At 61.0% G+C, this 55,422-nt stretch carries 61 protein-coding genes and 2 pseudogenes (1 of these 63 only partly in view); 29 read left to right on the plus strand and 34 right to left on the minus strand.

The window, feature by feature from the left end; genetic code table 11:
• Window positions 1-25: 25 nt before the first annotated feature.
• From ccmI to AC1DNW_RS29570, 5 genes and pseudogenes are all read right to left on the minus strand, one after another.
• Window positions 26-1,036 (minus strand): annotated as a pseudogene (ccmI, locus tag AC1DNW_RS29550) (c-type cytochrome biogenesis protein CcmI); the annotation flags it as partial.
• A 97-nt stretch (window positions 1,037-1,133) separates the two neighbouring features.
• Window positions 1,134-1,559 (minus strand): hypothetical protein, encoded by a 426-nt coding sequence (locus AC1DNW_RS29555; protein WP_113301653.1) that lies wholly within the window; start codon window positions 1,557-1,559, stop codon window positions 1,134-1,136.
• A 121-nt stretch (window positions 1,560-1,680) separates the two neighbouring features.
• Complete coding sequence (locus AC1DNW_RS29560; protein ID WP_113310074.1) at window positions 1,681-3,084, minus strand: sensor histidine kinase; 1,404 nt, start codon at window positions 3,082-3,084, stop codon at window positions 1,681-1,683.
• Complete coding sequence (locus AC1DNW_RS29565) at window positions 3,074-3,745, minus strand: response regulator transcription factor (RefSeq protein WP_113301651.1); 672 nt, start codon at window positions 3,743-3,745, stop codon at window positions 3,074-3,076. The genes AC1DNW_RS29560 and AC1DNW_RS29565 overlap by 11 nt, the downstream gene beginning before the upstream one ends.
• 54 nt (window positions 3,746-3,799) lie before the next feature.
• Window positions 3,800-4,048 (minus strand): hypothetical protein, encoded by a 249-nt coding sequence (locus tag AC1DNW_RS29570; RefSeq protein WP_113301650.1) that lies wholly within the window; start codon window positions 4,046-4,048, stop codon window positions 3,800-3,802.
• A gap of 287 nt (window positions 4,049-4,335) precedes the next feature.
• Here AC1DNW_RS29570 and AC1DNW_RS29575 point away from each other — a divergent pair, with 287 nt between their 5' ends.
• A complete protein-coding gene (locus AC1DNW_RS29575) occupies window positions 4,336-5,550 on the plus strand; it encodes an MFS transporter (protein ID WP_477855250.1) in 1,215 nt (404 codons plus the stop codon).
• A 40-nt stretch (window positions 5,551-5,590) separates the two neighbouring features.
• Window positions 5,591-5,836, plus strand: coding sequence for a hypothetical protein (locus tag AC1DNW_RS29580; RefSeq protein ID WP_113310072.1), 246 nt, complete (start codon window positions 5,591-5,593; stop codon window positions 5,834-5,836).
• Window positions 5,837-6,112: 276 nt separating this feature from the next.
• Here AC1DNW_RS29580 and AC1DNW_RS29585 read toward each other — a convergent pair whose 3' ends face one another.
• The 4 genes from AC1DNW_RS29585 to AC1DNW_RS29600 form a co-directional block, all read right to left on the minus strand.
• The gene (locus AC1DNW_RS29585) at window positions 6,113-6,424 is read right to left on the minus strand and encodes a Dabb family protein (RefSeq protein WP_113310071.1); all 312 of its coding nucleotides are present in this window, start codon (window positions 6,422-6,424) and stop codon (window positions 6,113-6,115) included.
• A gap of 200 nt (window positions 6,425-6,624) precedes the next feature.
• Window positions 6,625-6,996 (minus strand): YeeE/YedE thiosulfate transporter family protein, encoded by a 372-nt coding sequence (locus tag AC1DNW_RS29590; protein ID WP_477855251.1) that lies wholly within the window; start codon window positions 6,994-6,996, stop codon window positions 6,625-6,627.
• A 68-nt stretch (window positions 6,997-7,064) separates the two neighbouring features.
• The gene (locus tag AC1DNW_RS29595) at window positions 7,065-7,568 is read right to left on the minus strand and encodes a hypothetical protein (protein ID WP_477855252.1); all 504 of its coding nucleotides are present in this window, start codon (window positions 7,566-7,568) and stop codon (window positions 7,065-7,067) included.
• Window positions 7,569-7,704: 136 nt separating this feature from the next.
• Window positions 7,705-8,232: a DUF417 family protein gene (locus tag AC1DNW_RS29600; protein WP_113310070.1), complete on the minus strand. Its 528-nt coding sequence runs from the start codon at window positions 8,230-8,232 to the stop codon at window positions 7,705-7,707.
• A 264-nt stretch (window positions 8,233-8,496) separates the two neighbouring features.
• Here AC1DNW_RS29600 and AC1DNW_RS29605 point away from each other — a divergent pair, with 264 nt between their 5' ends.
• Window positions 8,497-9,066 (plus strand): TetR/AcrR family transcriptional regulator, encoded by a 570-nt coding sequence (locus AC1DNW_RS29605; protein ID WP_113310069.1) that lies wholly within the window; start codon window positions 8,497-8,499, stop codon window positions 9,064-9,066.
• Window positions 9,067-9,117: 51 nt separating this feature from the next.
• On the opposite strand, the gene AC1DNW_RS29610 is transcribed toward AC1DNW_RS29605, so the two are convergent.
• Window positions 9,118-10,338 carry an NADH:flavin oxidoreductase/NADH oxidase family protein gene (locus AC1DNW_RS29610; RefSeq protein ID WP_113310068.1) on the minus strand — a complete coding sequence of 407 codons (1,221 nt, stop codon included), beginning with the start codon at window positions 10,336-10,338 and terminating at the stop codon, window positions 9,118-9,120.
• Window positions 10,339-10,487: 149 nt separating this feature from the next.
• Entirely contained in the window at window positions 10,488-11,126 is a 639-nt protein-coding gene (locus AC1DNW_RS29615; protein ID WP_113310067.1) for a lysozyme family protein, read from the minus strand.
• 157 nt (window positions 11,127-11,283) lie between these two features.
• Here AC1DNW_RS29615 and AC1DNW_RS29620 point away from each other — a divergent pair, with 157 nt between their 5' ends.
• Window positions 11,284-11,418: a hypothetical protein gene (locus AC1DNW_RS29620; RefSeq protein WP_477821735.1), complete on the plus strand. Its 135-nt coding sequence runs from the start codon at window positions 11,284-11,286 to the stop codon at window positions 11,416-11,418.
• A gap of 93 nt (window positions 11,419-11,511) precedes the next feature.
• Here AC1DNW_RS29620 and AC1DNW_RS29625 read toward each other — a convergent pair whose 3' ends face one another.
• Entirely contained in the window at window positions 11,512-12,078 is a 567-nt protein-coding gene (locus AC1DNW_RS29625) for a TetR/AcrR family transcriptional regulator (RefSeq protein ID WP_113310066.1), read from the minus strand.
• 25 nt (window positions 12,079-12,103) lie between these two features.
• Window positions 12,104-12,565 (minus strand): nuclear transport factor 2 family protein, encoded by a 462-nt coding sequence (locus AC1DNW_RS29630; RefSeq protein ID WP_113310065.1) that lies wholly within the window; start codon window positions 12,563-12,565, stop codon window positions 12,104-12,106.
• A 275-nt stretch (window positions 12,566-12,840) separates the two neighbouring features.
• Here AC1DNW_RS29630 and AC1DNW_RS29635 point away from each other — a divergent pair, with 275 nt between their 5' ends.
• Complete coding sequence (locus AC1DNW_RS29635; RefSeq protein ID WP_477855253.1) at window positions 12,841-14,259, plus strand: esterase/lipase family protein; 1,419 nt, start codon at window positions 12,841-12,843, stop codon at window positions 14,257-14,259.
• 79 nt (window positions 14,260-14,338) lie between these two features.
• Here AC1DNW_RS29635 and AC1DNW_RS29640 read toward each other — a convergent pair whose 3' ends face one another.
• From AC1DNW_RS29640 to AC1DNW_RS29650, 3 genes are all read right to left on the minus strand, one after another.
• Window positions 14,339-14,707 (minus strand): DUF983 domain-containing protein, encoded by a 369-nt coding sequence (locus AC1DNW_RS29640; protein WP_113301639.1) that lies wholly within the window; start codon window positions 14,705-14,707, stop codon window positions 14,339-14,341.
• A gap of 396 nt (window positions 14,708-15,103) precedes the next feature.
• Window positions 15,104-16,507 (minus strand): aminotransferase-like domain-containing protein, encoded by a 1,404-nt coding sequence (locus tag AC1DNW_RS29645; RefSeq protein WP_477855254.1) that lies wholly within the window; start codon window positions 16,505-16,507, stop codon window positions 15,104-15,106.
• A gap of 108 nt (window positions 16,508-16,615) precedes the next feature.
• On the minus strand, window positions 16,616-18,025 hold the full coding sequence (locus tag AC1DNW_RS29650; RefSeq protein ID WP_477855255.1) for an aminotransferase-like domain-containing protein: 1,410 nt from the start codon (window positions 18,023-18,025) through the stop codon (window positions 16,616-16,618).
• A 106-nt stretch (window positions 18,026-18,131) separates the two neighbouring features.
• On the opposite strand from AC1DNW_RS29650, the gene AC1DNW_RS29655 reads away from it, so the two are divergent.
• From AC1DNW_RS29655 to AC1DNW_RS29675, 5 genes are all read left to right on the plus strand, one after another.
• A complete protein-coding gene (locus AC1DNW_RS29655; protein ID WP_113301636.1) occupies window positions 18,132-18,995 on the plus strand; it encodes a DMT family transporter in 864 nt (287 codons plus the stop codon).
• A gap of 45 nt (window positions 18,996-19,040) precedes the next feature.
• Entirely contained in the window at window positions 19,041-19,766 is a 726-nt protein-coding gene (locus AC1DNW_RS29660) for a class I SAM-dependent methyltransferase (RefSeq protein WP_113310061.1), read from the plus strand.
• Between the two features lie 91 nt (window positions 19,767-19,857).
• Window positions 19,858-20,547, plus strand: a complete 690-nt coding sequence (locus AC1DNW_RS29665) for a glutathione S-transferase family protein (protein ID WP_113310060.1) — start codon at window positions 19,858-19,860, stop codon at window positions 20,545-20,547.
• Between the two features lie 8 nt (window positions 20,548-20,555).
• Entirely contained in the window at window positions 20,556-20,900 is a 345-nt protein-coding gene (locus tag AC1DNW_RS29670) for an ArsR/SmtB family transcription factor (RefSeq protein WP_477855256.1), read from the plus strand.
• Window positions 20,900-21,361, plus strand: a complete 462-nt coding sequence (locus AC1DNW_RS29675) for an SRPBCC domain-containing protein (protein WP_113310058.1) — start codon at window positions 20,900-20,902, stop codon at window positions 21,359-21,361. Before AC1DNW_RS29670 ends, AC1DNW_RS29675 begins: the two co-directional genes overlap by 1 nt.
• Here the strand turns inward: AC1DNW_RS29675 and AC1DNW_RS29680 are convergent.
• Entirely contained in the window at window positions 21,348-21,968 is a 621-nt protein-coding gene (locus tag AC1DNW_RS29680) for a CGNR zinc finger domain-containing protein (protein WP_477855257.1), read from the minus strand. The genes AC1DNW_RS29675 and AC1DNW_RS29680 overlap by 14 nt on opposite strands.
• A 158-nt stretch (window positions 21,969-22,126) precedes the next feature.
• Here AC1DNW_RS29680 and AC1DNW_RS29685 point away from each other — a divergent pair.
• The 3 genes and pseudogenes from AC1DNW_RS29685 to AC1DNW_RS29695 form a co-directional block, all read left to right on the plus strand.
• Window positions 22,127-22,252 (plus strand): annotated as a pseudogene (locus tag AC1DNW_RS29685) (alpha/beta hydrolase); the annotation flags it as partial.
• A gap of 102 nt (window positions 22,253-22,354) precedes the next feature.
• Window positions 22,355-23,194, plus strand: coding sequence for an alpha/beta hydrolase (locus AC1DNW_RS29690; RefSeq protein ID WP_113310081.1), 840 nt, complete (start codon window positions 22,355-22,357; stop codon window positions 23,192-23,194).
• Window positions 23,195-23,247: 53 nt separating this feature from the next.
• Window positions 23,248-23,412 (plus strand): hypothetical protein, encoded by a 165-nt coding sequence (locus AC1DNW_RS29695; protein WP_477855258.1) that lies wholly within the window; start codon window positions 23,248-23,250, stop codon window positions 23,410-23,412.
• A gap of 9 nt (window positions 23,413-23,421) precedes the next feature.
• Here AC1DNW_RS29695 and AC1DNW_RS29700 read toward each other — a convergent pair whose 3' ends face one another.
• The 4 genes from AC1DNW_RS29700 to AC1DNW_RS29715 all read right to left on the minus strand — a co-directional run bounded on the left by AC1DNW_RS29700 (window position 23,422) and on the right by AC1DNW_RS29715 (window position 25,081).
• The gene (locus tag AC1DNW_RS29700) at window positions 23,422-23,793 is read right to left on the minus strand and encodes a VOC family protein (RefSeq protein ID WP_113310056.1); all 372 of its coding nucleotides are present in this window, start codon (window positions 23,791-23,793) and stop codon (window positions 23,422-23,424) included.
• Window positions 23,794-23,799: 6 nt separating this feature from the next.
• On the minus strand, window positions 23,800-23,976 hold the full coding sequence (locus AC1DNW_RS29705) for a hypothetical protein (protein WP_477833268.1): 177 nt from the start codon (window positions 23,974-23,976) through the stop codon (window positions 23,800-23,802).
• Window positions 23,977-24,194: 218 nt separating this feature from the next.
• Entirely contained in the window at window positions 24,195-24,629 is a 435-nt protein-coding gene (locus AC1DNW_RS29710; RefSeq protein ID WP_113310054.1) for a DUF1801 domain-containing protein, read from the minus strand.
• A gap of 11 nt (window positions 24,630-24,640) precedes the next feature.
• A complete protein-coding gene (locus AC1DNW_RS29715) occupies window positions 24,641-25,081 on the minus strand; it encodes a DUF1801 domain-containing protein (protein WP_113310053.1) in 441 nt (146 codons plus the stop codon).
• Between the two features lie 165 nt (window positions 25,082-25,246).
• Between AC1DNW_RS29715 and AC1DNW_RS29720 the strand changes: the two genes are divergently transcribed.
• Window positions 25,247-26,869 (plus strand): ABC-F family ATP-binding cassette domain-containing protein, encoded by a 1,623-nt coding sequence (locus AC1DNW_RS29720; RefSeq protein ID WP_477855259.1) that lies wholly within the window; start codon window positions 25,247-25,249, stop codon window positions 26,867-26,869.
• Here AC1DNW_RS29720 and AC1DNW_RS29725 read toward each other — a convergent pair.
• The gene (locus AC1DNW_RS29725; RefSeq protein ID WP_113310051.1) at window positions 26,866-27,819 is read right to left on the minus strand and encodes an SDR family NAD(P)-dependent oxidoreductase; all 954 of its coding nucleotides are present in this window, start codon (window positions 27,817-27,819) and stop codon (window positions 26,866-26,868) included. The two genes, AC1DNW_RS29720 and AC1DNW_RS29725, sit on opposite strands and share 4 nt — an antisense overlap.
• 115 nt (window positions 27,820-27,934) lie before the next feature.
• Between AC1DNW_RS29725 and AC1DNW_RS29730 the strand changes: the two genes are divergently transcribed.
• Together AC1DNW_RS29730 and AC1DNW_RS29735 are read left to right on the plus strand one after the other, a co-directional pair.
• Window positions 27,935-28,861, plus strand: a complete 927-nt coding sequence (locus AC1DNW_RS29730; protein ID WP_113310080.1) for an AraC family transcriptional regulator — start codon at window positions 27,935-27,937, stop codon at window positions 28,859-28,861.
• A 130-nt stretch (window positions 28,862-28,991) separates the two neighbouring features.
• Window positions 28,992-29,897, plus strand: a complete 906-nt coding sequence (locus tag AC1DNW_RS29735) for a S1C family serine protease (protein WP_477855260.1) — start codon at window positions 28,992-28,994, stop codon at window positions 29,895-29,897.
• Between the two features lie 46 nt (window positions 29,898-29,943).
• Here AC1DNW_RS29735 and AC1DNW_RS29740 read toward each other — a convergent pair whose 3' ends face one another.
• Together AC1DNW_RS29740 and AC1DNW_RS29745 are read right to left on the minus strand one after the other, a co-directional pair.
• Entirely contained in the window at window positions 29,944-30,672 is a 729-nt protein-coding gene (locus tag AC1DNW_RS29740) for an esterase family protein (RefSeq protein WP_113310049.1), read from the minus strand.
• Window positions 30,669-31,634 (minus strand): acetylxylan esterase, encoded by a 966-nt coding sequence (locus AC1DNW_RS29745; protein ID WP_477855261.1) that lies wholly within the window; start codon window positions 31,632-31,634, stop codon window positions 30,669-30,671. The genes AC1DNW_RS29740 and AC1DNW_RS29745 overlap by 4 nt, the downstream gene beginning before the upstream one ends.
• 290 nt (window positions 31,635-31,924) lie before the next feature.
• Between AC1DNW_RS29745 and denD the strand changes: the two genes are divergently transcribed.
• From denD to otnC, 3 genes are read left to right on the plus strand one after another with little or no spacing between them, the layout of a single operon-like run.
• Complete coding sequence (gene denD / locus AC1DNW_RS29750; protein ID WP_113310047.1) at window positions 31,925-32,911, plus strand: D-erythronate dehydrogenase; 987 nt, start codon at window positions 31,925-31,927, stop codon at window positions 32,909-32,911.
• Window position 32,912: 1 nt separating this feature from the next.
• Window positions 32,913-34,175: a 3-oxo-tetronate kinase gene (otnK, locus tag AC1DNW_RS29755; RefSeq protein ID WP_113301619.1), complete on the plus strand. Its 1,263-nt coding sequence runs from the start codon at window positions 32,913-32,915 to the stop codon at window positions 34,173-34,175.
• Window positions 34,168-34,803 (plus strand): 3-oxo-tetronate 4-phosphate decarboxylase, encoded by a 636-nt coding sequence (gene otnC / locus AC1DNW_RS29760; RefSeq protein ID WP_113310046.1) that lies wholly within the window; start codon window positions 34,168-34,170, stop codon window positions 34,801-34,803. The genes otnK and otnC overlap by 8 nt, the downstream gene beginning before the upstream one ends.
• Here otnC and AC1DNW_RS29765 read toward each other — a convergent pair.
• On the minus strand, window positions 34,800-35,609 hold the full coding sequence (locus tag AC1DNW_RS29765; RefSeq protein ID WP_477855262.1) for an endonuclease/exonuclease/phosphatase family protein: 810 nt from the start codon (window positions 35,607-35,609) through the stop codon (window positions 34,800-34,802). The genes otnC and AC1DNW_RS29765 overlap by 4 nt on opposite strands.
• Window positions 35,610-35,679: 70 nt before the next feature.
• Window positions 35,680-36,594, minus strand: coding sequence for an SDR family oxidoreductase (locus tag AC1DNW_RS29770; protein WP_113310045.1), 915 nt, complete (start codon window positions 36,592-36,594; stop codon window positions 35,680-35,682).
• Window positions 36,595-36,697: 103 nt separating this feature from the next.
• On the opposite strand from AC1DNW_RS29770, the gene AC1DNW_RS29775 reads away from it, so the two are divergent.
• The 3 genes from AC1DNW_RS29775 (at window position 36,698) to AC1DNW_RS29785 (ending at window position 40,159) form a co-directional block, all read left to right on the plus strand.
• Window positions 36,698-37,267, plus strand: a complete 570-nt coding sequence (locus AC1DNW_RS29775) for a TetR/AcrR family transcriptional regulator (protein WP_477855263.1) — start codon at window positions 36,698-36,700, stop codon at window positions 37,265-37,267.
• A 96-nt stretch (window positions 37,268-37,363) separates the two neighbouring features.
• Window positions 37,364-38,521 carry a class C beta-lactamase gene (ampC, locus tag AC1DNW_RS29780; protein ID WP_113310043.1) on the plus strand — a complete coding sequence of 386 codons (1,158 nt, stop codon included), beginning with the start codon at window positions 37,364-37,366 and terminating at the stop codon, window positions 38,519-38,521.
• A gap of 129 nt (window positions 38,522-38,650) precedes the next feature.
• Window positions 38,651-40,159: a mechanosensitive ion channel family protein gene (locus tag AC1DNW_RS29785; protein WP_477855264.1), complete on the plus strand. Its 1,509-nt coding sequence runs from the start codon at window positions 38,651-38,653 to the stop codon at window positions 40,157-40,159.
• A 3-nt stretch (window positions 40,160-40,162) separates the two neighbouring features.
• Here AC1DNW_RS29785 and AC1DNW_RS29790 read toward each other — a convergent pair whose 3' ends face one another.
• Window positions 40,163-40,657: a YcgN family cysteine cluster protein gene (locus AC1DNW_RS29790; protein ID WP_113301613.1), complete on the minus strand. Its 495-nt coding sequence runs from the start codon at window positions 40,655-40,657 to the stop codon at window positions 40,163-40,165.
• A gap of 185 nt (window positions 40,658-40,842) precedes the next feature.
• On the opposite strand from AC1DNW_RS29790, the gene AC1DNW_RS29795 reads away from it, so the two are divergent.
• The 3 genes from AC1DNW_RS29795 to AC1DNW_RS29805 all read left to right on the plus strand — a co-directional run bounded on the left by AC1DNW_RS29795 (window position 40,843) and on the right by AC1DNW_RS29805 (window position 44,285).
• The gene (locus tag AC1DNW_RS29795; RefSeq protein ID WP_477855265.1) at window positions 40,843-43,026 is read left to right on the plus strand and encodes a transglycosylase domain-containing protein; all 2,184 of its coding nucleotides are present in this window, start codon (window positions 40,843-40,845) and stop codon (window positions 43,024-43,026) included.
• A gap of 130 nt (window positions 43,027-43,156) precedes the next feature.
• Window positions 43,157-43,744, plus strand: coding sequence for a DUF1214 domain-containing protein (locus tag AC1DNW_RS29800; RefSeq protein WP_113301611.1), 588 nt, complete (start codon window positions 43,157-43,159; stop codon window positions 43,742-43,744).
• The gene (locus tag AC1DNW_RS29805) at window positions 43,737-44,285 is read left to right on the plus strand and encodes a DUF1254 domain-containing protein (protein ID WP_113301610.1); all 549 of its coding nucleotides are present in this window, start codon (window positions 43,737-43,739) and stop codon (window positions 44,283-44,285) included. The genes AC1DNW_RS29800 and AC1DNW_RS29805 overlap by 8 nt, the downstream gene beginning before the upstream one ends.
• 115 nt (window positions 44,286-44,400) lie before the next feature.
• On the opposite strand, the gene AC1DNW_RS29810 is transcribed toward AC1DNW_RS29805, so the two are convergent.
• Window positions 44,401-44,571, minus strand: coding sequence for a hypothetical protein (locus AC1DNW_RS29810; protein WP_477833279.1), 171 nt, complete (start codon window positions 44,569-44,571; stop codon window positions 44,401-44,403).
• A gap of 541 nt (window positions 44,572-45,112) precedes the next feature.
• Here AC1DNW_RS29810 and AC1DNW_RS29815 point away from each other — a divergent pair.
• Both AC1DNW_RS29815 and AC1DNW_RS29820 read left to right on the plus strand, forming a co-directional pair.
• Window positions 45,113-45,319: a hypothetical protein gene (locus tag AC1DNW_RS29815; RefSeq protein ID WP_113301609.1), complete on the plus strand. Its 207-nt coding sequence runs from the start codon at window positions 45,113-45,115 to the stop codon at window positions 45,317-45,319.
• Between the two features lie 258 nt (window positions 45,320-45,577).
• The gene (locus AC1DNW_RS29820; protein WP_113301608.1) at window positions 45,578-46,633 is read left to right on the plus strand and encodes a DUF2336 domain-containing protein; all 1,056 of its coding nucleotides are present in this window, start codon (window positions 45,578-45,580) and stop codon (window positions 46,631-46,633) included.
• A 48-nt stretch (window positions 46,634-46,681) separates the two neighbouring features.
• On the opposite strand, the gene AC1DNW_RS29825 is transcribed toward AC1DNW_RS29820, so the two are convergent.
• Window positions 46,682-47,650, minus strand: coding sequence for an AraC family transcriptional regulator (locus AC1DNW_RS29825; RefSeq protein WP_477855266.1), 969 nt, complete (start codon window positions 47,648-47,650; stop codon window positions 46,682-46,684).
• Window positions 47,651-47,769: 119 nt separating this feature from the next.
• Here AC1DNW_RS29825 and AC1DNW_RS29830 point away from each other — a divergent pair, with 119 nt between their 5' ends.
• Entirely contained in the window at window positions 47,770-48,741 is a 972-nt protein-coding gene (locus tag AC1DNW_RS29830) for an oxidoreductase (protein WP_113310039.1), read from the plus strand.
• A gap of 62 nt (window positions 48,742-48,803) precedes the next feature.
• On the opposite strand, the gene AC1DNW_RS29835 is transcribed toward AC1DNW_RS29830, so the two are convergent.
• The 4 genes from AC1DNW_RS29835 to AC1DNW_RS29850 all read right to left on the minus strand — a co-directional run bounded on the left by AC1DNW_RS29835 (window position 48,804) and on the right by AC1DNW_RS29850 (window position 53,409).
• Entirely contained in the window at window positions 48,804-50,390 is a 1,587-nt protein-coding gene (locus tag AC1DNW_RS29835) for an ABC-F family ATP-binding cassette domain-containing protein (RefSeq protein ID WP_113310038.1), read from the minus strand.
• A 125-nt stretch (window positions 50,391-50,515) separates the two neighbouring features.
• Window positions 50,516-50,854, minus strand: coding sequence for a DUF1491 family protein (locus AC1DNW_RS29840; protein WP_477855267.1), 339 nt, complete (start codon window positions 50,852-50,854; stop codon window positions 50,516-50,518).
• Window positions 50,855-50,891: 37 nt separating this feature from the next.
• Window positions 50,892-52,340 carry a methyl-accepting chemotaxis protein gene (locus AC1DNW_RS29845; RefSeq protein WP_113310037.1) on the minus strand — a complete coding sequence of 483 codons (1,449 nt, stop codon included), beginning with the start codon at window positions 52,338-52,340 and terminating at the stop codon, window positions 50,892-50,894.
• 94 nt (window positions 52,341-52,434) lie between these two features.
• Complete coding sequence (locus AC1DNW_RS29850; protein ID WP_113310036.1) at window positions 52,435-53,409, minus strand: oxidoreductase; 975 nt, start codon at window positions 53,407-53,409, stop codon at window positions 52,435-52,437.
• A gap of 54 nt (window positions 53,410-53,463) precedes the next feature.
• On the opposite strand from AC1DNW_RS29850, the gene AC1DNW_RS29855 reads away from it, so the two are divergent.
• On the plus strand, window positions 53,464-54,531 hold the full coding sequence (locus AC1DNW_RS29855; RefSeq protein ID WP_113310035.1) for an AraC family transcriptional regulator: 1,068 nt from the start codon (window positions 53,464-53,466) through the stop codon (window positions 54,529-54,531).
• A 173-nt stretch (window positions 54,532-54,704) separates the two neighbouring features.
• Here AC1DNW_RS29855 and AC1DNW_RS29860 read toward each other — a convergent pair whose 3' ends face one another.
• On the minus strand, window positions 54,705-55,422 hold the 3' portion of the coding sequence (locus tag AC1DNW_RS29860; RefSeq protein ID WP_477855268.1) for a peptidoglycan-binding domain-containing protein. Its footprint extends 233 nt past the window's final position; only the last 718 of its 951 coding nucleotides appear in the window; its start codon lies beyond the right edge, outside the window; its stop codon occupies window positions 54,705-54,707.

The following is a 55,422-nucleotide window of genomic DNA, read 5'->3' on the forward strand; positions in this document are numbered from 1 at the left end:
TTCAATACGGCGTAAGAGCGGACTTCAATACGGCGTAAGAGCGGACAAGGCGCATCCAGCCCTCGAAATTATCAGGATCGGCAGACAGTTTGGCATCCAGGCTCTCCACCATGCCGCGGATCATCTGCTGCCGGTCGCCGCTGTTCATCGTCTCGGCCGCTGCGACATCTTCGGCCGTCGGGCCGCCCGGTGCGGCAGGCTCACCTGCAGAGGCGACCGCCGTGCCGCCGTTTTTGGCGATGTGCTCGTTGACCAGCGGCAGCCACGGCGCATCGGCCGGCGACTGCCTGGCGAGATCCTCGAAGGCACCCCGCGCCTCGCCGGGTCGGCCAGCCTGCTCCAGGCTCAGCGCGATGTAGAAACGCGCACGCGGGTTGTTCCGCTCAAGAGATAGCGACCGTTCCAGCACCTTGCGCGCATCTTCCGTCACCACACCTTCGGAGATCGCCATCAGCGTTTCGGCAAGACCGTCGAGGCGCGCGGGGCTTGGGCCAAGCAAACGGATGGCGTTGCGATAGGCGGTCTCGGCATCGGAAATACGCATGGTGCTGAAGTAGATCGGCGCCAGCACATCCCAACCTTTGCCGTCGTCAGGATTCTGCGCCAGATGCCGCTCCGCCTTGGCGACGAGAACGGCCATATCATTGCCGGGATTGGCAAGCCGGGCTTCCAGCGGCTGGGACGGCAGGTCGGGCCTGCCGGTATTCATGTAAAGACAGAGCCCGATGACCGGCAGGAGCAGCACGATGAAGGCTTCGGTCAGGCGGTGATGCCTTGCAGGCTTGCCTTCTTCGGTCGGAGCAACACCGGAAACGGCGATCAGCCGGCGGCCGATCTCCGCGCGGGCGTAATCGGCCTCGTCAGCACTGATCAGGTCGCCCGAGAGATCCCTGTCGAGTTCGCGCAACTGGTCGCGATAGACGGCAGCCTCACCGGCACGCGTATTTTCGGCCGCCTTCGCTCCACGCAAAAGAGGGTAAAGCAGAATGGCGGCAACGGCCGCCGTCAGGATAGCCACGAGAATCCAGAACAGCATATCGGCCCAAATACTTGAAGCGTGCGCCCTTTCCAACTGCCAATGCCTGAATGACGAAGATTTGAGGCTATTGGCCGCAAGATAACGGGAAGAGAGATCAGCCGAGCGGCGACCAGGTGCCATCTTCGTTGCGACAGGCGACACCGCGTGCCAGCGTATCCTTGCCATCGACAGTGACGGTGTGAGTGTACTGGCGGCAGTTCTGCGAGCCTACCTGATAAGGCGCTGCGACCACGACGCTGCCCTTGGCATCGCGACCGGTCCAGGTGACCGGCTGCCCGACGCCGGCGCCTTCCAGAGCACGGTATTCAGCTTCCAGCGCCCGCTGCTTGTCGCTGTCACCAAGCTCTACGCCGGTGTGGCCGACGATACCGCCCTGCAAAGCCGCGATGAAAGCGGCCGAAGCCGGAGGCTTGCCGCCGCCGAAAAGACCGCGCGTAGAACCTTTCGTCGTCGTGCAGCCAGAGAGCGCAACGGCGACGATAAGGGAAGAAACGATCATGCCYTGCCAACGTAGAGTCATTGCAATCGAACCACGATCAGGGGTGTCAACATAAGCCGATCGAAGTGCAGCGTCCCCGTGTCAGCATTAAGGCAAAGCATGCTATACATTTGCCACTATCTTTGTGACATCAAGCAGTTGCTCATGCAACATCCTTTGTCACAGCCGGCAGGATAAGCTTGGCTTTCAGCCCGCCCCATTCCCCGCGAGTGAGTTCCAGGCGGCCCTGATACTCATTGGAAATCTCCGTGACGATGGAGAGGCCAAGGCCGGTTCCGGGCTTGCTTTCGTCCAGCCGCCGGCCGCGCTTCAGCGCTTCGCGGATCTGGTCGGGCTCCAGCCCCGGGCCGTCATCCTCGACGGCAAGCTCGACCCAATGCTTGCGGGCGCTGGCTTCTATTCCCTTCACATCCTCGCCGGCTTCGACCGCCGAGAGACGCACCTTGCTCCTGGCAAAGCGCGCGGCGTTTTCCAACAGGTTGCCGACCGTCTCCTCGAGATCCTGCTGCTCCATGGCAACAGCCAGGTGTGGCGGCTGGACGACCAGTTCGAATTCGGTCTCGACGTTCAGGCGGCGCATGACGCGCACCAGCCGCTCCAGCGCCGGCTCGGCCTCGGTTCGGGCCAGCACGGTTTCGCGCTGGGCGGCAATGCGCGCCCGGTTGAGATAGGACTGCACCTGCCCCTGCATGGCCTCGGCCTGGTTGCGCACCAGTTCGCCATGCGACTTTTCAAGCACGCGCGCCTCGTTCAGCAGCACGGCGATCGGCGTCTTCAGCGAGTGGGCGAGATTGCCGACCTGCATGCGGGCCCGCTCGACGATGCGGCGGTTGCTGTCGATCAAGGCGTTGACCTCATTGGCAAGCGGCAGGATCTCGCGCGGGAAATCGCCCTTCAGCTGCTCGCTTTCGCCGGCGCGAACGCGTTCAAGGGCTGCGCGCGCCTTGTCGAGCGGCTTCAGGCCATAGAGAATGGCGAGCGCATTGACGATGAGACTGCCGACGCCGAAACCGGCAAGCGCCAGATAGAGCCGGTGGGAGAAATTGCGGACATCGTCCTCGACGACGTCGACATTGCCGGTGACGCGGAAGCGCGCGGCGCGGCCATCGGTGTCKAGCACCACTTCGGTTTCGGCCACCTGCACCCGGTTTCCGGAGGCGTCCGTCACCTGGTAATAGCGCTCGTAATTCTTGTCGAAAGGGGCTTCCACGACCGACAGAACGGGGATGGTCGCCGAACCGAGCGACGGCGAAACGAGTGGTGCCGTCGTATAGGTGCCTAGCGGTTCGACCACCCAGTACCAGCCGGTTTTCGGCTGGGCGAAACGCAGGTCGCCAAGCTGCGGGCTGCCCGCGAGCGCGCCCTGATCGCCGATCGTCACGGAATTGATGACATTATAGAGCTGGGCGCGCAGCAGGTCTTGAAAGCCCCGCTCCGCGCTTCGTCTGTAGAGTGTCGAGATCAACAGGCCGATCACCACCAGTGCCACCGTCGACCAGACCGTGGTCAGGAGCAGCACGCGTGCGGTGAGTGACTTAATTCGCATTGGTCGGCGTTTGGATGCGGTAACCGAGACCGCGCACCGTTTCGATCAGGTCAACGCCCATCTTCTTGCGCAAGCGGCCGACGAAGACCTCGATCGTATTGGAATCGCGGTCGAAATCCTGATCGTACATATGCTCGACCAGCTCCGTGCGCGACACCACCTCGCCCATGTGATGCATGAGATAGGCAAGCAGCCTGTATTCATGCGAGGTGAGCTTCAGCGCCACGCCATTGACGATCGCCTTGGAGGACTTGGTATCGATCCGCACCGGGCCGCAGACGATTTCGGAGGAGGCATGGCCGGCCGCACGGCGGATAAGCGCGCGGATGCGGGCCAGCACTTCCTCGACATGGAAGGGCTTCGTCACATAGTCGTCGGCGCCGGCATCGATCCCGGCCACCTTGTCGCTCCAGCGGTCGCGGGCAGTCAGGATCAGCACAGGCACGGTGCGGCCGGCGCCGCGCCATTTTTCGAGCACTGTCACGCCATCCAGTTCGGGCAGGCCGATATCGAGAATGATGGCATCATAGGGCTCGGTATCGCCGAGGAAATGGCCTTCCTCGCCATCGAACGCCTGATCGACGACATACCCCGCCTCTTTCAGCGTGTCGCTCAGCTGCCGGTTCAAATTGACGTCGTCTTCGACTACCAGAATGCGCATCGCTTCGCCTTCATCCGCTGCAAATCACTGATGATATGAATAAGCCGATTCCGTTTACATCGGAACCTTTACCGTCACCTTGCGCGGACGCTGGCCATTGCCCTGAACGAGAACGGTGATGATGCAGGCGTCGCCCACCGGCTGCACGGAAAGAAGCTGGCCACCCGTCTCGTCCACGACCTGCTGGGCTGCGGCGCTGCAATCGCGCGCTACACGCAGGACAAGCGTGTGGGTATCGTCCGGTGAGGGCGCCGAAACCGCCAGCCCGGCGGCCAATGCTGCGACGCTCAGAGGAGAGGCCATGTGCTGTGCTTTCAATGTAATGCCAACTTGTCCCGAATATGTACTCAAGCGACCTGAATGGCAAATGAATGCACGGCAATGCAGGCCTTTTAGAACAATTCTCGACTATTGCGCGAAATATACGCGATTCCTGAATGATGGGCAGAAAATGCCGTTAACACACTCTGTCGCAAGGGAAATCTTGGCGCCTTCAAAATCCGTACCGGATTTGTTCGATCGACGCCTTTCGCCATCAGGTTGAAGCTGCTATCGCTTGGTCCACCTTCATTCATTTCATTCCAGAATCCATGCAAAAATCATTTTCGCTTCGTACGGCGCAGACGGTTGGCGTGCTCGCCGTCACCCAGCTTATCGGCTGGGGCACCACCTTCGATATGCTCGGTGTCATGGGCCGTGTCATTGCGCCCTCGCTGGGGCTGCCGAATGAAGCGATCTTCGCCGGCCTGACCGTCATKATGGTCATCAGCGCACTTGCCGGTCCCACCACCGGGCGTTGGCTCGGCCGCTATGGCGCGGCCAAGGTGCTGGCCGCCTCGTCGATCACCTTCGCGATCGGCCTGCTGCTGCTTGCAGCCGCCACCAATATCATCGTCTATGGCCTCGCCTGGGTCGTCATCGGGCTCGGCGGGGCGCTCGGCCTTTCGGCACCCTGCTACACGGCCGTCGTGGAGCGCGAGGGCGCAAACAGCAAACGCGTCATTGCCATCCTGATGCTGTTCACGGGCTTGTCGGCCACCATCTTTTGGCCGATCCTGACGCTTCTCAACGAGAGCTTCGGCTGGCGCGTCACCTTCATCGTCAGCGCCTGCCTGCAATTCTTCGTCTGCCTGCCGTTGCATCTCTTCGGCCTGCCGAAACCGGTCGCGAGCCACACGCAGGGGGCTGCCGCCGAAACGCCGCCCATCGAGCTGACGCCGGCCGACCGACGCAAGGCCTTCCTGCTGATCGCGGTTTCGACCACGCTCGGCACCTTCATCACCTTCGGCGTCTCGCCGTCATTGCTCGAAATCTTCCGCCAGTCCGGCGCATCGACCGCCCTTGCACTGCAGCTCGGTGCGGCCCGCGGCGTGATCGGTATTTCGGCGCGCGCGCTCGATATGCTGCTCGGCAAGCGCGGCAATCCGATCCTGACATCGGTGATGGGCGTCAGCCTGATGCTTTTCAGCTTCCTGATGCTCTTCATCGTGCCGCCATCGACGCCGCTGCTCGTCACCTTCGTGCTGCTTTACGGCTTCGGCTCCGGCGTGCTTGCTGTTGCCCGCGCGCTGCTGCCGCTCGCCCTCTTCTCGCCCAGGGAATACGGATTGCAGGCGGCTCGCCTGTCGATGCCGCAGAACCTTGCCAACGCTATTGCCCCCGTCATATTCACCGCCATCCTCGACCGCGCCGGCGTCGGTCCGACGATCATCACCTGCGCCGTGCTTGCCGCCATCGCAATGGTCTTCGTGCTGATGCTGATGGCGCTGGTGCGCAGCGCAAGACCGAGCATACAGCCGGCCTGACCGGAGGCGGTTCAGCCGTCCACGGCTGCCGGAGGCTGGCTTGGCTTTCGAGATCTGGCTTTTAATCTCTCTTGATTATGATGTTCTCAGAATCGAACTGCGAACTGGCACGCTGCCATCTGGCGCGGAGAGCTTCGTTGCCGCAGCATCAGCCGCTGCCAATCCGCTAATCTTCGGAATCGTTTGCGGCTTTTTTCTCAAGGGTTGTTTCCGGTCCTTCACAGATTGGTGCATCTGTCATCGCCGCCGATTCCAGTTTCTTGTCTATCTCTTTGAAAATGAATAAGAATTTTAAAAGTGAGCCACCAATGCAGTGATTTGGGAGCTAAGTCATTGATAATGAATAAGTGATTCACTTGACCTCAAAATTACGCGTAAAGAATTTCAAACCAGAGACAGTGCCCGTTGAAATTTTTTTATATATATTTTTGGCGCCCGATGGATCACTTATTCATTATCAATGGCTTAGCTAAAAATCCGCCACACAATACGACATTTTCGCAAATTCCTATTCATTTCCAATTGGATAGATCTGCACCGAAAGCGGCGCCAATTGCCATCGTCAATCCTGCAGGGGTCTGGTGACCGCCTTATCGCTATCGAAATCGGCTGCGGTCCTGGCATCCCTAAGCGGCTTTACCGTACGGGTCGAAAGGTCATAATCGGGATGCGCCTTGTAGGCGGCGAGCGCCTCCTCGTTCTCGAATTCGCCGTAGACGACGAAATCGATCGCATTGCCCCACTGGTCGGTCTTGACGTTCTCGCCGATTTCCAGCTTCAGCGCATGCGGAATGCCCGTCAGTATGGAGAGCCCCTTGCGCACCGCCTCGCGGTTTTCCTCCGGCACGGTGAAGAAGACGATATGGCGGATCACGCGGGACACTCCTGTGGCAGTTCGCGGGGTTTGAACTCTCTGGGCCTGAGCCGGGCGATAACACGCGCCGACCGGGTCTTCAACCGGGCCACAATGCCGCGTCAGGCTGTAAGTTCATCGAGCGGATGGAGGCGTCGGAGGTCGGAGATCAAGTATGCGCAGTGACCGATAAAGCTTGAGCCTCGCGGCCCGGCCGGATGTTACGACCAAGATTGCGCCGCTGAACCAAATCCGGCGATCAGCGCGGCAAGCGCCGATACCATAAGAAGGTAAGCGAGGAACGCCTGCCACGCTCCCATCGGGAGGCCGACGAGCAGGAGCGTGTCGTTTCCACCAGGGATAAGGAGCGCCCCGAAGCCCATCAGAATGCCGCCCATTATCCTTCGCGACACACTTCTCCATGTCGGCCAGGTTAGCGAAAAAAGATGTCGACGAATTCTCGCCGAAACGAGACTGCCTGCGAACATGCAGACAAAAATCAGCGAACTCGTCACCGGGATCGAAAGCATCGATCCAATCGAGGTGGTGATAGAGAAGCGGGGGGCGAACGCTGACAAGGTGGCCGAAGTCATGYCAATCGTACCCATTGCCAGCGTTAGCCGCCGAAAGTTCGTCTCGGATCTGAAAGAGACGGCCAGTCTCAGAAAGAGAATTGCGGGCAGAACCACCAGCAAAGCTTCCAGCGCAAGCGGCGGTGCAGCGCTGATTGGCATTGGATCCGGGCGGAGTTCGAGTACTGCATCGAGGGAGAGGATGACCAGAATTCCGAGGAACGTGAAGCCGAACTCCAGTTCCCCGTTGCCAAAATGCCCGACCGATCCGAAGACGCAAGCACCGTCACGTATACGCCGACGCCAAAGAGGATGGCTGCGCCGACCATGTGAAGCAAGGGAGACCATCCACTCTGCATGGCCGGCAACGTATCGAGGACGATATATCCGACGGCAGCCCACACCGCGCATTCGGCTAAAGCGAGAAACCGCGCAGGTCGGCGCTCGGAAACCAACTCGGTCGTGGCGATGAAGGTGCAGATCGAACCGTAGTTCATCGCAAAGCCGAGTACGAAGCTCAGCGTGCCGATAACGCTGAAACCCGCCCATGTCTCGAAAGCTTTCGCCCCCGCCCCGCCGAGCAACCCGTCCACGGCACCAATCCTCCGTTCAGAGAAGAAGATCGCTCTTCGCAGAATGGCACGAGTTTCGCTTTCAGTGAATGGCGAACGCCCCGATCCGAGCTGGATCAGGGCGTTCGCACAAAGGCTAACTGCCGGGCTTTCGGATCTAGGCTCTGGCGGAGCGGATCGCGAGAAGGGAATCCATTGCAATCCAGAGCGATAGGGCCAGAAGCCCGACGTCCTTGAGCAAGAATTGACCAGGGGCGACCGAAATGGCCGGGAACCCGAGTTCGGGGACAACCACGCCAGGGGTCGTAATCATAAAGCTGATGGTGGTGACGAACAGTCCGGACGACAGGGCGCCTCCGAGTAACGAATAAACCGGGCTAATGAACCTTGCTGCGATGAGTGTGCCGATACTCAGTTCCAGGACGCCAAGAAAACTCGAAAAGCCTCGCACACTGAAGATCGCATACATCCAGCTTACAAGAGGGCTGTTACTGACCAGATCGACCAGTCCCTGCGCTTCGTAGGCCGTAAATTTCATGCCGCCAAACCAAGCATATATCATGGCGATCGAAACATAGAGGCCGGCGGTTGTCGCCGCGCGGCCATAGGTGTCCGCCAGATGCAAAATGCCGAAGGTGCTCCTGGACTTCGGCTGCTTGCCGATATGTTTGATAGCTTGGGTCATTTCCTTCTCCCATTGAATTGATCTCCAGAGGCTTCTCGCCTCCAAGAAGAAACGATACCAATCTGTATCGTTTATAACGATGTACTACAGATCTGTATCGTTTCCAAGTCACGAAAGCGCGATCGTCGCGACCCTTCGATAGCGAAGGCCTGCAAGTTTAATCCAGCAAGCGGTGTTCAGAGGAATTGTCTGCGCTTGTGCATTGCCATTGGTCRCTGGAACACCTAACTATCGCTACAGATCAGTTCTGTTTGAGGTGTGACAATGCGGCGATCAGAGATCAGGGACCATCTTCTTGAAACGGCCCTCCGTCTGTTCAACGAGAAAGGGTACCAGGCAACGGGGGTCGATTTGATTATCGCGGAAAGCGGCGTCGCGAAAACGACGTTGTATCGGCACTTCGAGACCAAGGAGGATCTGATCGTTGCCGCGCTCGAGCGGCGCGACGAGGAGGATCGCCGTGAGATGCGCGAGTTTGTGGAAAAGCGAGCAAGTGATCCGGCAGAGCGGATTTTATTGACGTTCGACTTTCTACAGCTCTGGTTCAAGGACAAGGACTTCAGGGGCTGCAGCTTTATGGCCGCCACGGGAGAACACAAGGACATGGTCGATCCCGTGTTTCGTGCCGCCAGCATGCACAAGCGCCTGACGCTCGCCTATTTCGAAGAACTTGCTCATGCCGCACGGTTCCGCGACCCAAGACGTGTGGCGGACGAAATCAATATTCTTCATGAGGGAGCAACGGCCGTAGCCCAAGTGGTTCGCTCAGCGGAGCCCGGCCGCCAGGCGAAACGGATGGCGGCCGCTATCCTCGCGACGATGGAACGCGATTAGTCAGAAACCGATAACCGTTCCATCCGCCAGATAAGGCTGGCGTCGTCGGCTTCAGTTGCTTCCGGCTGCCTCCTTGGCAAAGTGAGCCAACCAGACTTTTGTTCGATGCTTGTTCCGTTCCGCATAGTCGCGGACGGCCTGTTCGAGGTCGCTGGAATCGGGTGGATCGTTGTCAACACCGATCTCGGCGAGCCGCATCGTGTACCATGCGGTGATCCCGCCCTCCGGAGCGTTTGGGAACCTGGGAAAGGACGGCTCCGATCTCTGGTTTTCTTTCCAAAGATTGGGAAGAGAAGGCTCAAGGGCGAGTGCGCGCGCAAGACCGACAATGTCGACGGCACCGCATGCCACGGCGTCTTCGGCCTGCCCGCGAGTCTTGAAACCGCCCGTCAGCATAAGAGGCTTGGTTGTGACAGCGCGTGCGCGTTTCGCGAATTCGAGGAAGTAGGGCCTCCGGCCCGCCCTGTCGGAGGCTGATTTTGCGCCAGGAAAGTAAGTCCCGCCGCTGATATCGATCAGGTCGATCGAAGATCGGTCCAGCGCCGTCACCACTTCGAGAGCGTCATCCTCGTCGAACCCTCCTTCCAGTTCGTCCGAAGAATTCAGTTTCACGGCGATCGGGAAAGCCGGTCCGACAGCGACCCGGGTTGCTTCGATAACTTCCAGCAGAATCCGCATACGATGGGCGATCTCCCCTCCGTATGCATCGCGCCGCCTGTTGAACAACGGTGAAAGAAACTGGCTCAGCAGAAATCCATGTGCCGCGTGAATTTGCACACCGCCAAACCCCGCCTGCTGCGCTAGCCGGGCTGTCGTTGCATATTGCGAGGGCAATCGGCCTAGTTCCTTCAAGGTGATTTCCGCGCAACGCAGGCCTTGCACGTCGAAAGCACTCGGACCCTTCGGGTTGCTTGTCGGTGCATAGGCAAGAGCTCCAGCGTGACCGAGTTGCAGCCAGAGCCTGGTGTCGTTTTGGCTGCCGTGCAGAGCAAGTTTTCTGAATTGTTCGAGGTCCGATGCTTCATTGAGCACCAGGTTACCGGGGTTCTCGGCGTAGCCGGAGGTGAGCTGGACCTCTCCTATTATGGATACGGCCAATCCACCTTCGGCCCAGCGTTGATAGAGCCTCATCTGCGCAACGGTCGGATGCCCGGTTCCGTCGCCGAGTGAATCCGACATCGCCGATTTCGCAATTCGATTATCAAGGGTCAAACCGCAAGGCAGCTGAAGCGGTTCAAACAGCGGTCCACGACTTTGCTTTGGAGCTTTCACGACAACACCTCGGCATGCATTTTATCGCTGAAAACCGGCGGCAGGGCAATGTCAGCTGCATCGTCGCGATAGCGTGTCGGCTGGCAGGCGGAAGTCATCAGCCTCCAGCGGTTTCGACATCGCGGAAGCTCGCCGGCCAAGGCGTTAGATCAAGTCCACGAACCGCATTGCTCCGTGCGGATCGCAGCGAGGAAGGCCTGTCCGTATCCGGCGAGCTTTTCCGCCCTGTCGGTGCCGTTGACGATGCGGCGCGCACTGATCCAGTCTTCCCTCTCCTCATTGAGGTGGTCGCAAAGCCGGTGGCTGGTGAAGCTGCCGCGCAGCATGCCCTCGATCAGGATCGTCACGGCCGGCGCCATTTCCATCGCCCGGTCGGGACGAGCGACGAGATCGATGCCGGTCACTTCACTCATCGCTTCGTAATTGCGCCTGTGGGTCAGCTGAACCAGCCCGCGGCCGAGCCAGCTGTTGCCATCCTCATCCGGCCGCCAATAGGGCGTCTTCACCCAGGAGAGCCGGCCGCCCGCAAAGGCGGCCTCGAGAATCTCGACGGCGCGCGAATCACTCGTTGCCAGCGTCTCGCGCACAGGCTGCATCGTGTAAGCCGTCTCATGAAACGCGGTGGCTAATATATAGGCCAGCCAGCGCCGATCTGCGGTAGCCAAATTCGCGTCCCAGTAGTCAAAGATGGCGTTCATGCCCTCGATTTGGCCCGGCGCGAGGCTGCCCTTGAACAGCGAGTGCTGCACAGTGTCGAAGAAGAATTGCCGGTCGAGCGAGACAGTCATGATACGGCTCTCAGAGGTCTTTTGTGGTTAACGTTCGCTTAATCGATTGAAATTAACTAAATCGTTTCAAGTGTGACGCTGGTTTATTTACACGCAGTTTTTATTGTGCGATGCATCAATTCGTAAGCACATCCTTGCTGAGGAAGAGAGGTATACGATGCAGACCACCGCAGAAACTCCGACCAAGATCCCCCAGCACGTCGTCGACCAGATGGAAAACGAGTGGCGCCAGGTACGCACGCAGCGCGAGAATCCGCGCCCCGTCCGCCTGCCCTCGCAGAACGACTCCTAGATACAATCCTGCCGGGTGAGGACGTCCTGGACCCCTCACCCGCTTTCCCCGCGTTGCCAGCATTCGTGCTCCTGCCAACGCAGCGGTCACCGCCTATCCCTCACGTTTCGTCGCAGTCAGCCTGCCGGCCAGCCGGTCCAGGGTCCTGCGAAACATATCCTTGTCATCCAGCGCCCGCGCGAGCACCAGCGCGCCCTGAATACCTGATACCGCCTCTTCGGCTGCCGCAAGAGCAGCCTCCCCGGAGTAACCGGCGCGGACCAACGCCTGGCGCAGCGCCTCGATCCAGCGGACGAAATAATCCCGTATGACCGGCGAGAAGCGCTCGCGCGTTTCGTCCAGCGCAAAGGCGCCGACGAGGCAGATGCGGCTGCCGGAGCGGAAATAGTCCATGACATTCGCCCACATCGCATCGATTGCCGCCCTGGCATCGTCATGGCGCAACGGCTCGTAGATGGCGCGTTCGAACCAGCCGTCGACATCGGCAAGGACGGAGGCCGCCATCTCCTCCTTCCCACCGGGAAAGAAGTGATAGAGGCTACCCTTGCCGATGCCGGTACGCTCGGTGATGCGGCTCAATGTCGTGCCCTCGTAGCCGAGCTCGCGGAAGATTTCCGCAAGCAGCGGCACGACATCGGCACGTTCATAAACGGTCTTCACAACTCACCTTTGGTCACCTTCAGCCTCAAAGGCCGAGGTCGGAAAGGCCCGGATGGTCGTCGGGCCGCCGGCCGAGCGGCCAGTGGAACTTGCGATCCGATTCCTTGATCGGCAGATCGTTGATGCAGGCGAAACGGCGCTGCATCAAGCCCTCGGCATCGAATTCCCAATTCTCGTTACCGTAAGAACGGAACCAGTTGTTGCTGTCGTCATGCCACTCATAGGCAAAGCGCACGGCGATACGATTGTCGGTGAAAGCCCAGAGTTCCTTGATCAGCCGGTAATCCAGTTCCTTCGCCCATTTGCGCGTAAGAAAAGCGACGATCTCAGCGCGACCGGTGACGAATTCGGCGCGGTTCCGCCACTGGCTCCCGGGCGTATAGACGAGCGAGACGCGCTGCGGATCGCGGCTGTTCCAGCCGTCTTCGGCAAGACGGACCTTCTGGGTTGCGGTTTCATGAGTGAAGGGGGGAAGCGGTGCGGGCATATCTGGTCTCCGTGGTTGGTTTGTACCTTTCGTTATGTATTGTACTTATCGGTACATTAGTTGCAAGAGGTCTTGCCGCCCGATGACTGCGGCATTTTGGCTGACCTCGAGAGCGCCGCGATGCATTCGCGAGCGCAGAATCCCGTGCATATAACAATAAATAAAACTTCCAATTGCACACAATAAGTATATGATCCGCCGCTGGGATCTTAGCTCACCTGAATGAAATATAATTTTGAGCCGATTTTCGTATTTCGGAACATGGGAGGAAAATAATGCCTGCTGATGTTGCAATTCTGCATGGCTGGAGTGACACGGCCCAGTCCTTCACTTCACTTCGCGATTTTCTTGCTCGAAATAAATTCAATGCGCAACGGATTCTGCTTGCCGACTACATTTCGCTTGATGACGATGTCCGCATCGAAGATGTCGCGGCGAGGATGGATATTGCGGTCAACGAGGCGATCAGAAACCGCCGGCTCACGCCGCCCTTCGACATGATCGTGCACAGCACAGGCGGGCTTGTTGCGCGCGAATGGATTTCCCGCTTCTACCCCGATGCCGCGAAGTGCCCGGTCAAGAGGCTGGTAATGCTGGCGCCAGCCAATTTCGGCTCGCGGCTCRCCTCCACCGGCAAGAGCATGCTCGGCCGCGTCATCAAAGGATGGAACAACTGGTTTCAGACGGGCACGCAGACGCTGAATGGATTGGAACTCGCCTCCGAATATCAATGGGATCTCGCACTGCGCGACCTGCTCGACCCGTCAGGAGAGTCTGCCGGCCCCTATGGGCCGGATAAAATCATGCCTTTCGTCGTCATCGGAACCAAGGGTTATGAAGACGTCTTGAGAGAAATCGTCAACGAGAACGGCAGTGACGGAACGATCCGCTGCGCAGCCGCCAACCTCAACGTTCGCGGTTTCACGGTGGATTTCTCACACAGCGAGAAGGATACAGAGGTTGTACCCGTGCCATGGCATGTCCGCGCCGGCGACGTGCTCTTCCCTTTTGCAATTCTTCCGGACAGGGACCACAGCTCCATCATAAAGCCGGACGAACAAAGCGGGGCCAACGAAGACATTTCGGATCGTCTCGGCAAGCTCATTTTGCAGGCGCTGAAATGCAATGGCAAAGCCGAATATGCTGCGATCGCCGAGGACTGGCGAAAGATTAGCGAGGCGACTGCGGCAAGCACCCCTGAGCAGCTTGGAAAGACAATGCCTGACGATACCAATGCCCTCCATCAGTATCTTCAGATCGTCATTTACGTCCGAGACGATCAAGGACAGGCRATCAATGACTATTTCGTTGAATATTTTTCGCCTAACCAGCGCGGCAGCAAGGAATCGATCATCTTCCATCGAGACGTGCTGGATCACGTCCATGTCAACGGCCTGTCACCGTCGCGCCGCTGCTTCTTCATCGACCGAACCGATTTGATGTTCAAGTACTATGAGGCAATAACCAAGGAGGACAACAAGGTCGTTTCCATCAGTCTTTCGGCCAGCGATCCCGGCGAAAATATCCGTTATTTCGATAACCAGAAGGTCGGAGCCGCCGGCCATCTCACCGTACATCGCGCTTCCGACGACCGCCAGGAGGTCCTTGGGGCGCATTGCCTCATACGCAACACCACCCACTTTGTCGAAATCATCATTCCGCGCCGCGGGATAGATAAGGTCTTCAAGATCTGAGGTTCAGGGCAGCCTGCAATGCCCCGGTACGACCTCGCAAGCCGCTCATTCCCGCCCCATCACATAGGTTGAACGGACATCAGGCGAGCTTGCCCTCTTCGGCCTTGTAGAAATACTGGCTTGCGACCAGCCATCCCTTCAGCGGCCTCAGCGGCGGGATACAGGTGGCGAACATGAAGGGGCCGGTCACCAGAAACTGGACCCAGAGCGGCGCGGAGAAGGCAACTTCCAGCCACACACCKAGCAGCACGCTCGGCACACAGGCGAAGCAGATGACGAAGAAGGCCGGGCCATCGGCCGGGTCGGCGAAGGAATAATCCAGCCCGCAGACTTCGCATTCCTTCTTCAGCGTGAGGAAACCCTTGAACATATGTCCCTGTCCGCAGCGCGGGCAGCGGCCCCGGATGCCGGTCTGCATCGGAGGGAGAGGAGGATATTCGGTGTCCATGGCGATCTCGCTTTTCGACGTTGCGAGGCACTGATGAAATCCATTCAATGCCTCATAATGTATGCATACAATATAATTACATTGAAGCGGATTGCCAGTCTATTCGTCAGAATGACGCAGAGATTTTGGGGATGGGGTTTGCGGGGTGCGAGAGGAGCGGGATGGCGGGAGGTCCAATCATTAACCGGACGAGGTTGCGCGTTCGAAAACCCCTCCCCACAAGGGGGCGACTGATCTGTCGCACCGCCCCATCCGTCCTGAAACCTCGAAGAAGAAGTGGCAGGCGGGCGCAGCAGCTTAAGCCCCTCCCCCTTGTGGGGAGGGGTTGGGGCGGGGTCTTCATTACTGACTTTGATGACGTTGGACGGACCGGCGTTACGAGCCCGAAGCTCCACCCTAGAAGAACGAAGCCGACATCTCCGGTGGACCTTCCAGCGCGTGGGCCATGAAGTCGAGTGCGCCTTTCAGCCTTTCGCGGCTGATCGGTCCACCGAGACAGACGCGCACGGCTTCGGGCGCAGGCCCCTCCACCGTAAACGCATCGCTTGCCACCACGCCGATGCCGGAGGAGCGCATGTGGCTGCCGAAGGTCGAGCGGGTCCAGCCATTGGTGAGCGGCAGCCAGATATTGAAGCTGATCGGATCGGCCTTGTAGCTACCCTCTAGCAGGATATTCGCCACCATCTGCTGGCGCGCGCCTGCCTCCGAGCGGATGAAACGCAGGATCGTATCTGCCGTGCCATCCTCGATCCAACGGGTCGCGAGCGCCACTGTTATCGGCGAGGCCATGACATTATTGGTGCGCATGGCACTGACGAAGGGCCAGATCGCTTTGGTGTCCGGCGCCACCACATAGGCAAGCCGCAGGCCGGCGCCGATGCATTTGGCAAGGCCGCCGATATGCCAGGTCAGCTCAGGCGCGATTGCCGCCAGCGGCGGTGGTCCATGCAGCGGGATGAAGCCATAGGCATCGTCCTCGACGATTGGCACATGATATTTGCGGGCGACGGCTGCGATCTCCTTGCGGCGCTTTTCCRGAATGGTCAGTGTCAGCGGGTTCTGCAGCGTCGGATTGAGATAGAGTGCTCTTGGGGCCAGCCGCTCGCAGGCTTCCGCGAATGCATCCGGCAAGATGCCCTCGTCATCCATCGGCAGGCCGGAGAGATTGAGCCGCAACTGGGCGGCAATCGAGCGCATGCCGGGATAGGTGATGTTTTCCGACAGCACGGTCTCTCCGGGCTTTGCCAGCAGGCCGAAGATCGCAAGCAGCGCCGGATGGGCGCCGGGCGTCACGAAAATGCGCTCCTGCGAGGGCACCAGCCCACGGCGGCCAAGCCAGATGGCAGCCGCCTCCTTGTCCATGCCGGAGCCGCCAAATCCCTGATAGCGCAGCAGCGGAATGAGATTGGCGGCCACCGCCGCCATGCCTTCACGCATGTGGCTCACCAACTCCGGATCGTCGGGCTCCGGCGGCAAGTTCATCGAAAAATCGACCACGGAAGTCCGGCGCGGATCCGGCGCGGTATCGGCGAAAACGTCGTGCCGTTCCCTGCCCTGCCCGCCGGTCACGAAGGTGCCGCGGCCGACATGTGAATCCACCAKCCCGCGCTTCTGCGCTTCCACATAACCGCGCGCCACTGTCGTGAAATCGATATTGAGGCGTTTTGCGAGCTCCCGCTGCGGTGGCAGCCGGTCTCCTACTGCCAGTACCCCGCCTTTCAGATCCATTTCGATCAGATCGGCAATTGCCATATAACGGGGGCTCGAGGAGCGGCTGAGATCGGGATGCCAGTCTTTCATGCGTGATCCAAGAATCCATGATCAAGGCCGGCGGGATCCGGTCTAGATTGACTGTATATTGTTGCGCAGCGATCCTGTCATCCTAAAACATGGGCATGCGGCGGCGTATCACTCAGCGAACCGTTCCGCCCGTTTGAGCGCGTCACGCAGCACTTCGAAAACCCGGTGATCAAGCGTCTGAGAGACATTGAATCGCATGAAGCCGGTTGCCGATTGCGTCAGGCTGAAGGCATTGCCAGGGGCAAGGACAACGTTGTTGGCGAGCGCCGCGCGCGCCACGACGGCCGCATCCAGACCATCAGGCAGGCGACACCAGAGGAACATACCGGCCTGCGGCTCCAGCCAGGGGCGGATATCAAGGGCTTTCAGCCGGGTCGTGACATCGAACATCGCCTTCGACAGGCGGCTGCGCAGGCTCTCCGTATGTTTGCGATAGCCACCGTCGCTCAACACGCTCAGCACCAGTTCGGCATTCAGCCGGGCACCGCCGAAGGAGGTTGCAATCTTGAGATCGGTCAGGCCTTCGATCCATTCCGGCCTCGCGGCGATGAAGCCGCAGCGCGCCGAGGCCGAGAGCGTCTTGGAGAAACTGCCGATATGGATGACGCGATCGAGGCCGTCGAAGGCAGCAAGGCGCGGTGCCGGCATCTGTTCGAAATCGGCGAAGATATCGTCCTCGATGATGGTGAGGCCGTGTTGTTCGGCGAGCTTCAGCAGCCGATGAGCCGTAACGGGCGACAGCGTTGCGCCGGTCGGGTTGTGGATGGCTGAATTGGTGATGTAGAGCCGCGGCTTGTCCTCGGCGAGCACCTTGGCGAAGAGTTCGATATCCGGGCCCGAGGGCGTGTAGGGAACGCTCACCACCTTGGCGCGGTGGGCTCTGAGCAGCGCATGGAAATTGAAATAACAGGGATCATCCACCAGAACGGTATCGCCGGGTTCCATCAGGAAGCGGCAGAGGAAATCGATCGCCTGGGTTCCGGATTCGGTGAGCATGATCTGATCCGGCGCCGCCTCGATGCCGCGCTCTGCCATGCGCCTGGTAATGAGCTGGCGCAGCGGCTTGAGGCCGAGCGGCGAGCCGTAGTCGAAAAGACTTGCGGCCTCAGTGCGGGAGAGCGATCGCAGCGTCCGGCGGATGGCATCTTCGGGAAACCACGAGGGCGGCAGCCAGCCGCAGCCCGGCTTCAAGTCGCTGTCGCGCGCCTCCAGCGATTGCCGCGATATCCAAAAGGGATCAATGGCGCGGTCAAGCTTCGGGCCGATATCCGAAAGCGACAAGGGCGCCGTCTGGCTGGCGACATAGAAGCCGGAACCGGGACGAGAGAGGATCGTGCCCTCGGCCACCAGACGCTCATAGGCATCGACGACCGTCGAGGCCGAGACTTTCAAGGTTTCCGAGAGGCCGCGGATCGAGGGTAGCTTTGCGCCGGGTGTCAGGCTGCGCCCGGCAATCCTTTGCCGGATCGTCGCCATGACCATGCCGACCCGTGTGTTTGCCTGCCTCTGCTCGTCCATCCGTACTGGTCCTTCCACCATTACAGTTTCGGCAAACTGTACCGAACTGTGACTGGCAGCGCCAGTGAGGAAGATCGATAAGAGCGGACGAACAGAGGAGTGCCGCATGGATCGCACAGCGACCGGATGGATCAATGGTTTCATTGGCGTGCTGATCTTCAGCGGATCGCTGCCGGCGACGCGTGTGGCCGTCATGCAGCTTGATCCGGTTTTCCTGACGGTCGCGCGAGCGGCGATTGCCGGTATCCTGGCGCTCTGCCTGCTGATCATCTTCCGGGAGAAGCGGCCTTCGCGGCAGGACCTCATCTCACTTGTTGTCATCGCGCTCGGTGTCGTCGTCGGCTTTCCGCTGCTGACGGCGCTGGCGTTGCAGCACGTGACCTCGGCGCATTCCATCGTCTTCATCGGTCTTCTGCCATTGGCGACGGCGATCTTCGGCGTCATCAGGGGTGGCGAGCGGCCGAAGCCGGCTTTCTGGATCTTCTCGCTGCTCGGCAGCGCGCTGGTGGCGGGCTTTGCGCTGACGCAGGGGCTGACCGCCTCGCCCGTCGGCGATGCATTGATGCTCGGTGCCGTCATCGTCTGCGGGCTTGGTTATGCCGAAGGCGCCAGGCTTTCGCGCCGGCTCGGCGGCTGGCAGGTGATCTCCTGGGCGCTGGTGCTGTCGCTGCCTGTCATGATCGTCGCCGCCATCGTCTATCGGCCACCGAGCTTCGCGGATATCCAGACGCCTGCCATGCTGGGTCTCGCCTATGTTTCGCTCTTCAGCATGCTGATCGGTTTCATCTTCTGGTATCGCGGCCTTGCACAGGGCGGCATCGCCGCCGTCGGTCAGTTACAGCTCTTGCAACCCTTCTTCGGGCTGGCGCTTGCCGCAACGCTGCTGCGCGAGACGGTGAGCTGGAGCATGCTTGCGGTGACGGTCGCCGTCATTCTCTGCGTGGCCGGGGCACGCAAGTTCGCGAAATAGGCGCGGAAATTGACACTGCGGCTATCATGAAATAATTAAAGTTACATGATAGAAGATGATCGCCTGCCCCGCATCCCGAACATATCCGTGGCCAGCACGGCCGCATCGCCCTTCACCGGAGATGCCGTCAAATCCTATATTGAAGGCCCGCCACGACAGGTTCCAGGCTTTTCCAGCCTGCATCGCATGGCGGCCATGTTGATGGCCGAGCGTGTGCCCGAGAACGGCCGGGTGCTCGTGCTTGGCGCGGGCGGCGGACTGGAACTCAAGGCATTTGCCGAGGCGCATGAGGGCTGGGCTTTTGACGGTGTCGATCCCTCCGCCGACATGCTGCAACTGGCAAGGCAGGTCACCGGAGAGCACGGCGGGCGGATAGGTTTTCACGAAGGCAGCATCGACATCGCGCCCGAAGGTCCGTTCGACGCTGCCGCGTGCCTGCTGACCTTCCATCATATTCCCGTCGAACAACGGCTTGAGATACTTCGAAAAATTCGCCGTCGCCTGAGAGCGGACGCGCCCTTTGTTCTCGCGCATGTGAGCTTCCCGCAAACGGAGCCGGAGCGATCGATGTGGATCGATCGGCATATCGCCTATGGGGCACCCGATGGAACGGACCCTGCCCGGCTGAACAATGCACGCAAGGCCATGCGCGAGAGACTGCATATCCTTGCCCCTGGGGATGAAGAGGCCATGCTGCGCGCGGCAGGCTTTTCAGATGTCAGTCTGTTCTACGCTGCTTTCAGCTTCAGGGGATGGGTGGCATACGCATAGGCCTATCGAAAACTTTCCAATTTTGGAAAGCATCTTGCGTGACGATTGCGGCCGAGATATAGTTTCCAAACTTGGAAACTATTGGTGCCATATGACGCTGACCCTTTACCTGCATCCGCTTGCCTCCTTCTGCCACAAGGTGCTGATCGCGCTTTATGAAAACGAGACCGCGTTCGACAGCCGGATCGTCAATTTTGCCGATGCGGACTCGGCTGCGGCCCTGCTCGACAAATGGCCGGTCGGCAAGATCCCGATCCTGCATGATGAGGCGACCGGGCGTACGATACCGGAGACGAGCATCATCATCGAATACCTGCAGGCCCATTATCCGGGGCCGATGCGGATGCTGCCCGATGACCCGGAAGAACTGCTGCAGGTGCGGCTCTGGGACCGGTTCTACGATCTCTATGTCAGCGTGCCGATGCAGAAGATCGTCACCGACCGAATCCGGTCTGCAGACGCCCATGATCGGCACGGCGTTGCCGAAGCACGGGCAATGCTCGATCAGGCCTATAAGATGATCGAGGCGCATATGCAGGGAAGGCTCTGGGCAACGGGTGATGATTTCACCATGGCCGATTGCGCGGCTCTGCCGGGGCTGTTCTTTGCCTCCATCGTGCATCCGTTCACGGCTGAGCAGCAGGCGCTTTCCACTTATCTGGAGCGTCTGTTACAACGTGCTTCCGTCAAACGCGTGTTGGCCGAAGCGCAACCCTACTTCTCGATGTTTCCGTATCGGGAGGCGATGCCGGCGCGTTATCTTGAGGCCGCGACATCTTGAGGCATGTGATGGCAGAACTGGCGCCAGCCGAATTCGACCGGATGTTTCAGGCTCTCGCCGATCCCTATCGCCGTGGCTTCGTGGAGCAGCTTTCGAAGGGGCCGTCCTCCGTCACGGAACTGGCGGAGCCCGCCGATGTCGGCCTGMCGGCCGTGCTGAAGCATTTGCGGATTCTGGAAGAAAGCGGCATCGTCATTTCGGAAAAGGTGGGGCGGGTGCGCACCTATCGCATGCAGCAGCAGGCATTCGGCGCCATCAACCAGTGGATCGAGCAACGTCAGGCGGAAATGCATGCAGCCTTCGATCGCCTCGCCCTCCTGATGGCGGAAACTCCTGAGGAAAAGGATCACTGATGGGTGTCAGCGTCAATCACCGCACCTTCGTCATCGAGCGCGACCTGCCCGGCAGCGTGGCGCATGCCTTCCGCTTCTGGTCGGATCATCAGCTGAAGCGGCGCTGGACGGCCTGTCATCCCGACTGGCAGGTGATGGAAGATCATTTCGCCTTCGAGATCGGCGGGCGCGAGCGCATGACATGGCGCATGCCCGACGGAACGGAGCAGGCAATGCACGCCTACTATCTCGAAATCCACCCCCGCGAGCGCATCATCTATGCCTATACGATGCTGACGGCGGGCAGGAGCATCTCCTCCTCCCTGGTGACCGTCGAGTTTACCGGGCGCGGCGGCACGACGCTGATGACCTTCACCGAGCAGGCCGTTTTCGGCGATGTCGAAGATGGCGATATCAGAGAGAGTGGCACCGGCATCGGCTTCGACCGGCTCATCGAAGAGATGGCGGCTAGGCCTGCCTGATCCGGTGCCGATGCGCGGCCTGCTTGGCGCGGTTGCCGCAGAGCGCCATGCTGCACCAGCGCCTGCGGTGACCACGGGTATGGTCGGCAAACAGCAGGGTGCAGGATGGGCCTTCGCAGGCCTTCACATTCGAAAAATCTTCGGTGCAGACAAAGCGGCCGAGCGCCTCGCCGACCGGTAGCAGCAATGCCTCCGGCGAGCGMCACTTGCGCATAGGCTGGAATTCGAAAACCGCGCCTTCGTCGGCCTGACGCGCCACRACGCGGCTGAAACCTTCGTCGCGTTCAAGCAGGCGGTTCAGCGGTTCCAGCTCCGCCAGCGTATCGGGCTTCAACTGCTTTCCCTTATGCTCGCGGACAAAAGCGCGGAACCACTCGCGCAGGTTCCTCGCCTGATCGGCGACCTTGTCCAGCTCGCCCGGAAGTGCCTGGATGCGCATGCTTTCAAGCGCTTCCCTCGGAACCAGCTTTGCCTGATCGAGCCAGCGCAGCAGCCCTTCCCCGTCATCGATCCATTCGACAGGCATATCGACGGGCGTTGCCACCGAATTCAGGAAATCCAGCGCCAACGCGTCACCCAGGAACAGGGCGGGAGAGTGGTTATCCATTGCAAGTCCTATTCCGCTGCGGACCAGAGCTGCAGGGCAGCCCGCTTAAAAACGTGATTCATATGTAACCTGTCAAAAGGCGGTTGACAAGTTACCTTCATGGGAAGTAACCATTCTATGTCATCTTAAAAGGTTACGAACGAAGAAGGAGAGAGCAGATGTCGCCGCAGTCGGTTGATCAGCAGACCATGCATATCGTGCTCGTCCATGGCGCCTGGGCTGACGGCTCCGGCTGGGCCAAGGTCATCGAACCGCTTGCCGCCGAGGGCTTTTCGGTAACCGCACTGCAGGTCATCCATGAAGCGGTGACAACGGTGGCCGCAGCCTGAATGACCGACATATCTCCCACTGCATCGACATTCATCTCAACTGAAGGAAACATGACCATGACCAAGATCAGCTACCGCAACACCACCGTCGATGGCATCAAGATCGCCTATCGCGAGGCCGGTACCCAGGGCGCTCCGAAGCTCCTGCTGCTGCATGGCTTCCCGACCTCCGGCCACATGTTCCGCGATCTGATCCCGCTGCTAGCCGATCGCTACCACATCATCGCCCCTGATCTTCCGGGCTTCGGCCAGTCGGACGATCCCGCCGTCAACAGCTTCGACAGCATTGCAGACACGATCGACCGCTTTACCGAGATCGTCGGCTTCGATCGCTATGCCGTCTATGTCTTCGATTATGGCGCGCCGACGGGCTTCCGCCTGGCGGTCAAGCATCCCGAGCGGATCACGGGCATCATCTCGCAGAATGGCAATGCATACGTCGATGGCCTCAGCGATGCATGGAACCCGGTGCAGGCCTATTGGCAGGATGGAACGCAAGAAAACCGCGCGGCACTGAAGGCGTTCCTCGGGCCGGAAACGACCATCTGGCAGTATACGCATGGCGTTACCGATACGGCCAGGATTTCGCCTGACGGTTATTCGCTCGACAATTTCTACCTCGCGCGTCCCGGTGCCGAGACTGTGCAGCTCGATCTCATGGGCGACTACAAAAGCAATGTGGCGCTCTACCCGACCTTCCAGAATTACTTCCGGACCCACAAGCCGCGCTTCCTCGCCGTCTGGGGCAAGAACGACCCCTTCTTCCTGCCGCCGGGTGCCGAAGCCTTTGCCCGCGATATTCCTGATGCCGTGATCAAATTCTTCGATACCGGCCACTTCGCGCTCGAAACGCATGCGGACGAGATTGCCGCCGCGATCCGCGATTTCCTCGGCTGACCCGCGAACAGGAGAAACACCATGTCCGACAAAGCAGCCATCATTGAGCGCCATTGCACGACATGACGGTGGAAGAGGCGACGGCCAGATTTCCGAAGGAAGCCGGCATTGCCCGTTTCGGCGAGCCGGAAGAGATCGCTGAACTGATGGCTTTCATTGTCTCGCCGGCCGCGCACTGGATGACCGGAATGGATGGCGGCGAGGTGAAGTCTGTCTGACGCAGACTATCAGGAGGTCACGCAGAAATTGTTGCCCTCGGGATCGTTCAGCACGGTGTATTCGGCCGTTTCACGCACGAAGGTCGCGCCCAGAGATATCAGGCGCGCGACCTCCTTTCCGCGGTCAGGGCTGGCGATATCGAGATGGACGCGATTACGGAGCGGACGCTCTCCCTGGCGAAGATGGAAGCAGAGCCGCGTTCCCGGCCCTTCGACTATCACCACCGGGTCGGTCTCGGGCGTCAGGCCTGACGCGGCAAGGCGGGCGACTTCCTCATCGTCGTAGGGCAAGACCGCATAGCCATCAAGCGCTTCGGCCCAGAAGCGGGCGACGCGGGAGGGCACATCGCAATCAATGACAATTTCCTTCAGCCGTCCCATGGGCTCTCACGAATTGCCGGAGCGGCTCTGGACGACACGTTCGACGACGGCACCGCCGACTACGGGCAGCAGGGCGAAAAGGATGAGCTGTGGCGTTCCTGTCAGCGTCAACAGGCTGGACAGGAGAATGGCGCCGAGCATTCCTGCCAGCGCGCCGACCAGATAGGGAAGGTAACCCTTCAAAAGAGCCTCCGTCTTATCGGTTTTCAATCGAAATGAATTCGCAAGGCTCCACATAGGACGCTCTGCGGTATCGGCAATGACCGGCTGTTGCCCCGGGATGCCTTTCGCCCGCCGAACTAGAGCATTTCCATTTTTCTTCGAGTCACGAAAATGCTCTATCTCTTTGTTTTCACGCAAATTCGGGCGCGAAACCGCTGCGCACTTTTGCTGGAATTGCTCTAGGCGCTCGCTTTCTTCGATGCCGGTTTGCGCGCCGTGTTCAGCGCCACCGCAGCCTGTATCAGCGCCGTCAGGGCTGCCTCGTCGATTTTCTCTCCTTCGTGAATATCGATCGCCCGGCGCGTATTGCCCTCAAGGCTGGAGTTGAAGAGCTTGGAGGGATCCTCCACGGAAGCGCCCTTGGCAAAGGTCAGCTTGACGACGGCCTTGTAGGTTTCGCCGGTGCAGATGATGCCGGCGTGTTCCCACACCGGGACGCCCCTCCACTTCCACGTCTCCTCCACTTGCGGGTCGGCCTCACGAATGATCGCTCGGACGCGGGAAAGCGTTTCGCCGCGCCAGTCGCCCAATTCCCTGATCTTGGCATCGATGCGTTCGGAGGGAGAGGCTTCCTTCAGTTCCGTTTCCTTTTTCGTCGTCGCCGCTTTCTTCATGGTCTCTCTCCTTACATCTTCTCGCCCGGCAACAGGCTTGCCTGCGTGATCCAGTCAGCGAGCTGCGCGTCATCGATCGGGTCGTTTTCATGGATGTGGAAGTAGCGCGTTTGCGCTGTCTTGGATTCTCCCGGCGGCACGGGCTGCAAGGCAGCGCCGCGGAAGAAGGCCAGCTTAATGTATTTGTTGAAGCAGTGGATGGCGAGGAACCAGCCGTCTCCCCTCATGCCATAGAGCGGCGAGTTCCATTTGACGGCCTTGTGGGCATCGGCAACGGTGCGCATGATCAATGCGTCTAGGTGGCGGCCGACATCGCTTTTCCAGCCGGGCATGGCGGTGATATAGGCCTGCACCGGGCCATCGCCCTCACCTTTGGCGATCTGCGGATTGCCACCGGACAGCAGCTTCGGTTCCGTCGGCTTTGCCGGTTTGCCGGATGTTTTGTTGGTCATGGGCTCCTCCCCTGGGGGATAATAAGGAAGGACGCCTCGATTTCCAGTCGCGCGGAATGGACACAGGCTGCAAAGATCACAGCTTCATGACGCGAAAAACCTGCGACACGGGCGAAAACCCGTGGCATAAGGGCGCCAAAATTCTCCCCAGGCACCGCGTAAGACATGATCCGTATCGAAAATATCAGCAAGCAGAACAGCCACCGCATCCTCTTCATCGAAGCCACCGCAGCCCTCAACAAGGGCGAGAAGATCGGCCTMGTCGGCCCGAACGGCGCCGGCAAGACGACGCTTTTCCGCATGATCAACGGCGAAGAGCAGCCGGATGAAGGCCAGGTCTCGGTCGAGAAGCACGTCTCCATCGGCTATTTCAACCAGGATGTCGGCGAAATGTCCGGCCGCAGCGCGGTTGCCGAAGTGATGGAAGGTGCTGGCCCCGTCAGCGTCGTCGCCGCAGAACTGCGCGAGCTGGAAGCGGCCATGTCCGATCCTGACCGCATGGACGAGATGGATGAGATCATCGAGCGCTATGGCGAAGTGCAGGCTCGCTATGAAGAGCTGGACGGCTATGCGCTGGAAGGCCGCGCCCGCGAAGTTCTGGACGGCCTCAGCTTCAGCCAGGAAATGATGGACGGCGATGTCGGCGCGCTCTCGGGCGGCTGGAAGATGCGCGTGGCGCTCGGCCGTATCCTACTGATGCGCCCCGACGTGATGCTGCTCGACGAACCGAGCAACCATCTGGATCTCGAAAGCCTGATCTGGCTCGAGGAATTCCTCAAGACCTACGAAGGCGCGCTGCTGATGACCTCGCATGACCGCGAGTTCATGAACCGCATCGTCACCAAGATCATCGAAATCGATTCCGGCTCACTGACCAGCTATTCCGGCGACTATGGCTTCTATGAGGAGCAGCGAGCGCAGAACGAGAAACAGCAGCAGGCGCAGTTCGAGCGCCAGCAGGCGATGCTTGCCAAGGAAATCAAGTTCATCGAGCGCTTCAAGGCGCGCGCGAGCCATGCCTCGCAGGTCCAGAGCCGCGTGAAGAAGCTGGAAAAGATCGATCGCGTCGAGCCGCCGAAGCGCCGCCAGACGGTGGCGTTCGAGTTCCAGCAAGCGCCGCGTTCGGGCGAAGACGTGGTCAACCTCAAGAACGTGCACAAGAAATACGGCAGCCGCACCATCTATGAAGGGCTGGATTTCATGGTCCGCCGCAAGGAGCGCTGGTGCATCATGGGCATCAACGGTGCGGGCAAATCCACGCTGCTGAAGCTGGTAACCGGCACTGCCGATCCAGATGCCGGCAGTGTGAAACTGGGGGCCAGCGTCAAGCTCGGCTATTTCGCCCAGCATGCCATGGACCTGCTCGACGGCGAGCGCACGGTTCTCGAATGGCTGGAGGATTCCTTCCCGCTTGCCGGCCAGGCGCCGTTGCGCGCGCTCGCCGGCTGCTTCGGCTTTTCAGGCGATGACGTGGACAAGCGCTGCCGCGTGCTTTCGGGCGGCGAGAAGGCCCGCCTCGTCATGGCCCACATGCTGTTCGACCCGCCGAACTTMCTCGTGCTCGACGAGCCGACCAACCACCTCGACCTCGACACAAAGGAAATGCTCATCAAGGCGCTCGCCGATTTCGAGGGCACGATGCTCTTCGTCTCGCACGATCGCCATTTCCTTGCAGCGCTGTCCAATCGCGTGCTGGAGCTGACGCCGGATGGCATCCAGCAGTATGGCGGTGGCTATACGGAGTATGTCGAGCGCACCGGCTACGAGGCGCCCGGCATCCACGCTTAACGGCTGAACGCGTCTACACCGGTCAGTTCCGCCGAGAGCGCCCAGAGACGGGCCGCCTCGTCGGGATCGACGGCATAAGCGCGCACGCTGGTTTCCGCTCCGTCATCCGAGATGGATGCGACGTCGCAGTCGGCGCAATAAAGGCCGCCGAGGCCTGCAAGCTGCGGCGAGGTGGCGGCCCAGACCTGCGTCGCGGCACCCTGCTCGGGTGTCTTGAACGTTGGGTCGGCCGCATTGCCGTCAGCGTCAATCCAGCCGGCGGCGACCATGTCTTCCTTCTCCAGGTGCCGTTGCAGCGGCGTCAGAATTTTGCCGGGATGCAGCGAGAAGGCACGCACGCCGGCATCCCTGCCCAGCCTGTCGAGTTGCACCGCAAAGAGCGCGTTTGCGGTCTTCGCCTGTCCATAGGCCTGCCACCGGTCGTAGCCCTTGGAGAACTGGACATCGTCCCAGCGGATGGGCGTGATGCCGTGGGCACCGGAGGAGACGGCAACCACACGGGCTCCCCTCGCTATCGACGGCCAGAGGCGATTGACGAGTGCGAAATGGCCGAGATGGTTGGTGGCAAACTGCGCCTCCCATCCCGGCCCTATCAGCGTTTCCGGGCAGGCCATGATGCCGGCGCTGTTGATGATGATATCGGCCTTGCGGCCGGAGGCGACGAAGCGTTGGGCGAAGTGACGTACGCTTTCGAGGTCGGAGAGATCGAGCCTGTCGACTTCGACATTGGCGATGCCCAAGAGCGCCTTGGCCGCCGCTTCCGGCTGGCGGGCGCCGACGAGCACATGCGCGCCTGCCCGCGACAGCGCCTTCGTCGTCTCCAGTCCGAGGCCGGAATGGCCGCCGGTGACGATTGCCAGTTTGCCGGAGAGATCAATGCCCGAGAGTACGTCATCGGCCGTCGAGCGAGTGCCGAAACCGGAGCCGATCGGATGTTGAGTGTGTTCCATGAAAATCTCCTTCTGCTTTCGGTCGGAGAGTAATGCGGTGGCGCGCATACGATCTATGCGTTAAAATCCACGATATCTTTGCGATCGTCCGGATTTCGTCATGACCTCTCTCTCCATGGATCCCCTTTCCGATGTGCTGGCGCTGCTGAAGCCGCGCAGCTATGTCTCGCTGGGGCTCGATGCCGGACGTGACTGGGCGATCGATTTTCCGCCGCCGCAGGGCATCAAGTTCAATGCCGTGCTTTCGGGCGGCTGCTGGCTGGAGGTAGAGGGTGTCGAGCCGTTCCTGCTCGAAGAAGGCGATTGTTTCCTGCTGACACAGAGTCGGCCCTTCCGGATGATGAGCGACCGCAGCCTGCCGACAATCCCGGCCGATGACATCTATGCGCATGCGGCGGATGGTGTCGCGACCTGCAATGGCGGCGGCGCCTTCTTCCTTGTCGGCAGCCGCTTCGGCTTTTCCGGCGCAGGCGCGGATCTGCTCGTCGGCATATTGCCGCCGGTCGTCCATGTCAGCGAGCATTCGGATCAAGCCTCGGTGCTGCGCTTTGCCATCGACCAGATGGCGCGGGAGCTGCGCGGCCGGCGGCCGGGTGGTTTCCTGATGACCGAACATCTGGCGCATATCATGCTGATGCAGATCCTGCGGCTCTATCTCTCAGCACCCGATACCGAAGGCACAGGCTGGCTCTTTGCGCTCGCCGACAGGCAGATCGGCACGGCGATCGGCGCGATGCATGCCGAGCCGGCGCGGCGCTGGACGCTGCAGCAGCTTGCTGCCATGACCGGCATGTCGCGCTCCTCCTTCGCCGAGCGCTTCAAGGAAAAGGTCGGAGCCGCGCCGATGGACTACCTGACGCGCTGGCGCATGACGCTGGCCGGCGATCGGCTCGCAAATAGCCGTGAGCCGATCAGCACGATTGCGCTTTCGCTCGGCTACGAGTCCGAAAGCGCCTTCAGCACCGCCTTCAAGCGGGTAATGGAGCGCTCGCCGCGGCAGTATGGCCGGGAGGCTGCGGATTCGGCTGGACAGAACGGGTAAAAGACCTCAGGCCGCAGGTCTTGCAGAACTGCGTTTCCTTTCATACCTATACAAGGAATGGTATGCGTCCGGCCCTTGCCGGCCCTCGCAGCATTCCGAGCCTTTGTGCCCGCCTTACGAGGATGAAACCATGAATATCGACAGGATCCTGCGGTCAGTTGTGGCCGTTCGCGCCTCCATCCCCGAAGATGCCTTCACCGCGAATACGCTGGGCACCCGCCGGGAAGGAAGTGGCGTCGTCATCAGGGAAAACGGGCTGGTGCTCACCATCGGCTATCTTATCACCGAAGCAGACGAAATCTGGCTGACCCGCCACGACGGCAAGGTCGTGCCCGGCCATGCGCTGGCCTATGACCAGGAAACCGGCTTCGGCCTCATCCAGTCGCTGGCGCCTCTGGACCTGCCGGCGCTCGAAATCGGCGACAAGGTCAAGACGAAGGTCGGCGATGCAGTGATCTTTGCCGATGGCCTCGGCGAATTCGTGCAGGCCAACATCGTCGCCAAGCAGGAATTTGCGGGCTACTGGGAATATCTGCTCGACGAGGCGATCTTCATCGCGCCGGCTCACCCCTCCTGGGGCGGTGCGGCGCTCGTCAGCGACGAGGACAAGCTGCTCGGCATCGGTTCGCTGCGCCTGCAGATGGTCCAGGGTGACGAGGTCGCCGACATCAACATGATCGTGCCGATCAACCTTCTTCCGCCGATCCTCGACGATTTGCTGCATCGTGGCCAGATCGACAAGCCGCCGCGCCCCTGGCTCGGAGCCTTTTCGGCCGAGAGCAACGGCGAGGTGATCGTCATGAGCGTTGCCAATGGCAGCCCTGCCGCGCAGGCGGGCCTGCAGCAGGGCGACGTCATCTCGGAAATCCGCGACGGTGAAGTGGACGGACTTGCCGATTTCTACCGCAAGGTCTGGAAKAGCGGCCCGGCGGGTGCGGAAATCCCCATCCGTGTGCTGAGGAACGGCCGCGAAGCCTGGCTGCGCATCAAATCGGCTGACCGCAACAGCTTCCTCAAGAAACCGCTGATGCAGTAAGGCGCAACTGCCAGAAGCTAGATATAGAGCGGCGCCATCCGGCGGCTTAGATATAGAGTGGCGCCATCCGGCGCCAGGCACCCGCGCGGTGCGCCCTGCCATCCCAGAAATGCAGGTGGTGACCGACGCCTTTTTCGGCGAGCAAGCGGCTGAGGTGGCGGTTGTTGTCGAGGAAGGGATCCTCGTTGCCGATGGTCAGCACGATATCGACCTGCCGCAGTTTCTCCAGCCGCCAGTCGCTGGAAAGGCCCGGCAGGAAATGCGTCGGCATGTGGAAATAGACCGTGTCGTCGTAATAGCCGTCGAAGAGATCGGAGAAGGATTCGACGCGCATCGTCAGGTCGTAGCGGCCGGAAAAGGCGACCAGCTTGCGGAAGAGATGCGGGTGGCGGAAGACGAGGCTGGCGGCCTGGAAGGCGCCGAGGCTGCAGCCGTGAACGATGGTGCATTCGTGGCTATTGCGGCTCTCCATGAGCGGCAAAACTTCGTTCAGCACATATTCTTCGAAAGCGATATGGCGGCGGATACGATCGGCCGGATGACGGCCGAAGTTGTAGAAGGTCTCATTTGCTAGGCCCTCGATGCAGAAAAGCTGCAGTTGGCCGGCCTCAAGCTTGTCGGCGAGGCTGGAGACGATGCCGAGATGTTCATATTCCCAAAAGCGCCCCTCCCGCGTTGGGAACATCAGTACTTTGGCGCCGGCATGACCGAACACCAGGAGCTCCATGTCACGATGGAGCCGATCGCTGTACCAGCGCAGATATTCTCGGTTCATAGACCCCTGAAAAACCGCCCGACTCGCTCGCGCAGCGCAGTTTGCTGCGCTGCACTATCAAGATAGTCGAAATGCCCGGTATCCAGGATGAAGATTTCATTAAATTTTGATTTCGGCAGAGCGTTCGCCACCGTGAACTGACAGGGCGGCGCGACAGCCGGATCGAAGAGCGCGACAGCCGCAAGCATCGGCACGGTAATGCGGGTCGCGGCCGTTGCGGCGTCGAAAAGGCGCAGCTTTTCAAAGATCTCGGGATGGGTCTTCGCATAGTCCTGCACCGAATGGGCGCTACCAACTGTCGGCAATGTCAGCCAGAGCTTGCGGTTTCCGAAGGTCGGCACAGTCAGATGACCGCGTATGATCCTGATATCAAAGGGAATGCCGAGCGCACCGATGCCGCCGCCGAAACTGATGCCGCTATAGCCAATATGGCCTGACAGAGCCGGATAAAGCGACAGCAATGCGGACACGGCAACCCAGAGATCCTCGACGCAGCCGCCGATCACGTAATGATCGGGATCGTCAATATCGTGCAGCACGTGCCAGGGCGCTTCCGGCGAGATCGGTGGATGGGCGCTGCGCGACATCCCACGGAAACAGGGAAAGAGGATCGCGGTCTCTTCGACCGGAAGATCGAATTCCGGCTGGTCGCGGCCACCATAACCATGGCCGACGACGAGGCCGCGCTTGACCGCGCCCTTGCGCGGCGTGAGCAGCCAGCCGCCAATGCTGAAGTTATCGGTGGAGGTGTAGACGATATCCCGCACCTGCCAATCCGGATGCGTATCCTTGCTTCCGCTCAATACCGGCTGCGGCTTCACCGCCAGCGCCCTGGCGTAGCGCTTCTGCCAGAAGGCATCGAAGCCCGGCGGCGCCTCCGGCGGGCKGATCGCCCGCAGGTCGGCGAGCGTCATGCCGTAGGTGGGGTCGAAGTCGAAGGGGTATTCTGTCGGGATGCTCATGTCCGTTTGTTGCCGTGAAACCGGCCGTGGAGCAAGCGCCATCGTGGAAAAGCATCCATGCCCGACGCCGCCTTGGGGACCCTGCGGGAACCGAATAGGAGCGAAAGGCCCGGGCGCCAGCTGCCGGTCGATTGAGCTTTCCACCCCACAATCAAACAGGCTCCTCCGCCTGAAATTGCGTGACAGCCCTGCCCGGCTGGTCTTAACTGTAAACGTGCCGTCCATGCCGACTCAGGCGGCGGCGCGTTTTCGGTTGGCGTTCACGTCTTCGGTCGGAGGGACCGCTTCAAATGAAAATCCTTGTTATCGGCGCGGCCGGGATGATCGGCCGCAAGCTCGTCCGTGCTTTGTGCGAGCGCGGGACTTTAAACGGTAAATCCATCGGCTCGCTGGTGCTGGCGGATGTCTTTGTACCCGAAAAACCTGAATTCGCCGGCACGGTTGAGACCCTTGCAGCGGACCTGTCGCTGCCGGGAACGGCCGAACAGCTTGTCGCGCACCGGCCGGACCTGATCTTCCATCTTGCGGCCATCGTCTCCGGCGAGGCGGAAGCGGATTTCGAGAAGGGCTACCGCGTCAATCTCGACGGCACGCGCTACCTGCTCGAAGCAATCCGGCTTGCCGAACAGCCCTATTGCCCGAAGCTCGTCTTCACCTCTTCCATCGCCGTCTTCGGCGAGCCGCTGCCGCAGGTCATCGGTGACACGCATCATCTGACGCCGCTCACCAGCTACGGCACGCAGAAGGCGATCGGCGAACTGCTGCTTGCCGATTATTCGCGGCGCGGCTTCCTCGACGGCGTCGGCATTCGCCTGCCGACCATCACCGTCCGCCCCGGCAAGCCGAACCGGGCTGCCTCCGGCTTCTTCTCCAGCATCCTGCGCGAGCCGCTGATCGGCCAGGAGGCCGTGCTGCCGGTCGATGAAAGCGTGCGCCACTGGTTTGCGAGCCCACGCGCGGCAATCCGCTTCCTTCTCACGGCTGCCGAACTCGACACCGCCCCACTCGGCCAGATCCGCACGCTGACCATGCCGGGATTGGCCGCCACCGTCGGCGAGGAGATCGAAGCGCTCCGGCGCGTCGCTGGCGAAAACGCGGTCAAGCTGATCCGCCGCGAACCGGATGCTGATATCGCCAGAATCGTTGCCGGCTGGCCGCAGAGTTTCGATGCCAGCCGCGCCCTTTCGCTCGGCTTCACAGCCGAGACATCCTTTGACGACATCATCCGCGTCCATATCGAGGACGAATTGAACAACAGACCGCCGGAGCCCGCCTGACATGCTGCTTGGAGCCATTGCCGACGATTTCACCGGCGCCAGCGATCTTGCCAACACCCTTGCCCGAGGCGGCATGTCAACGATGCAGTTCGTCGGGCCCGGCCGCGGCAAGGTGAATTGCGAAGCCGGGGTCGTGGCGCTGAAGACGCGCTCGGCATCGGTCGACGACGCAGTATGGCAATCGATGGACGCGGCGCGCTGGCTGCTGGATCAGGGCTGCGAGCAGATCTTCTTCAAATATTGCTCGACCTTCGATTCCACGCCGGAGGGGAATATCGGCCCGGTGGCGGAAGCGTTGCAGCGGCTGACGGGCGCCAATGTCACGGTCGTCTGCCCGGCCTTTCCGGCGACCGGCCGGCGGGTTTTCATGGGCCACCTCTTCGTCAAGGACAAGCTGCTCAGCGAATCCGGCATGGAGAACCATCCGCTGACGCCGATGACCGATCCTGACATCCGCCGCTGGCTGCGGCTGCAGACGCGCGGTGGCGTCGGCAGCATCACGCTCGATACGGTGCGCGAAGGCTCGGTCGCAATCCGCAGCCGCCTGCGCGACGAACTGACCGATGGCAACCGCCTCGTCGTCGTCGATGCTATCGAGGATGCCGACCTGCTGACGATCGGCGAGGCCGTGATCGACCATGAGTTGGTCACCGGCGGGTCGGGGCTGGCCCAGGGGCTGGTGCGCAATTTCGCCAAGCGCGGCAAACTATCAGGCGTTCCCGCCGAGGTGCCTGTGGTCAGCGGACCGGGCGTCATCCTGTGCGGCTCCTGCTCGCTCGCCTCGCAGAACCAGGTTGCCTGCCACCTGCAGAACCATCCGGGCCTTTCCATCGATCCCGCAGCCATCGTGCGCGGCACCATGTCGGTAGAGCAGGCCGCCCGCTGGGTGGCCTCCAACGCAGCTGACAATCCGATCGTCTATTCCACCACCTCGCCCGATGTCGTGAGCTTCGTACAGCAGCGCTTCGGCCGCGAGGAATCGGCGAAGATACTTGAGGATTTCTTCGGCGGTCTCGCCAAGCGGCTCGCCGATTCCGGTACGCGCCAGATCGTCGTCGGCGGCGGCGAAACCTCCGGTGCCGTCGTGGAAGCGCTCGGCCTCAAGCATATGATCATCGGTGGGGAGATCGATCCCGGCGTACCGGTTCTGGTATCCGAGCGTGGCCGGCCGATGCGGCCGATCGGGCTGGCGCTAAAGAGCGGCAATTTCGGCTCGCCCGATTTCTTCGCCAAGGCGCTGGACAGGATTGCCGGCCATGCATGAAACGGCGCTGCGGGAAGCCATCGTCCGCTGGGGAAAATCGCTCTTCGAGCGGGGCCTGACGGCCGGTTCATCCGGCAATATTTCGGTTCGCACCGCCGACGGCTATCTTGCGACGCCGACCAATTCCTGCCTCGGCTTTCTCGATGCCGAGCGGCTTTCGAAGCTCGACAGCGACGGCAAGCACCTCTCGGGCGATGCGCCGACCAAGGAACTGCCGCTGCATTTTTCCTTCTATGAGAAACGGCCGCAGACGGGCGCCGTGGTGCACCTGCATTCCACCTATGCGACCGCCCTTTCCTGCCTTGCCGATACCGATCCCAACGATGCCATTCCGCCGCTGACGCCCTATGTGGTGATGCGCGTCGGCAAGGTGCCGGTCGTGCCCTATACGCGGCCGGGCTCGACTGATGTGAAGCCGCTGATTGCTGAAATCGCCGGCGAACATAGCGCGGTGCTGCTGGAAAACCATGGGCCGATCGTTTCGGCTGCCACTCTCGATTCCGCTGTCTTCGCGATCGAAGAGCTGGAAGAGGCAGCGAAGCTTTCGATCATTACGCGCGGCATGAAGGTGCGACAGCTCAATGCCGAGCAGATCGCCGACCTGGAGAAATACTTCAAGCTGCGTTAGGCCAGATCAATCAGAAGAGCCCGGTGATCGGAAACTTCGGGCGCTTCCACCACTTCGAAGCGTTCCACCACGACCTCCGGCGTCACCAGCAAGTAATCGGCAAAGCGCCCTTCCTTCGGATAGAGCGAGGTGCGGGTATCGTTAAACCCCCTGCCGGTGACGAGATCGTTGAGGCCGAGGCGGCCGAGCTTCTCGAAGGTGGTGCTATCAGGCAGCACGTTGAAATCGCCGCAGACGACAAGTCGTTCATTGCCCGGCCAGACGCGTTCGATCAGCTCGAGAAGCGCATCCGCCTGCGCATGGCGAGCTGGAATATCGCCCTTGCCCGCGGGATCACGCAGGCCGTGGAGCTGGGCGATGGTGATGGAAAAGCCGCCGGTATAATCGAACAGGCGAATGCAATGGGCATTGCGGGAACGCGGATGCTCACCCCAGCCATTGGACGAGAAACCGCCATGGATGAAGTCCGCCGCCTGGCCGATGACTGCATGCGACTTGCGCACGAAGGTGGCGATGCCGAATTCGGTCGGGAAGACCGCCTCGGCGTGGAAGAGATCGCCCCGCGCAAAGGGGCAGAAGAAGCCATCATGACCAGGGAGAACGGCGGCAATCTCGTCATAGAGATGGGCGCGCTGCGGCAGCACTACACCGCCGTCGCGATATTCCAGCCATTCCGGCGTACCGGGCGCTGAACGCACCACCTCCTGCAGGCAGAAGATGTCGGCGTCCGCGTGGGCGAGATAGTCGATCAGCGGCGCGTGGATGCTGCCGCCCCAGGCATTCAATGAAATGATACGCAAAGCCATCCGAGCTCCCTGTTCGCCAGGAGACTAGCAGATTCGCCTAGGGATCAATCCTCAACGGCAGCGCGCCAGATCACCGATAGCCGGTGTCATCCGCCGGCTTGCCGGGTTCCTGCACCTCGGCGAGGTAACGCCAGCAATCCGGCCGCGTGCCATCGAGATCGTTGAAACCGTAATCTTCGGCCAGCTGGAAGCTTGAAAGCGACTGGCCGTTCCATCTGCTGCGGTCGGGATCGGCGGCGAGTGCGGCAACTGCCCGGCCGGTGAAACGCGGCGTTTCCGAGATGACGAAATGCGGCTGGACTTTTGTACCGTCACGCCAGTTTTCTTCCTTAACTCCATAGATTTCCAGCATCATTTCCGAGCGCATCCAGCCGGGCGAAAGCGAGACTGATGTGGCGCCATGGGGTGCGAGATCATTGGCGTGCGCCCAGGCCATGCGGTTGGTGCCCGTCTTKACGAGGTCGTAATAAGGGCAGAGCCGGTAATGGGTGGCGTTGTAGTCTGCCGTGCCGTCGGTCATTTCCACCAGCAGGCCGCCCGGCTTTTCGATCATCAGCGCCAGAGCGTAATGGGCGGTGATGAAATGCGTGTCGATCGCAAGCCGCAGCATGCGCAGGCCCTTGTCGAGCGAATGTTCCCAGACGGGCTTGTCCCATTCCGTCAGATGCTCGCCGCCCCAGATATCGTTGACGAGGATGTCCAGCCTGCCCTCCTCCGCACGGATGCGGGCAACCAGCGCTTCGACCTGTTCGGGGACCAGGTGGTCCACCTGCACGGCAATGCCGCGCCCGCCGGCCGCACTCACGAGCTCGGCAGTTTCCTCGATGGTTTCGGGCCGACCATATTCGGATTGCTGCGCGCGGGTCGTGCGGCCGGTCACATAGACCGTCGCGCCTGCAGCGCCCAGTTCTACTGCGATGCCGCGGCCGGCGCCGCGCGTTCCGCCCGCAACGAGTGCCACCTTTTCCTTCACATCCGCTGTCACTTCACTGTCCTCCCCGCTAGAAACATCTGATCGGTTTAACCGGCTTGCTTGCATATAAACGAACGTTCGTTCATAAATATGGCGAATGCAAGAGGAAAATTTCATGCCGCGTCCGCGCACCCTTTCTGATGAACAACTGCTTTCGATGGTTCTGGAGGTGATCCAGTCCGAGGGGCCGGAGGCGGCGACCTTTGCCGCGGTCTMGAAAGCAAGCGGTCTCTCTGGCTCGACGCTGGTGCAGCGTTTCACCACAAAGGCCGGAATGCTGCGTGCCGCCCTGCTTCATGCCTGGGACCGGCTGGATGCGGAAACGGCACGGCTTGCAAATCATGTGGCGAAGACGCCGGAGGGTGGCATCGCACTACTGACCGGCCTTTCGCAGGATTATGGAGACAATCCCGCCTCTTACGCCGAAGGGCTGATGCTTCTGCAGGAGGATTTCCGCGATCCGGTGCTGCGTGCCCGCGGTGCGGCCTGGGGTGCGACGTTGACGGCAGCGCTTGCCGAGCGTTTCAGTCAACGGAAGGACGCTGAAACCATTGCCCGGCTGATGCTATCGCAATGGCAGGGATCGCTCCTCTGGTGGGGCTTTTCCGCCGAAGGCGCCGTCGCCGACTATGTGGAGCGGGAGCTGCGGCTCTTTCTTGCCGCCCTCGAGCCCCAAAAAAACTAGGGTCTCCTGCGAGTTCTTATCGTTTGTGAAGGGGCAAAAAGGCGGGCTATCGACCGTGCACCGGAAATTTTCCGGACGCACAAAGGGGAAATACCCATGAAGATCAGACACTGCCTTATCGCTCTCGCCTTGTCGGCTAGCCCGCTTCATGCAGCGGGCATGACGGATACGGCGTTCCGGGAGATAGCAGGTCGCATTTTTCAGCCCGTGATCAAGGAATACGACATTCCGGGACTGGCAGTCGGTGTCACGATCAACGGCTCCGAATTCTATTACACTTACGGCGAAGCCTCGCGCGAGACGAAAGCGCCCGTCACCAGCGACACTATCTTCGAGCTCGGCTCGGTCAGCAAAATTTTTAATGTCACGCTTGCCGCACTTGCCGAGCAACGTGGTCTGCTGTCCCTTGACCAGCCGGTCTCGACCTACCTGCCGGAACTGAAGGGGAGCGCCTTCGACAAGATCACGCTCGTCAATCTCGCCACGCATACGTCAGGCGGTCTGCCGTTGCAGGTGCCTGATAGCGTGACTGATGATGCCGAGTTGATGGCCTACCTTAAGAGCTGGAAGCCGGCCTACGAGGCGGGCACCATGCGCTCCTACTCCAATGTCAGCATCGGCCTTCTCGGGCGTATCGCCGGAGAGCGCCTCGGCGGTACTTACAAGCAGGCGGTCGAAGGGCAGCTGTTCCCCGCCCTCGGCCTGAAAAGCACCTTCATCGCGGTTCCGCCTGATGCCATGGACCGCTACGCTTTCGGCTATGCCAAGGCCAACAAGCCGATCCGCGTCGGACCCGGCGTCCTCGGCGACGAGGCCTACGGCATCAAGACCACGGCCCGCGACATGGTGCATCTGATGGAACTCAACTTGAAGCCGGATACCCTGGCGCCCGAATTGGCGGCCACGATCGAGAAGACGCATACGGGTTATTTCGATACGGCTTCCTACACGCAGGACATGATCTGGGAGCAATATGCCTGGCCCGTCGCGCTCAAGCAGCTTCTCGACGGCAACTCCTCCAAGATGAGCCTGGAAAGCCAGCCGGTCAAAAAGCGGGCGAAGCCGCTTGCGCCGCAGAAGGCGGTACTGATGAACAAGACCGGATCGACGAACGGCTTCGGCGCCTATGTCGTGCTGGTGCCGAAGGCGCATATCGGCCTCACGGTGTTGGCAAACAGGAACTATCCAAATAGCGCCCGCGCCGAAGCAGGGCTGAAGCTCATCCAGGCGCTGGAGGCATACACAGCGAAATAACCGCCAGGTGTCCGGTCGCAGCAGAGGGAGTGACAGGCGCCAGCGGTCACTCCCTATCCATTCGTGCTGGAGGACAGGTCTTCTTCATCCGTGATATAGGGTCGAACATCCCCAATCAGGATGGAATGCATGTCATCGCATATGCTGGCAGATCCGCTGTTTCAGTTTGTTGTCCTCGTTCTGCTCAGTACCGTGGCACGGGTCATCTTCGGACGAAATCCGACTTTCCGACTAATTGCCAATATCATCTTCTTCGCGCTGCTGACGCTGCTGCTCGTAGAGCACGAGATTGCGCCCTATACGTCTGACATGGGCGATGCCACGGATCTTTTCCGGCGCGTTTTCGTCGGGGTCGCCAAGGCCGTCTGGTGGATCGGCGGCGCGATGGTGCTGGCGAGTTCGGTGCGGCTCTTCCTGATTTTCGAGCGCAAACCGCGCGARGGACGCCTGCTGCAGGATCTCGTCGTCGCCATCGTCTATCTCGGCGCCGGGCTTTCGGTCGTAGCTTACGTCTTCGGCGTACCGATCGGCACGCTGATTGCTACATCGGGTGTCTTCGCCATCGTGCTCGGCCTGGCGTTGCAGAGCACGCTGAACGACGTCTTCTCGGGCATCGCGCTCAATCTCGGCCGGCATTACAGCGTCGGCGATTGGATCGTCCTCGACGACGGCGTGCAGGGCCGCGTGGTGGAGACGAACTGGCGCTCCACCCATCTCCTGAACGGCACCAACGACCTCGTCATCGTTCCGAACAGCGCGCTCGCCAAGGCACGGCTGACGAACCTGACGAGCCCCGAAGAAGCCCATGGCGTCTCGCTGAAGATCCGGCTTGCTCCCTCGATCTCGCCGGCGACCATCGAAGAGACGATGCGCACGGTGCTTTTGAGCAGCAACGCCATTCTGAAATCCCCTACCCCTGTTGTCAGCATCACGGGGCTGGACAGCAATGCCGTCGAGTTCGAACTCTCCTTCCGCGTCTCCGGATTGGGCGAAGCGACCGCCGCCCGCAACGAAGTCTACGATCTGGTCTATCGTCATGCCAAGGCGGCAGGCCTGCAGCTTGCGCCACCGGCCGGCTCGCCGGTTCCCCCGGTTGCCGATCCGCTGGAAGCGGCCGGAAAGCACCCGAATTCGGCCTGGCGGCTGCTGAACGCCATCGCGCTCTTTTCAACGCTGAYGGAAGACGAAAAGGAGTCGCTTGCGACCGACATGAAACGGCTGAACTTCCGCAAGGATGCGCTGATCGCGACGCAGGACACCTCGCTGACCTCCCTGATGATCGTGCGGCGCGGCGTTGCCGTCGTGGAACGGATCGAGGGCAACGAGATCATCGAACTCGCCAGAATTGCGCCCGGCGACCTCTTCGGGGAACGCGGCGTGCTGATGGGTGCGCTCGAGCCGGCCAATATCCGCGCCCTGACATCCGTCATCGTCTACGAGATCGCCAAGGACCACCTCGCCGCGATCATGCAGCAGCGTCCGGCGCTTGCCGAAGAACTCGGACTGCTGCTATCGCGCCGTATCGAATCCGAGAAACATCACTTCAGTGCCGGCGTATCGGCGGAAGGCAGCCATCCGACGACGCTGACGACGCGCATAAGGCATCTGTTCCAGATCCCCCATGGCACCTGGCCATAGCGGTCAGCCGGCCTTCTCCTCGGCTTCCCGGGTTCTTTCGGCGTCCTCTCCGACCGTCAGCGGCCAGTCAACGACATAATCCTCGAAATCCTCGACATCGACATCGTTTTCGCTGATGGTTCGGCCGCGGGCTGAAATGCCGGCAGCGTGGACGGTTTCCGGATCGCCAGATACCAATGGGTGCCACCAATAGAGATCTCGGCCCTCATTGACGAGGCGATAGCCGCAGGTCGGCGGCAGCCATGCGATCTCGGAGACGTTCTCCTTGGTGAGCTGGACGCAATCCGGCACGAAATCCCAGCGGTTCGGATAGCTGGAGCAGCGACAGCTGTCGCTGTCGAGCAGCTTGCAACGGACCGAGGTAAAATAGACGTCGCCGCTATCCCATTCCTCGATCTTGTTGAGACAACAGAGGCCGCAACCGTCGCAGAGGCTTTCCCACTCCTCGGCATTCATTTCGGCGAGCGTCTTGCGCTTCCAGAAGGGCAGATCGTTCATCACTCGTTTCTTGCAACAGCCGCCCGCAAATTCGCGTGACGACCGTTCAACTCTCTTGTTCTTGTCCGCGAAATCAACCAATTATTCAACATGCTCCGGCTATCCGGAGAGTCGCGGCCCCTTTCAGGCCCCGCTCCTGCGTCCGGTTCACGGCCGCCGAGCGTGCTCAGGCGGGAATATAGGACGTGCAGGATCCGGACAACCCAAATGTTGGGCCAGACGAGCCCGAAAACGGGCAAGGCAAGAAGCCACAGAAGCAGCAGTCGAAAAACCGACACCTGTTGCTGCGCATCGATTCATGGATCGACTCGACCGTCTGGAACGCCGGCTTCCGCGCCGCCGAGATCTGGGAAGACACCACCATTTTCTTCCGCCGCTTCCGTGTCCGCGGCTGGAAACGTGCCGTATTCGAACTCGCCGGCGAAGGGCTGACGCTCGGCGCCGTCGGCTTCGTGCTGATGCTGGCGCTTGCCCAGCCGGCTTTCGAATCCACCAAGGAAGACTGGCGCAACCGCGGCGATTTCGCCGTGACCTTCCTCGACCGCTACGGCAACGTCATCGGCCATCGCGGCGTCATCCACCAGAATTCCGTGCCGATCGACGAATTACCGGATTCGCTGATCAAATCCGTCATCGCCACCGAGGACCGGCGCTTCTTCGACCATTTCGGCATCGACGCTATCGGCCTGTTCCGCGCCATGGTCACCAATGCCCAGGCCGGCGAAGTCGTCCAGGGCGGCTCGACACTGACGCAACAGCTCGCCAAGAACCTGTTCCTCTCCAACGAGCGCTCGATCGACCGCAAGATCACCGAGGCATTTCTAGCACTATGGCTGGAGGCCAACCTCTCCAAGAAAGAGATCCTCGCGACCTATCTCGACCGCGCCTATATGGGCGGCGGCACATTCGGTGCTGCTGCTGCGGCGCAATTCTATTTCGGCAAGAACATCACCGACGTGAACCTTGCCGAATCCGCCATGCTCGCCGGTCTCTTCAAGGCGCCGGCCAAATATGCCCCGCATGTGAACCTGCCTGCCGCGCGTGCCCGCGCCAACGAGGTGCTGACCAATCTCGTCCAGAGCGGGCTGATGACCGAGGGGCAGGTGATCGCCGCCCGGCGCAATCCCGCCACTGTCRTCGACCGCAACGAGGTGGAATCGCCCGACTTCTTCCTCGACTGGGCCTTCGACGAGGTGCAGCGCCTTTCGCCCCGCTTCCACCAGCGCTCGCTGATCGTGCGCACCACGATCKACATGGGCATCCAGCAGGCGGCGGATGATTCCGTCGAGACATCGCTGCGCGAATATGGCGAGGCCTATCACGCCAAGCAGGGCGCGATGGTGATGATCGAAAACGGCGGGGCCGTGCGCGCCATGGTCGGCGGACGCGATTATGGCGAGAGCCAGTTCAACCGCGCCACCAGGGCGCTGCGCCAGCCGGGCTCCTCCTTCAAGGTCTATACCTATTCGGTGGCCATGGAGAGCGGGATGACGCCGAAGACGACGATCATCGACGCGCCCATCTCCTGGGGCAACTGGAGCCCGCACAATTACGCAAACCGTTATGCCGGGCGTATCACGCTGGAAACCGCGGTCGCCCAGTCGATCAATACCATTCCGGTGCGTCTCGCCAAGGAAAAGCTCGGCATTCAACCGATCCGCGCCATGGCCAAGGCCATGGGCGTCGAAACGCCGATCCGCGACGACGTGACGATCCCGATCGGCACGTCCGAAGTGACAGTGCTCGACCAGGCAACGGCCTATGCCGTTTTCCCAACCGGCGGCTACCAGTCGCGCCGCCACGGGATCACGCAGATCCTCGATTACGATGGCGACGTTCTCTACGATTTCGATCATGACGAACCGCCCGCCCAACGGGTGCTTTCCGAACAGGCCGACAGCTACATGAACCAGATGCTGTCGCGGGTGCCCTATGTGGGTACGGCGCGCAAAGCGGCGCTGGACAACGGCGTCGTCACCGCGGGCAAGACGGGCACGACGCAGGCCTATCGCGATGCCTGGTTCGTAGGCTTCACCGGCAACTACACCTGCGCCGTCTGGTTCGGGAACGACGACTACACGTCGACCAACGAGATGACCGGCGGCTCGCTGCCCGCCATGACCTTCAAGCGCGCCATGGACTATGCCCATCAGGGCGTTACGCTGCGCCCGATTCCCGGMATCGAAAACCCGCTGCCATCCGAAAAGGATGTCGCCAAGGCGCAGGCCAACAAGCCGAAAGACGGCACGCCGACCCTCGTCCGCCCGCGGATGCTCTCGGTGCAATCGACCGACATTCTCAAGGGCATCGGCGAAAAGCTGAAGGATGCCGCGCCGCTCGAGGTACAGAAGGTGGCAAGCGCGGATTGATACTTCCCCTTTTTTGGCAAACCGGCATGACTGGTTCGCCAAGACATGGGGGACACAGCGTCCGATGGCATTCCACCCTGCCAGAATCAGTGGTAACCCTTTCAACTGATTTGATCTTCAAGGGCGCAAGGTGTTTCGGTTTCCCCTTTTCATCCTGGTCACGCTGATCGTCGCCTTCGGCGGCGGCATCATGATTTCGCTTTATGCGCTGGATGCGACGCAGGGGTTCGGGGCGATCAAGCTCGGCGCCTGGGAAGCCTTTCCGGAGCTCCAGACCGTCGACGCGGACCCCTATGCGAAGTCGCACCGTGCGCGCGCCGGCAAGCTGCTCTATGGCAGCGCCGAAGGCCTGACCTTTACGGCAAGCGTGGACGACAGCGGCGAGCGGCTGAATGCCGCCTGCCACTACCGCATCACCGGCCAGACGCCGCCGGCGCGGCTGTGGACGCTGTTTACTGCCGACAACGCCGGCAACCCCGCCTCGCTGCAGCAGACCCTGCCGGCCGCTTTGAATTCATGGACGGTGCTGCGCCAGCCAGACAGCGGCTTCACCATCGACATCTCGCCACATGCCCAGCCCGGCAACTGGCTGGCGCTGCCGAGGGCTGGCACGTTCCGGCTGGTGCTGACGCTGTTCGACACGCCAACGGCGGGCAGCTCCGGGGTGATCGACCTCTCCATGCCAAAGCTCACCAAGATCGGGTGCGGCAATGCTTAGAGTGTTCTTCGCCGTCATAACGGGGCTTTTCGGCGCAGCCCTTCTGCACCTCGTCATCATTCTCGCACTGCCGCATTTCACCGGGCGCGATGCCGCAACGCGGGTGGAGGCCGAAGGCGATCCCAACAATTTTTATCTTCTGACCAGCCGCTATGACGAGGCGGGGCTCGCCAATGGCGATCCTTTCGTGCGCACTGCCGTCTGTTCCTTCGATGTGGGCGAAGCGCCGGTGCATTTCATCGCCAAGGGCAATGTGCCCTTCTGGTCCATCGCGATTTATGACAGCGCCTCTAACGAGGTCTTCAGCATGAACGATCGCACCTCCGTCGGTGGCGCGCTCGACGTTCTCGCAGCAAGCCCGATCCAGCTGACCGACCTGCGCAAGAACCTGCCGCAGGAACTGCAGCAGACGATCCTGGTGGAGATGGCGCATTCCGAGGGCTATGCGGTCCTGCGCACGCTGGCGCCGCAGGCAAGCTTTGACGAGGCCGCGCGAGCCTTTCTGACGGAAGCGGGCTGCGACGAACTCGAGGCCCGCTAAAGCATGTCGCGCAAAAGTGTACATCGGTTTTACGATAACGACATGCGTCAAACAAGGACTTAAAGGGCGGTAGCCGATCTCGAAGATCGCGACAAACTTTAAGTTGTTTTCCGATTTACTTGTTCTTGACACGCGGCGCAGAATGCGCCGGATTTTTCTTCGGGGTTTCGACGATCCGTTCGTAACGGACGCCGGTGAACCAGAGGATTTTTGCTTCGCGGGGCTCCTTGCCCGTGCGGCGCGGCTCCTCACGCAACCGGTCCGCCAATGCGACTACAATTGCCATTCTCGTCTCCATGCACTGCCCGAGACGGATGAACTTGCGATGGATTTCACCCTGCCCGCCATGCTGCGGGCCAGCGCGTCCTCAAGCGCCGGATGAACCGGACCGAGGGCATTCGCGCCTTTCTCACGGCACCTGATTGAAATACCGTGATGCTGCGGAGCTTCCACGATCCATATTCCCAAATCGCGTCGTTCCTGTCCGAATTGAGACACACGACCGTTAACAGATTACTAATATTCAGCCACTGCTTTGGACAGTCTGCCCGACGCCGATATAACGCGCAGAATGGTTGTTTGGTTTCAGCCGCGGAAAAGAAAAGTCAGGCTGAAAGTCACCCAATAAAATTAGAAATAATTCATATAGTTAACAGATCTTATTTACTGAAGCGGCGGCCGCGCGGTGGGTGTTGCAAAAATGCGTCACGAAAATACTAATTGCGGCAAGAGACGATGGGTGTATCGTGATCTTATCGGCCAAAAGTTTAAAGCGATGGCCGCTTGGGAGATTATACGTGCTCTTGCTGTCATACGGAGAGCAACCCATGCCCTTTCTGTATAGTTCCGCATTCACCTCAGAAGATTTGGATGTGTTGCGCGGCGCGCTGGATGCGTGGTGCGCGGAGAAGCATCTCGACATCAGAAGTGTCGAAGCGCAGTTCGCTGCTTCGACTGCGCTCGACCTTTACCAGTCGGGCCATGACGATCACGACAAACTGCTGTCGGCACTCAGAGGCCGCAAGGGTCTTTAGATTATTTGCCGGCTATTTATCCACATCCTTAAAAACTGAAAATCGCCCCCGCGCCCGGGCGATCGATTTTATTTTGCCGGCTCATCAAGCCGCAACACGCGAAACGTGTGTATTTMTGTTGCATTTTAATAGAATCTTCAGCATGCATTAACTGTACCGGTGTAGGATTTGTTCATAACCGTATGGTCTGACGCGCGTCCCGCCAGCGCTTGTCGGCCCCATGGTTTCCCGCTTGTTCTGCGTTTTCAGGGTGTTCTTGTGCGTGACCGGTTTCGAGACCTAGAGGGCCCCATGGCCATCAGGAAGAAGGACGTGGTGTTAATGGCGACTGTCAGCAGTTTCGAGAACCTGTCACATCCGACACGCTCCGAACTGCGCCAGTTTGCCGAACTCTTCATGCCGCTCTTCCAGGCCTCTTCCGAAGAGGCAAGGCGCCAAGCCGTGGCAGCCCTTTCCCAATGCGAGAACATGCCGGCAGCCGTTGCGCTCTTCATCGGCAATCAGCCGATAGAGGTCGCCGCACCTTTTCTCACCTCCTCCAAGGCGATCAATGACGACACGCTGATCACGATTGCGCGCACCCAGGGTGCTGCGCATGTAAAGGCGATCGTCAGCCGCGATTCGCTGTCGCCTGATGTCATCGACGCGCTGGTGGCGCTGCGCCAGGCCGAGCCGCGTCCATCCGCTGCCACTGCTCCCGCAGAGCAACACGCCATACCGCTTTCGCCGATGCCTGTCGCGCCCGAAATGGACCAGCAGGAAGCACAACGCATCGCCAATGAAGAGGCGCTACGCGAGCGCATCCGCAGCCTTGCCGGCCATCTCGGCCGCAATGATGAGGACCGCCTTGGCCTTCGCTCGCTGTCAGATATTCAGGAGGCGCTACTGGTGCGCTTTGCGCGCTCGCGGGAAGCCGTGCATTTCGCCACTGCGCTAGCCGATGCGCTGTCGGCCAGCCGCTGGCTTGCGGAGCGCATCATGCTCGACCTGTCCGGCCAGCAGCTCGCCACGACGCTGACGAGCCTTGGCATGGGCTTCCTCGATTCCGTCTTCGTGCTGGAGAAGCTCTATCCGCACCTTGCCGAAGTGCCGCACAATGTCAGCCGCGCCTTCCTCGTTCTCGACGCGCTGGACCCGGAAGAATGTCATGCCCGCGTGGACGCATGGCGGCGCGCCGATAGCTACACCTACAATCCGGAAGCGCCAACCGCAGCAGACCAGCCGGCTCCCGTCGCACAGGCGCAGACCCCCGCCTACCGCTTCATCCGGCAGGCGCCGGTGCGCGATCTCAAGAGCGTCAGCCGGGCGCGCTAGAACATTTCCGCTTTCCTCTGATAACGACAATGTTCCAGCTCTTTGTTTTCACGCAATTCCGGACGCAAAACCGCTGTACGCCTTTGCTGAAACTGCTCCAGCCTTCAAGTGATCGCGACGATACTGCTGCGGCGCGACACCGGTGATGCGCTTGAACGCATTGCTGAAGGCGCTTTCCGACTGATAACCCAGCGAATAGGAAATCGCCGAGATCGGCTGCGAGCCTGATCGCAGCGCCTTGGCGCCAAGCCGCATGCGCCAGCGCAGCAGATAATCCAGCGGTGCCATGCCCGCGAGTTTACGGAAACGCAGGGCGAAATTGGAGCGTGACATGCCARCGGCTTCGGCCAGATCCTGCAGCCGCCAGTTCCGTGCGGGATCACCGTGCAGGAGACGGATCGCCGCGCCGACGCGCCTGTCACTCAGCGCCTGCGGCCATCCTGGTGTCGTCGCATCGGCCTGATGCAACCAGACGCGGATCAACTCTACGAAGAGAAGCTGGGCCAGATGGTCGGCGGCAGCCGACCCGCCCGGACGCTTCTCATCCCACTCCTCCCCCAGCCGCGACAGCAACCAGCGGATTGCCGTCGCCTCCCGCGACTTGCCGCTGACGAAAAGGATCGGCGGCAGTGCATCGAGGAGCAGGCCGGCATCGGCATCGTCGAAAGTAACACGTCCGCCGACGGCAAACAGGCTTTCGCACGGCAGGTCGGCGTTGATGGAGGCGGTATGATCAKGGCCAAAGATCTCGGACGGCGCCACCGGCGTCAGCACCGGATCGCTGCAGAGAACATACGTGCTGCAATTGACGAGCAGGAAGCAATCGCCAGCCTCCAGCCAGCGTGGCTCGGCACCGTTGGAAACCAGATAACAGCCGCCTTCCAGCACGGCGTTGAACTTCACGCCCTCAGAAGCGAAACGGATCGACCAGCCACCCTTGGCCCTGAGGCTGGCGGAGAGCAGGCTTCTGGCAGAGAGCAGCGACAGGACATCGGAAAGAGGGTCGACAGCAAGCATTTAGGATGATCACGCAGATAGATTGGACTTCAGCGCATGGATAATCCTACATCCGATGCATTACGTCTAGCCCACCTCAGGAGCGGACGAACCGCTCACGAAACAGATGCGAGGATGTCATGCCTACTTCCCAATATCCCCTTCCCTCCGGTCTCGGCCGCTCGACGACTTCGGAAGAAGCACTCGGCAATGCAGATCTGACCGGCAAGCTTGCGGTCGTCACCGGCGGTTATGCCGGCCTCGGCCTGGAGACGGTGCGGGTGCTTTCCAACGCCGGTGCTGCCATCATCGTGCCGGTGCGTGACGTCGATAAGGCCAAGGTGGCACTCAAAGATCTGCCACGTATCGAGATTTATCCGCTCGACCTTTCGGCGCCTGCCTCCATCGATGCCTTCGGGCGGGAATTTGCGGCCAGCGGCCGGCCGCTTGATCTTTTCATTGGCAATGCCGGCGTCATGGCGACACCGTTTGCGCATGACGACAGAGGTTTCGAGCGGCAGTTTGCGACGAACCATCTCGGCCACTTCCAGCTTGCCGCATGGCTCTGGCCGGCGCTGAAGCGCTCCGGCAATGCCCGCGTCGTGGCACTTTCCTCCGGCGGACACCGTTTCTCCCCCATCGATTTCGACGATCCGAACTATCAGCGTCGCACCTATGATGCCTGGAAAGCCTATGGTCAGTCGAAGACGGCCAATGCGCTGTTTGCCCTTGAACTCGACCGGCGCGGGGCAGAGCATGGCGTGCGTGCCTTTTCGGTTCACCCCGGCTCGATCAAGACCGAGTTGACCCGCTATGTCTCGGATGCGGATATGGAAGCAATCGGCTTCCGGGATGCCGACGGCAATATCCCCGCGCATATTGCCGCGCTCTTCAAGACGATCGAACAGGGTGCGGCGACCACCATCTGGTGCGCGACGAGCCACCAGCTCGACGGCATGGGCGGCGTCTATTGCGAGGATTGCGATATCGCCGAGGCACTGCCCGCCGATACGAAGGAGCTGCGCGGCGTGATGCCCTGGGCGATGGACACGGACGCTGCCGAGCGGCTCTGGGCTCTCAGCGAAAAATTGCTCGGMATTTCCTTCGAATAGACAAGCCCTCGCCTCCGCGTGCCGTCATCGCAGAACCTCTGCGCACTTTTGCGCGACATGCTTCAGCGCACCGGCAACTCCAGCCGGCGGGTTATGCCGACCATCTCCAGAAACACCTCGTCATGACTGACGACCAGCAGCGCGCCGTCATAGGCTCTCAGGCCGGCTTCGACGGCAGCGATGGAATCGATGTCGAGATGGTTGGTCGGTTCATCGAGGATGAGCAGCGCCGGCGGTGCCGCGCCGCCGAGAACGCAGGCAAGGCCGGCGCGCAGAAGCTGGCCGCCTGACAGCGTCGAGACGATCTGCAGCGCCGCATCCGCCCGGAACATGAACCGGGCGAGTGCGGCACGGCAGGCGTTTTCATCCGACTGTGGGTTCAACCGCCGGAAGTTGTCGCGGATCGAGGCCTTGGGATCGAGCAGACTGACGCGCTGATCGAGCATGGAGAATGAGGTCAGCACACGAACCGCGCCTTCCCACGGCTGGAGATCGCCCGAGATCAGCGCCAGCAGCGTCGTCTTGCCCGAGCCATTCGGGCCGGTGACGGCGATGCGTTCAGGACCTGTCATATCGAAGGACAGCTTGCGGATGATCAGTTCGCCCGCCTCGTAACCGGCCGTGACCGCGTCGATCCTCAGCACCGATCTGCTTGGCGGCAGGCCGGTCGAGGGCAGCTTGACGGAAAGCGGCTGGAGTATCTCGATGCGTTTGCGCGCCTCCTCGGCATCCTCAAGCGCCTGGGCGTGGCGGCGCTCGGCAAGGCGGGCATTGTCACCGCTGGTACTCTCCGCCTGGCGCTTCAGACCGCCGGCGATGATACGCGGCATGTCCCCCTTGGCTGCCTTCTTCTTGCCGGCGCTGTCCTTGCGCGCCTTGCGCTCGGCCGTTTCCTGCGCGCTGCGGGAAACCTCCGCCACGCGTTTCCTGGCATCCGCAAGATCGTGCTCGGCGGCAGCCAGTTCCAGAGCCTTGCGAGCGCGGTAATCGCTCCAGTTTCCGCCATAGCGCGTGGCGCCGAGCGTCGTGAGCTCGACGATGGCATCCATCGTCTCCAGCAATTCGCGGTCATGGCTGACGATGAGAGCGCCGTGCCGCCAGCTACCGAGAAGCGAGATCACCGCTTCACGGCCGTCGCGATCCAGATTGTTGGTCGGCTCGTCGAGGACAAGAAAATCCGGCTCCTCGAAGATCAGGGCCGCGAGTGCTGCGCGGGTGCGCTGACCGCCAGACAGTGCTGAAAGCAGCGTCTGCGGGCTGGCGGCAAGGCCTGATCGTTCCAGTGCGGCATCGATGCGCGCTTCGAGCGTCCAGTCTGCAACAGCAAGCTCGTCGGCGCTCGCCTCGCCGCTTTCGGCACGGCGAAGAATGGCGAGAGGCTCCGTCGCCCCGAAGAGATCGGCGACCGTCTCATCCGGCCCGACCTGCACACTCTGGCGCAGGATGCCGATCGTGCCGGAAACCGAGATAGAACCGGTCTGCAGCTGCAGCTCGCCGGCGACCAGCTTCAAAAGCGTGGTTTTGCCGACGCCATTGCGGCCGACAAGGCCGGTGCGCTCGGCGCCGAAGCTCAGATCGATATTGGAGAAAAGCGGCCGGCCGTCAGGCGTGGACCACGAGAGATTGGAAAGCGTCATGGATGCAGGCATGGAAATCCCCGATGGCAAGGCGAATTGGCGTTGCGATCAGGTTCATATCCATTGAGCACACATCCTGTTGGTATTGCGGATGGCAGTAAACTAGGCGGGAATTGGCGTAAATTCAAGGCAGGCCGTCAGCCGGCCATCGGGATAAGTTCCGAGACCTTGTCTGTCTCCAGCTCGACGATCCAGAGATCTGGGTCGAACTTGCGCTCGCGGTCCAGCATCTCCCGCACCTTGTCCGGCTCGGCGCGTTCGAGCCGGATTTCGAAGAGGCGGTCGCCGCTGCTCTCCTCATCGAAGAAGCTCTGTGGAGCGGGCGCATAAAGGGTCTCGAGACCGTCGCGGAAGCGCTGGCGAATGAAGATCGCGCCGGCTTCCTCGGCACCCTTCTTCTCTACGRCAGCAAAATCGCCCGCAGAGAAAACCCGGCGGACGAGAGCGGAAACATAGATGTCGGCGCGTAATCTCATGAGCGCGGTATAGACCGCGCGGCAAGTGGCGGCAACGCTATACCTTTACCGCCAGCCGCAAGCCGCCCCAATGCCTGCCGCGGACAGTGATCGGGGCGGAAATATCCTTCATCATGACGAAATTGCCGCCGCCCATGTCCCGACGGTAAGTCTGGACGAGGAAGGGAGCGGTGCTTCTGCCGGCGGCCAGGCCGACGCGATCGTTGAAGATGCGGCGGTTGCGGCAGTTGGCCGTATTCCAGATGGTGTCGCCCGGCTTCTGCGGCTGCGAGAACTTCTTGTTATGGGTCGGCAGGTAGCCGTTTCCATCGACAGCGGCACAGAAGGCGATGCACTCGTCGGAAGCCGCCGCCGGCTCCTGGATCGGCGGCAGCAGGCGGTCGGCGAGCTCGGTGAAAGGCGTCATCATCTGCACCGGATCGGTTCCGGGAATGGGATGATAGTGGCGGCTGAACAGACTCTCCATGCCGATCCCACCCTCTGCGACCACACGCTCCAGGGCATGGGATATCCGGGCGGCGACGGATTGCGCCTGTTCGATCCAGTGGCGGTCGGCTGTCTCGACACCGGCGCTCGCGGTCAGTTGGATCAGCGTTTCCGACAGGCCGACGACACTGTCGACGCGTTTTGCCGCCTGCTGCAGCCGGCAGTTGGAATCGAGCACTTCGGCCGACATTTCGCCGAGCTTGGCGACGAAGCCGGCGCAATCGCGGTCCACGGCCTCGGTCGTATTGGCCATGACGGCGGAGCTATCGAGGATGCGGGTAATCACATGCTCCATGCTTTCGAAGGCGCCGCGCATCGTCTCGGATTTTTCGCTGACGCCAGCAGCACTCTTGCGCGCGCCGCCGCCGACAGTCGAGAGACGGTCGATCTTGACGCGAAGCCGCTCCAGCGTTTCCTGAATGGCGCCCGTCGCCTTGGAGGTCTGCAGCGACAAAGCGCGGATCTCAGAGGCGACGACGGCAAAGCCCTTGCCCGTCTCGCCGGCGCGGGCGGCCTCGATCGCCGCATTGAGCGCCAGAAGATTGGTCTGGCGGGCGATGGTGCTGATCTCGGCGGCCACCTCATCCACATCGGTCAGCGAGCGGGAGAAGTCGGAGATTTCCGTACTGATCTCTTCGGAGGACTGAACCATGTGGCGGATTTCCTCGACCGAGCCGGACAGGCGATCGGCCGATTCCTTCAGCATATGGCGGGCTTCGGAGGCGGTACTATCGGTCTCACGAAGGGAAACGGCGACGGAGCGGTTGGTCTCGGCAATCGACAGGGCCGTGCGGGTGACATCATCGAAGGCGGCGACATGGCGGGCGGACATTGCCGCCATGTCCTGGATGGCGCCGGCAATATCAACGAGATCGACGCCGAGCGTAGAGGCCTCTTCGGCAAGGCGCGAGAGGATATGGCGCAGCGCGGCGCGATCCGGCCCATCCGGTTCATAGACTGGACTTGCGGCATTCTCCTCCACCGCCTTCAGCGCCTGCATGATCGAGCTCCCCCAAGCTATATTAGAGAAGCTTCAAGCAACATGGTTAACAATTGACTAAGAATATCGGGGATTAGACTTAGGTCGCAAGGCTTCAGCTCTGTGTGAGGCCGGTCAGCCTTTCGCTCATCTGCCAGAGTCGTTCGGCAAGTTCMGGGTCGGTCGCCCAGGGACGCACACCGAGCAACTCCTCGGAGTCACCGGGCACGGCCTTGGCGATATCGCAGTTTTCGCAATAGACGCCGCCCATGCCATCGAGCTTGTCGCTGACGGCGCACCAGATGGTGGTTGCCGCACCCTGGGCGATGGTCTTCTTGTTGTTCTCGGGGTCGATGACCGGGTTGCCGTCGGCATCCATATAGCCGCTCGCGAGCAGATATTCACGCGACTGGTGACGGATGAGATCGGTCGTGACGATGCCGCCCGGATGCAGCGAGAAGGCGCGCACGTCGTCTCTTGCGCCTAAAGCATCCAGAGAGACGGCAAAAAGCGCATTGGCCGTTTTCGACTGGCCGTAGGCGACATAGGGCTGGTATTCGCGGCTGTCGAACATCGGATCGTCGAAATCGACGCCGGAGCGGACATGACCGCGTGAGGAGACGGCAACGACGCGGGCGCCTTCGGCCTTCACCAGCGCCGGCCAGAGGCGGGCGGCGAGCTGGAAGTGGCCGAGATGGTTGGTGGAAAACTGCGATTCGTAGCCGCGGCTGTCGCGCGTCAGTGGGTTGGCCATGACGGCGGCGTTGTTGATGAGGAAATGCAGCGGCTCACCGTCTTCCAGGAAACGATCGGCGAAATCGTCGATGGAGTTGGGATCCATCAAGTCCATGTAACCGAGCTGCAGGCCGGGAACGATTTCGGCCGCGGCCCTGGCCTTCTCGATATTGCGGGCGGGCACKATAACCTTGGCGCCGGCCGCTGCCAGCACGCGGGCAGTTTCGAGGCCAAGGCCGGCATAACCGCCCGTGACGATCGCCACCTTGCCCGAGAGATCGTGGCCGGCAATCACTTCTTCCGCCGTAGACGCTGCGCCGAAGCCGGAGCCGATGGGAGCTTGTGGAGTGGACATCGAGTGTTTCCTTTCTAGTCGGACAACATCTACGTCCGGCAAGCGGGATTCTGAATGCTTGTAAATCCCGATTTCTTGCGCCATCGTACAAAGATGACCAGTGATCCTCTCTCCGAAATGCTCAGTCTGCTCGATGCCCGCTGCCTGATGGCCGGCGGGCTGATTGCCGGCGGCCCCTGGGCACTCGCCTTTCCGCAGCCGAACCGCATCAAGATCAGCGCGGTGGCCAAGGGCCGGTGCTGGCTGGTGCTGGACAATGGCAGCGCGCCGATCCTGCTCGAAGCCGGCGACGTAGTCCTGCTCAACGGCAAGCATTCCTTCGTGCTGGCAACCGATCTTGCGGTGACGCCGGCCGATGCCGTCACAACCTTCAAGGACAAGAAGGTCAATGGCATGGCGCGGCACGGCACCGGCGAGGACTTCCTCTATATCGGCGGCCATATCGCGCTTGGTCCGACCGGTACGGCGCTGCTGCTCGACGTGCTGCCGCCGGTCATCCATGTGCGGGCGACCGTTGCGGAAGCCGGCGTGCTGCGCTGGCTGCTCGACCAGCTGGTGCGGGAAATGGCGGCAGGCCAGCCGGGCGCGCTGCTTGCCTCCACCCAGCTTTCGCAGCTCATCTTCGTGCAGGTGCTGCGCGCCCATATCATGACATCGGAGCCGCTGACCGTCGGCTGGCTGCGCGCGTTCGGCGACGAAAAGATTGCGCCGGCGCTGCGCCTCATGCATGCGGACCCGGCGCACGATTGGCAACTTTCGGAATTGGCGAAATCGGCCGGCATGTCGCGCACCAGCTTTGCGCTGCGCTTCAAGACGGTCGCGGGCGTCGCTCCGCTCACCTATCTCACCGCCTGGCGCATGCGTCTTGCCGAACGGGCGTTGCGCGAGGGCTCGACGCCCGTTTCCTCGCTGGCGCTTTCGCTCGGCTATACTTCCGAAAGCGCCTTCAGCAACGCCTTCAAGCGCGTAACCGGCATTGCGCCGAAACGCTACCGGACATCGGCGGCCGTCAATATCGGCCCGATCGAAGAGGTGGTCGATGTCGAAGGACGGGTGCCGACCGTCGACTACCGTCTCCTGCGGCTGTCGAACAGGCCGCCAGCCCTGGCGCGGCAAGTTTGACGACAGGGAATGAAGGGCCGAAGGTTCATCCGGTTTGGAAATGGGCCGACTGGTCGATATCGGCGATGAGGCCAAGGTGCTTCGGCCCCCGGTCCGGCAATTCGCCAGTGGAGCGGATAAGGGAGTTGATCAGGCAATAGGCGCCGTGATGCGCAGCACGGCTTTGATCTGACCTAGAGCGCGCCGATTTCCTTGAGCTTCTTCAGCACGGCTTCACTTGGCTCGCCATTTTCCGGCAAGTTGTAGTGCTTCTGGAAATGTTTGATGGCAGCGCGGGTCTGTTCGCCTGCCACTCCATCGACGCCGACATTTGCGTAGGCCATGTTGGTGAGGCCCTTCTGGATCTTCAGCACCAGATCGACATTGGAAATTCCTKACAGCGGAACCTGCTTCGGCGAGGACGGCGCCGTCTTGACGGTCTTTTCGGCGCTGCGGATGGCGGCTGCCACCGGATCTTCCTCCGTCGCCTTCGACGTCACATCCTCCCGCGGTTTTTCGGCGGGAATGGTCGAGGGGCCGACAGCATCGGTTCTGAGCGCTGCGAGCACATCAGGCGTCGCATCCCCGCTCTGCGCCATACCGACCGTTTCCTCGAAGAAGAGGATGGCCGCACTGGTGCGCGGGCCGATGACGCCGTCGGCATTGCCGTTATAAAGGCCGCGGCGGATCAGCTCCTTCTGGATATCCATGACGAGCTGGTTCGGCTGCTGGGCGGCTGCAGCAGGCGGTGTCGTATCTGTCGTTGCGCCGGCATCGTCCGGCCGCTCGATGCGGAAAGTGGTGACATCGCCCTGCGGCTCGGTCTGCGGACGGAAGCCGATGGCGTTCGGCGCGCCCGGATCGCGGGTGCGGAAGATCGGATGCGGGTGCGAGCCCGGCTGATACCAGAGC

The organism is Rhizobium sp. 05L429 (assembly GCF_056397645.1).

What these genes read in the sequence shown, in the direction of transcription:
- AC1DNW_RS29565 (WP_113301651.1), bottom strand. Translation starts at nt 3,745, where the DNA reads ATGCGCATTCTGGTAGTCGAAGACGACGTCAATTTGAACCGGCAGCTG.
- AC1DNW_RS29570 (WP_113301650.1), bottom strand. Translation starts at nt 4,048, where the DNA reads ATGGCCTCTCCTCTGAGCGTCGCAGCATTGGCCGCCGGGCTGGCGGTT.
- AC1DNW_RS29590 (WP_477855251.1), bottom strand. Translation starts at nt 6,996, where the DNA reads ATGACTTCGGCCACCTTGTCAGCGTTCGCCCCCCGCTTCTCTATCACC.
- AC1DNW_RS29600 (WP_113310070.1), bottom strand. Translation starts at nt 8,232, where the DNA reads ATGACCCAAGCTATCAAACATATCGGCAAGCAGCCGAAGTCCAGGAGC.
- AC1DNW_RS29605 (WP_113310069.1), top strand. Translation starts at nt 8,497, where the DNA reads ATGCGGCGATCAGAGATCAGGGACCATCTTCTTGAAACGGCCCTCCGT.
- AC1DNW_RS29615 (WP_113310067.1), bottom strand. Translation starts at nt 11,126, where the DNA reads ATGACTGTCTCGCTCGACCGGCAATTCTTCTTCGACACTGTGCAGCAC.
- AC1DNW_RS29620 (WP_477821735.1), top strand. Translation starts at nt 11,284, where the DNA reads ATGCAGACCACCGCAGAAACTCCGACCAAGATCCCCCAGCACGTCGTC.
- AC1DNW_RS29630 (WP_113310065.1), bottom strand. Translation starts at nt 12,565, where the DNA reads ATGCCCGCACCGCTTCCCCCCTTCACTCATGAAACCGCAACCCAGAAG.
- AC1DNW_RS29650 (WP_477855255.1), bottom strand. Translation starts at nt 18,025, where the DNA reads ATGGACGAGCAGAGGCAGGCAAACACACGGGTCGGCATGGTCATGGCG.
- AC1DNW_RS29655 (WP_113301636.1), top strand. Translation starts at nt 18,132, where the DNA reads ATGGATCGCACAGCGACCGGATGGATCAATGGTTTCATTGGCGTGCTG.
- AC1DNW_RS29660 (WP_113310061.1), top strand. Translation starts at nt 19,041, where the DNA reads ATGATAGAAGATGATCGCCTGCCCCGCATCCCGAACATATCCGTGGCC.
- AC1DNW_RS29665 (WP_113310060.1), top strand. Translation starts at nt 19,858, where the DNA reads ATGACGCTGACCCTTTACCTGCATCCGCTTGCCTCCTTCTGCCACAAG.
- AC1DNW_RS29675 (WP_113310058.1), top strand. Translation starts at nt 20,900, where the DNA reads ATGGGTGTCAGCGTCAATCACCGCACCTTCGTCATCGAGCGCGACCTG.
- AC1DNW_RS29690 (WP_113310081.1), top strand. Translation starts at nt 22,355, where the DNA reads ATGACCAAGATCAGCTACCGCAACACCACCGTCGATGGCATCAAGATC.
- AC1DNW_RS29700 (WP_113310056.1), bottom strand. Translation starts at nt 23,793, where the DNA reads ATGGGACGGCTGAAGGAAATTGTCATTGATTGCGATGTGCCCTCCCGC.
- AC1DNW_RS29710 (WP_113310054.1), bottom strand. Translation starts at nt 24,629, where the DNA reads ATGAAGAAAGCGGCGACGACGAAAAAGGAAACGGAACTGAAGGAAGCC.
- AC1DNW_RS29715 (WP_113310053.1), bottom strand. Translation starts at nt 25,081, where the DNA reads ATGACCAACAAAACATCCGGCAAACCGGCAAAGCCGACGGAACCGAAG.
- AC1DNW_RS29725 (WP_113310051.1), bottom strand. Translation starts at nt 27,819, where the DNA reads ATGGAACACACTCAACATCCGATCGGCTCCGGTTTCGGCACTCGCTCG.
- AC1DNW_RS29730 (WP_113310080.1), top strand. Translation starts at nt 27,935, where the DNA reads ATGGATCCCCTTTCCGATGTGCTGGCGCTGCTGAAGCCGCGCAGCTAT.
- AC1DNW_RS29740 (WP_113310049.1), bottom strand. Translation starts at nt 30,672, where the DNA reads ATGAACCGAGAATATCTGCGCTGGTACAGCGATCGGCTCCATCGTGAC.
- denD (WP_113310047.1), top strand. Translation starts at nt 31,925, where the DNA reads ATGAAAATCCTTGTTATCGGCGCGGCCGGGATGATCGGCCGCAAGCTC.
- otnK (WP_113301619.1), top strand. Translation starts at nt 32,913, where the DNA reads ATGCTGCTTGGAGCCATTGCCGACGATTTCACCGGCGCCAGCGATCTT.
- otnC (WP_113310046.1), top strand. Translation starts at nt 34,168, where the DNA reads ATGCATGAAACGGCGCTGCGGGAAGCCATCGTCCGCTGGGGAAAATCG.
- AC1DNW_RS29765 (WP_477855262.1), bottom strand. Translation starts at nt 35,609, where the DNA reads ATGGCTTTGCGTATCATTTCATTGAATGCCTGGGGCGGCAGCATCCAC.
- ampC (WP_113310043.1), top strand. Translation starts at nt 37,364, where the DNA reads ATGAAGATCAGACACTGCCTTATCGCTCTCGCCTTGTCGGCTAGCCCG.
- AC1DNW_RS29790 (WP_113301613.1), bottom strand. Translation starts at nt 40,657, where the DNA reads ATGAACGATCTGCCCTTCTGGAAGCGCAAGACGCTCGCCGAAATGAAT.
- AC1DNW_RS29805 (WP_113301610.1), top strand. Translation starts at nt 43,737, where the DNA reads ATGCTTAGAGTGTTCTTCGCCGTCATAACGGGGCTTTTCGGCGCAGCC.
- AC1DNW_RS29810 (WP_477833279.1), bottom strand. Translation starts at nt 44,571, where the DNA reads ATGGCAATTGTAGTCGCATTGGCGGACCGGTTGCGTGAGGAGCCGCGC.
- AC1DNW_RS29815 (WP_113301609.1), top strand. Translation starts at nt 45,113, where the DNA reads ATGCCCTTTCTGTATAGTTCCGCATTCACCTCAGAAGATTTGGATGTG.
- AC1DNW_RS29835 (WP_113310038.1), bottom strand. Translation starts at nt 50,390, where the DNA reads ATGCCTGCATCCATGACGCTTTCCAATCTCTCGTGGTCCACGCCTGAC.
- AC1DNW_RS29845 (WP_113310037.1), bottom strand. Translation starts at nt 52,340, where the DNA reads ATGCAGGCGCTGAAGGCGGTGGAGGAGAATGCCGCAAGTCCAGTCTAT.
- AC1DNW_RS29855 (WP_113310035.1), top strand. Translation starts at nt 53,464, where the DNA reads ATGCTTGTAAATCCCGATTTCTTGCGCCATCGTACAAAGATGACCAGT.